Annotated in this window: 46 protein-coding genes (2 of these 46 only partly in view); 19 read left to right on the plus strand and 27 right to left on the minus strand. The window is 68.6% G+C overall.

What is annotated here, in order from left to right; all coding sequences use genetic code 11:
* The 6 genes from ligA to gyrA form a co-directional block, all read left to right on the plus strand.
* Positions 1 to 1,618: the 3' portion of an NAD-dependent DNA ligase LigA gene (gene ligA, locus ASE43_RS01330; protein ID WP_057159212.1), read on the plus strand. The gene continues 749 nt to the left of window position 1, outside the view; the window shows 1,618 of its 2,367 coding nt (coding positions 750-2,367); its start codon lies off the left edge, out of view; the stop codon is at positions 1,616 to 1,618.
* On the plus strand, positions 1,615 to 2,601 hold the full coding sequence (epmA, locus tag ASE43_RS01335; protein ID WP_057159213.1) for an EF-P lysine aminoacylase EpmA: 987 nt from the start codon (positions 1,615 to 1,617) through the stop codon (positions 2,599 to 2,601). The genes ligA and epmA overlap by 4 nt, the downstream gene beginning before the upstream one ends.
* A gap of 104 nt (positions 2,602 to 2,705) precedes the next feature.
* Positions 2,706 to 3,443, plus strand: coding sequence for a DUF3011 domain-containing protein (locus ASE43_RS01340; protein WP_057159214.1), 738 nt, complete (start codon positions 2,706 to 2,708; stop codon positions 3,441 to 3,443).
* 235 nt (positions 3,444 to 3,678) lie between these two features.
* Positions 3,679 to 4,455: a DUF3011 domain-containing protein gene (locus ASE43_RS01345; RefSeq protein ID WP_056174452.1), complete on the plus strand. Its 777-nt coding sequence runs from the start codon at positions 3,679 to 3,681 to the stop codon at positions 4,453 to 4,455.
* A gap of 115 nt (positions 4,456 to 4,570) precedes the next feature.
* Complete coding sequence (mtnA, locus tag ASE43_RS01350; protein WP_056174454.1) at positions 4,571 to 5,626, plus strand: S-methyl-5-thioribose-1-phosphate isomerase; 1,056 nt, start codon at positions 4,571 to 4,573, stop codon at positions 5,624 to 5,626.
* A 213-nt stretch (positions 5,627 to 5,839) separates the two neighbouring features.
* Positions 5,840 to 8,581 (plus strand): DNA gyrase subunit A, encoded by a 2,742-nt coding sequence (gene gyrA, locus ASE43_RS01355; RefSeq protein WP_056174457.1) that lies wholly within the window; start codon positions 5,840 to 5,842, stop codon positions 8,579 to 8,581.
* 211 nt (positions 8,582 to 8,792) lie between these two features.
* Here the strand turns inward: gyrA and ASE43_RS01360 are convergent, their stop codons facing one another.
* Positions 8,793 to 10,949 (minus strand): M4 family metallopeptidase, encoded by a 2,157-nt coding sequence (locus tag ASE43_RS01360; protein WP_082576261.1) that lies wholly within the window; start codon positions 10,947 to 10,949, stop codon positions 8,793 to 8,795.
* A gap of 842 nt (positions 10,950 to 11,791) precedes the next feature.
* On the opposite strand from ASE43_RS01360, the gene ASE43_RS01365 reads away from it, so the two are divergent.
* On the plus strand, positions 11,792 to 13,282 hold the full coding sequence (locus ASE43_RS01365; protein ID WP_082607033.1) for an FAD-binding oxidoreductase: 1,491 nt from the start codon (positions 11,792 to 11,794) through the stop codon (positions 13,280 to 13,282).
* A gap of 118 nt (positions 13,283 to 13,400) precedes the next feature.
* On the opposite strand, the gene ASE43_RS01370 is transcribed toward ASE43_RS01365, so the two are convergent.
* Positions 13,401 to 13,691, minus strand: a complete 291-nt coding sequence (locus ASE43_RS01370) for a proprotein convertase P-domain-containing protein (RefSeq protein ID WP_200956193.1) — start codon at positions 13,689 to 13,691, stop codon at positions 13,401 to 13,403.
* Positions 13,606 to 15,279: a M12 family metallo-peptidase gene (locus ASE43_RS01375; protein ID WP_235568622.1), complete on the minus strand. Its 1,674-nt coding sequence runs from the start codon at positions 15,277 to 15,279 to the stop codon at positions 13,606 to 13,608. Before ASE43_RS01375 ends, ASE43_RS01370 begins: the two co-directional genes overlap by 86 nt.
* 407 nt (positions 15,280 to 15,686) lie before the next feature.
* Between ASE43_RS01375 and ASE43_RS01380 the strand changes: the two genes are divergently transcribed.
* The 3 genes from ASE43_RS01380 to ASE43_RS01390 all read left to right on the plus strand — a co-directional run bounded on the left by ASE43_RS01380 (position 15,687) and on the right by ASE43_RS01390 (position 24,121).
* Complete coding sequence (locus ASE43_RS01380; RefSeq protein ID WP_057159216.1) at positions 15,687 to 20,645, plus strand: alpha-2-macroglobulin; 4,959 nt, start codon at positions 15,687 to 15,689, stop codon at positions 20,643 to 20,645.
* 448 nt (positions 20,646 to 21,093) lie between these two features.
* Positions 21,094 to 23,415 (plus strand): penicillin-binding protein 1C, encoded by a 2,322-nt coding sequence (gene pbpC, locus ASE43_RS01385; RefSeq protein WP_082607035.1) that lies wholly within the window; start codon positions 21,094 to 21,096, stop codon positions 23,413 to 23,415.
* Positions 23,416 to 23,686: 271 nt separating this feature from the next.
* Complete coding sequence (locus ASE43_RS01390; protein WP_157499606.1) at positions 23,687 to 24,121, plus strand: hypothetical protein; 435 nt, start codon at positions 23,687 to 23,689, stop codon at positions 24,119 to 24,121.
* A 184-nt stretch (positions 24,122 to 24,305) separates the two neighbouring features.
* Here the strand turns inward: ASE43_RS01390 and ASE43_RS01395 are convergent, their stop codons facing one another.
* The 4 genes from ASE43_RS01395 to ASE43_RS01410 form a co-directional block, all read right to left on the minus strand.
* On the minus strand, positions 24,306 to 24,932 hold the full coding sequence (locus ASE43_RS01395) for a hypothetical protein (protein WP_057159218.1): 627 nt from the start codon (positions 24,930 to 24,932) through the stop codon (positions 24,306 to 24,308).
* A gap of 11 nt (positions 24,933 to 24,943) precedes the next feature.
* Positions 24,944 to 25,720 carry a hypothetical protein gene (locus ASE43_RS22070; RefSeq protein WP_057159219.1) on the minus strand — a complete coding sequence of 259 codons (777 nt, stop codon included), beginning with the start codon at positions 25,718 to 25,720 and terminating at the stop codon, positions 24,944 to 24,946.
* A 67-nt stretch (positions 25,721 to 25,787) separates the two neighbouring features.
* On the minus strand, positions 25,788 to 26,315 hold the full coding sequence (locus tag ASE43_RS01405; RefSeq protein ID WP_056176571.1) for a DUF892 family protein: 528 nt from the start codon (positions 26,313 to 26,315) through the stop codon (positions 25,788 to 25,790).
* A 174-nt stretch (positions 26,316 to 26,489) separates the two neighbouring features.
* Positions 26,490 to 26,966, minus strand: a complete 477-nt coding sequence (locus tag ASE43_RS01410) for a peroxiredoxin (RefSeq protein ID WP_056174466.1) — start codon at positions 26,964 to 26,966, stop codon at positions 26,490 to 26,492.
* 204 nt (positions 26,967 to 27,170) lie between these two features.
* On the opposite strand from ASE43_RS01410, the gene ASE43_RS01415 reads away from it, so the two are divergent.
* Complete coding sequence (locus tag ASE43_RS01415; RefSeq protein ID WP_056174468.1) at positions 27,171 to 28,064, plus strand: DnaJ C-terminal domain-containing protein; 894 nt, start codon at positions 27,171 to 27,173, stop codon at positions 28,062 to 28,064.
* Between the two features lie 229 nt (positions 28,065 to 28,293).
* Here ASE43_RS01415 and pilH read toward each other — a convergent pair whose 3' ends face one another.
* From pilH to purB, 13 genes are all read right to left on the minus strand, one after another.
* The gene (pilH, locus tag ASE43_RS01420; RefSeq protein ID WP_056174471.1) at positions 28,294 to 28,659 is read right to left on the minus strand and encodes a twitching motility response regulator PilH; all 366 of its coding nucleotides are present in this window, start codon (positions 28,657 to 28,659) and stop codon (positions 28,294 to 28,296) included.
* Between the two features lie 57 nt (positions 28,660 to 28,716).
* A complete protein-coding gene (locus tag ASE43_RS01425; RefSeq protein WP_056174474.1) occupies positions 28,717 to 29,709 on the minus strand; it encodes a YhdH/YhfP family quinone oxidoreductase in 993 nt (330 codons plus the stop codon).
* Positions 29,710 to 29,796: 87 nt separating this feature from the next.
* Positions 29,797 to 30,768 (minus strand): hypothetical protein, encoded by a 972-nt coding sequence (locus ASE43_RS01430; RefSeq protein WP_057159220.1) that lies wholly within the window; start codon positions 30,766 to 30,768, stop codon positions 29,797 to 29,799.
* 82 nt (positions 30,769 to 30,850) lie between these two features.
* Positions 30,851 to 31,471 carry a hypothetical protein gene (locus ASE43_RS01435; protein WP_057159221.1) on the minus strand — a complete coding sequence of 207 codons (621 nt, stop codon included), beginning with the start codon at positions 31,469 to 31,471 and terminating at the stop codon, positions 30,851 to 30,853.
* Between the two features lie 29 nt (positions 31,472 to 31,500).
* Entirely contained in the window at positions 31,501 to 32,094 is a 594-nt protein-coding gene (locus ASE43_RS01440; RefSeq protein WP_056174481.1) for a TIGR00730 family Rossman fold protein, read from the minus strand.
* A gap of 134 nt (positions 32,095 to 32,228) precedes the next feature.
* On the minus strand, positions 32,229 to 33,653 hold the full coding sequence (gene lpdA / locus ASE43_RS01445; RefSeq protein ID WP_057159222.1) for a dihydrolipoyl dehydrogenase: 1,425 nt from the start codon (positions 33,651 to 33,653) through the stop codon (positions 32,229 to 32,231).
* A 186-nt stretch (positions 33,654 to 33,839) separates the two neighbouring features.
* A complete protein-coding gene (sucB, locus tag ASE43_RS01450) occupies positions 33,840 to 35,051 on the minus strand; it encodes a dihydrolipoyllysine-residue succinyltransferase (protein WP_056174484.1) in 1,212 nt (403 codons plus the stop codon).
* A 69-nt stretch (positions 35,052 to 35,120) separates the two neighbouring features.
* Positions 35,121 to 37,961: a 2-oxoglutarate dehydrogenase E1 component gene (locus ASE43_RS01455; protein WP_057159223.1), complete on the minus strand. Its 2,841-nt coding sequence runs from the start codon at positions 37,959 to 37,961 to the stop codon at positions 35,121 to 35,123.
* Between the two features lie 310 nt (positions 37,962 to 38,271).
* Positions 38,272 to 39,186 carry a GNAT family N-acetyltransferase gene (locus tag ASE43_RS01460; RefSeq protein ID WP_235568623.1) on the minus strand — a complete coding sequence of 305 codons (915 nt, stop codon included), beginning with the start codon at positions 39,184 to 39,186 and terminating at the stop codon, positions 38,272 to 38,274.
* On the minus strand, positions 39,183 to 40,355 hold the full coding sequence (locus tag ASE43_RS01465; RefSeq protein WP_235568654.1) for a cupin domain-containing protein: 1,173 nt from the start codon (positions 40,353 to 40,355) through the stop codon (positions 39,183 to 39,185). The genes ASE43_RS01460 and ASE43_RS01465 overlap by 4 nt, the downstream gene beginning before the upstream one ends.
* Positions 40,356 to 41,034: 679 nt before the next feature.
* The gene (locus tag ASE43_RS01470; protein ID WP_235568624.1) at positions 41,035 to 41,445 is read right to left on the minus strand and encodes a VOC family protein; all 411 of its coding nucleotides are present in this window, start codon (positions 41,443 to 41,445) and stop codon (positions 41,035 to 41,037) included.
* Between the two features lie 25 nt (positions 41,446 to 41,470).
* Complete coding sequence (locus ASE43_RS01475) at positions 41,471 to 41,899, minus strand: DUF695 domain-containing protein (protein WP_056174494.1); 429 nt, start codon at positions 41,897 to 41,899, stop codon at positions 41,471 to 41,473.
* A gap of 22 nt (positions 41,900 to 41,921) precedes the next feature.
* Positions 41,922 to 43,298 (minus strand): adenylosuccinate lyase, encoded by a 1,377-nt coding sequence (gene purB, locus ASE43_RS01480; protein WP_057159833.1) that lies wholly within the window; start codon positions 43,296 to 43,298, stop codon positions 41,922 to 41,924.
* 275 nt (positions 43,299 to 43,573) lie between these two features.
* Between purB and ASE43_RS01485 the strand changes: the two genes are divergently transcribed.
* Positions 43,574 to 45,055 carry a class II fumarate hydratase gene (locus ASE43_RS01485; RefSeq protein WP_082607036.1) on the plus strand — a complete coding sequence of 494 codons (1,482 nt, stop codon included), beginning with the start codon at positions 43,574 to 43,576 and terminating at the stop codon, positions 45,053 to 45,055.
* Between the two features lie 12 nt (positions 45,056 to 45,067).
* On the opposite strand, the gene ASE43_RS22075 is transcribed toward ASE43_RS01485, so the two are convergent.
* From ASE43_RS22075 to ASE43_RS01520, 7 genes are all read right to left on the minus strand, one after another.
* Entirely contained in the window at positions 45,068 to 46,318 is a 1,251-nt protein-coding gene (locus tag ASE43_RS22075) for a serine hydrolase domain-containing protein (protein ID WP_082607037.1), read from the minus strand.
* 116 nt (positions 46,319 to 46,434) lie between these two features.
* Positions 46,435 to 46,965, minus strand: a complete 531-nt coding sequence (locus ASE43_RS22080; RefSeq protein WP_057159226.1) for a hypothetical protein — start codon at positions 46,963 to 46,965, stop codon at positions 46,435 to 46,437.
* 38 nt (positions 46,966 to 47,003) lie between these two features.
* On the minus strand, positions 47,004 to 47,768 hold the full coding sequence (locus ASE43_RS01500; RefSeq protein ID WP_057159227.1) for a DUF2807 domain-containing protein: 765 nt from the start codon (positions 47,766 to 47,768) through the stop codon (positions 47,004 to 47,006).
* A gap of 155 nt (positions 47,769 to 47,923) precedes the next feature.
* Positions 47,924 to 48,988 carry a hypothetical protein gene (locus ASE43_RS01505; RefSeq protein ID WP_057159228.1) on the minus strand — a complete coding sequence of 355 codons (1,065 nt, stop codon included), beginning with the start codon at positions 48,986 to 48,988 and terminating at the stop codon, positions 47,924 to 47,926.
* Positions 48,985 to 49,869 (minus strand): ABC transporter ATP-binding protein, encoded by an 885-nt coding sequence (locus ASE43_RS01510; protein ID WP_056174504.1) that lies wholly within the window; start codon positions 49,867 to 49,869, stop codon positions 48,985 to 48,987. The genes ASE43_RS01505 and ASE43_RS01510 overlap by 4 nt, the downstream gene beginning before the upstream one ends.
* On the minus strand, positions 49,866 to 50,237 hold the full coding sequence (locus ASE43_RS01515) for a GntR family transcriptional regulator (RefSeq protein WP_056174506.1): 372 nt from the start codon (positions 50,235 to 50,237) through the stop codon (positions 49,866 to 49,868). The genes ASE43_RS01510 and ASE43_RS01515 overlap by 4 nt, the downstream gene beginning before the upstream one ends.
* A 3-nt stretch (positions 50,238 to 50,240) precedes the next feature.
* Positions 50,241 to 50,642, minus strand: coding sequence for a hypothetical protein (locus tag ASE43_RS01520; protein WP_056174508.1), 402 nt, complete (start codon positions 50,640 to 50,642; stop codon positions 50,241 to 50,243).
* A 135-nt stretch (positions 50,643 to 50,777) separates the two neighbouring features.
* On the opposite strand from ASE43_RS01520, the gene ASE43_RS01525 reads away from it, so the two are divergent.
* From ASE43_RS01525 to ASE43_RS01555, 7 genes are all read left to right on the plus strand, one after another.
* Complete coding sequence (locus ASE43_RS01525; protein ID WP_056174511.1) at positions 50,778 to 51,365, plus strand: glutathione peroxidase; 588 nt, start codon at positions 50,778 to 50,780, stop codon at positions 51,363 to 51,365.
* A gap of 155 nt (positions 51,366 to 51,520) precedes the next feature.
* The gene (locus ASE43_RS01530) at positions 51,521 to 52,477 is read left to right on the plus strand and encodes an FKBP-type peptidyl-prolyl cis-trans isomerase (RefSeq protein ID WP_056174514.1); all 957 of its coding nucleotides are present in this window, start codon (positions 51,521 to 51,523) and stop codon (positions 52,475 to 52,477) included.
* Between the two features lie 119 nt (positions 52,478 to 52,596).
* The gene (locus tag ASE43_RS01535) at positions 52,597 to 53,430 is read left to right on the plus strand and encodes an FKBP-type peptidyl-prolyl cis-trans isomerase (RefSeq protein WP_200943939.1); all 834 of its coding nucleotides are present in this window, start codon (positions 52,597 to 52,599) and stop codon (positions 53,428 to 53,430) included.
* 78 nt (positions 53,431 to 53,508) lie between these two features.
* Positions 53,509 to 54,855, plus strand: a complete 1,347-nt coding sequence (locus ASE43_RS01540) for a UDP-glucose/GDP-mannose dehydrogenase family protein (RefSeq protein ID WP_056174516.1) — start codon at positions 53,509 to 53,511, stop codon at positions 54,853 to 54,855.
* Complete coding sequence (locus ASE43_RS01545; RefSeq protein ID WP_057159229.1) at positions 54,852 to 55,100, plus strand: SlyX family protein; 249 nt, start codon at positions 54,852 to 54,854, stop codon at positions 55,098 to 55,100. Before ASE43_RS01540 ends, ASE43_RS01545 begins: the two co-directional genes overlap by 4 nt.
* Before the next feature lie 82 nt (positions 55,101 to 55,182).
* A complete protein-coding gene (locus ASE43_RS01550) occupies positions 55,183 to 55,884 on the plus strand; it encodes a DUF2058 family protein (RefSeq protein WP_057159230.1) in 702 nt (233 codons plus the stop codon).
* A gap of 61 nt (positions 55,885 to 55,945) precedes the next feature.
* A protein-coding gene (locus ASE43_RS01555; RefSeq protein ID WP_057159231.1) for an acyltransferase family protein crosses the window boundary here: on the plus strand, positions 55,946 to 57,671 show its 5' portion. The gene runs 395 nt beyond the window's last position; the window shows 1,726 of its 2,121 coding nt (coding positions 1-1,726); the start codon lies at positions 55,946 to 55,948; the stop codon falls past the right edge of the window.

Genomic DNA, 57,671 nt, shown 5'->3' on the forward strand with positions numbered 1-57,671 from the left:
GTGGGGCTTCCCGGTCAGCGCCGAAAGCGATGTGGTCGCCGGCACCCAGGGCCTGCTCGGCTACTACCGCCGCATCGGCGAAAAGCGCGACAAGCTGCCGTTCGACATCGACGGCGTGGTCTACAAGCTCGACGACTACGCCGGCCAGCGCGAGATGGGCTTCGTCTCGCGCGCACCGCGTTGGGCGATTGCGCACAAATTCCCGGCGCAGGAACAGGCGACCACGGTCGAATCGATCGAGATCAACGTCGGCCGCACCGGCGCGGTGACGCCGTGGGCGCTGATGGCGCCGGTGCAGGTGGGCGGCGTGGTCGTGACCCGCGCCACCTTGCACAACGCCGATCAGGTCGCGCGCCTGGACGTGCGCAACGGCGACACCGTGATCGTGCGCCGCGCCGGCGACGTGATCCCCGAGGTGGTGCGGGTGGTGATCGAACAGCGCCCGCCCGGCACCCGGGCCTGGGCCATGCCCGAGACCTGTCCGCAGTGCGGCTCGGAGCTGGTGCGCGAGGAAGGCGAGGTGGTCTGGCGCTGCTCGGGCGAGCTGATCTGCCCGGCTCAGCGCAAGGAAGCCATCATTCATTTCGCTTCGCGCCGCGCCATGGACATCGAAGGCCTGGGCGAGCGTTATGTCGAGGTGCTGTCGGACCTGGGCTATGTGCAGTCGGTGGCCGATCTGTACAAGCTGGGCCTGGACGACCTGCTGGAGATGAAGCGCCGTGCGGACGAGCGCGACGGCACCACGCCGGAAACGGTCAAGGCCGGCAAGGTCGCGACCAAGTGGGCCGACAATCTGATCGAGGCGATCGACCACAGCCGCGCGACCACGCTCGAACGCTTCCTGTTCGCGCTCGGCATCCAGCACGTCGGCGAGAGCACCGCCAAGGCGCTCGCGGTCTGGTTCGGCGATCTGGCCCTGATCCGCCATCTGCCCTGGCCCATGTTCAAGCGCGTGCCGGACATCGGCGGCGAAGTCGCGCGTTCGCTGGGCCATTTCCTGGACCAGCCCGGCAACCAGCAGGTGATCGACGACCTGCTCGCGCGCGGCGTGACCATTACCGACACCCATGAGCCTACGCCCAAGCTCGCTCCGGATCTGAATCTGGCGACCTTGTTGGTGGATATGGAAATTCCCAAGGTCACCCGCATCCGCGCCGAACAGCTGGCCGCCGCGTTCGCGGATGCGGCCAAGCTGGCGGCCGCGCCCGAGCACGCCTACGTCACCGCCGGCCTGCCCGCCGACAGCGCGCAGGCCTTCGCCCTGTGGCGCGACGACGCCGACAACGCGGCCCTGCTGCAACGCGTGGGCGCGGCGTTGGCGCAACTGCAGGCGCGCCTGCCCGATGCGGCCGCGGCGGCCGCGGCCGCCGGCCCGCTGGATGGCCAGACCGCCGTGCTCACCGGCAGCCTCAGCGCCTTGTCGCGCGATCAGGCCAAGGATCACTTGGAAGCGCTGGGCGCCAAGGTCGCCGGCAGCGTGTCCAAGAAGACCAGCTTCGTGGTCGCCGGCGAGGCCGCCGGTTCCAAGCTCGACAAGGCTCAGGAGCTGGGCGTGCCGATCTGGGACGAGGCGCAGTTGCTCGCGTTCCTGGCCGAACACGGCCGCGCGGTCCCGTGAGCGAGACCGGCGCACGCGACTGGCGGCCATCGGCGAGCTTCGAGGCGCTGCGCCTGCGCGCGGCGCTCAATGCGCGCATCCGCGAATTCTTCGCCCAGCGCGGCGTGACCGAGGTCGAGACCCCGGTGTTGTCGATGGCCGGCAACACCGACCCCAACATCGCCTCGTTCTCGCTGCAGTTCAGCGGCCGCACCGACGGCGCGCCGCGCACGCGCTGGCTGCGCACGTCGCCCGAATACCCACTCAAGCGTCTGCTCGCGGCCGGCTTCGGCGACTGTTACGAACTGGGCCGGGTGTTTCGCGACGGCGAGGCCGGCGGCCGCCACAACCCCGAATTCAGCATGCTCGAGTGGTACCGGCTGGGCTACGACCATCAGGATCTGATCGCCGAGACCGCCGAACTGATCCAGGCCGCGTTGGCCCTGGTCGGGCGCGAGGCGGCGCTGGAACGCGTGGCCTATCGCGAGCTTTACCAACAGCGCCTGGGTCTGGATCCGCTGAGCGCCGACGAAGCCGAATTGCGCGCCGCCTTGGGCGAGTTGGTGATCGATCCCGAGGGCCTGGGCCGCGACGATTGGCTGGATCTGCTGATGACCCACCGCCTGCAGCCCGGCTTCGCGTCCGATCGCCTGCTCGCCGTCTACGACTACCCGGCCTCGCAGTGCGCGCTCGCGCGCGTGCGCGCCGGCGAGCCGCCGCTGGCCGAGCGCTTCGAGCTTTACCTGGGGCCGCTGGAACTGGCCAACGGCTATCACGAACTCGCCGACGCGCACGAACAGGGCCTGCGCTTCGCACGCGACCTCGCGCTGCGCGCGCAACGCGGCGCGCCCGCGCCGCCGCGCGACGAGGCGCTGCTGGCCGGCCTCGCCGCCGGTCTGCCGGACTGCGCGGGCGTTGCGCTGGGCGTGGACCGTTTGCTGATGGCGATGCTGAACGTTCCGCGCATCGCCGATACCTTGGCCTTCGATTTCGCGCGCGCATGACAAGCCTGAACGCAGAGCGCAAGACGGCGCAGTTGCAAGATGTTTTGATTGACCATTCAGGTGCGCGGGGTAGAGTGATCGCGTATCGCAAGGGGGAGCTCGCAATGCGCACAGGTACTGCCGCGGCACTGTCGTTGGCGCTGGTCTTGATGGCCGGCGCGGGCGACGCCATGGCCCAGGCCGGCGGCGAACGGCTGTACGGCGACCGCGTGCTGCGTTGCGAATCCGATGGCGAAACCCCGCGCCAATGCCCGGCCGATACCACCGGCGGCGTGCGTCTGGCGCGGCGCCTGTCCGACAGCGACTGCGTCGAGGGCAAGGGCTGGGGCGTGAATCGCAGCGGCGTCTGGGTCGCGCGCGGCTGCAGCGCCGACTTCGTGCTCGGCCAGGGCGGCAGCGGCCGCGACAGCCGCAGCGGCGATCGTGTCTTGCGGTGCGAATCCAAGGGCGGGCGCTGGAATCATTGCCGTGGCAACAGCGCCAATGGCGTGCAGCTGGTGCGCCAGTTGTCCAAGCGCCCCTGCATCCGCGACCAGAACTGGGGTGTGGACGCCCAGGGACTGTGGGTGTCCGGCGGTTGCCGCGGCGAGTTCCAGATGCTGTCCGACGGCGCCACCGAACCGGTGGCCGTCGCGCCGCGCGGCAAGGTGGTGCTGTGCGAATCGATCAAGAGCCAGGCCCAGCGCTGCGCGGTCGAGACCGGCGCTGGCGTGCGCCTGCACAAGCAGCTCTCGCGCTCGCAGTGCGTGGAAGGACGCAGCTGGGGCTTCGACGGCAACGGCATCTGGGTCGAAGACGGCTGCCGCGCCGAGTTCGAAGTCGATACGCCGCGCGGCGGCTGAGGTCCCACCGCGGCGCCGTCGCGCGCCGTCGCCACCTGCCATAAGTCCGGGCGACTGCCGCCCCCTGCGCGCGGCATACTTGCGCCCATGCGCGCCGCTGTCCGGCCGCGGCCCCGGGACTCGTTAAGCGGCAGATAAACGCATCCGGATCGGGTCCGGCGCGGTGCCGAAATCTTGAGCCTGCGTTAAGCGGGCGTGGATAAAGTTGCAGCCAACTGACAAAGGAGTGACGGACATGTTCGTACGCATCGTTTCCTGTTTCGCCCTGGCGCTGGGTTTCAGCGCGACCGCACAGGCGGCGCCGCAATACGATTCCGGTTACTACGGCGGCGGTCAGCAGACCATCCGCTGCGAGTCCGACGACGGCCGCAACCGTCAGTGCTATGCCGACACCCGCGGCGGCGTGCGCCTGGTCCGCCAGTTCTCCAAGTCGCAGTGCATCCAGGGCAGCACCTGGGGCTACAACCGCGACACCATCTGGGTCAGCGGCGGTTGCCGCGCCGAGTTCGAACTGGGCCGCGGCGGCGACGGTGGCTGGAACGGCGGTGGCGGTTGGAACGGCGGCGGCAATAACGGCGGCAACAACGGCGACACCGTGCGCTGCGAATCCGACGACGGCCGTTACCGCACCTGCGCCATCGGCGGCAACCGCGCGCGCCTGGTGCGCCAGCTTTCGAAGTCGCCCTGCGTGGAAGGCCAGAGCTGGGGCTCGCAACGCGGCAGCGTGTGGGTCAGCAACGGCTGCCGCGGCGAGTTCAGCAGCGGCCGCGGCGGCGGTGGCTGGAACGGTGGCGGCTGGAACGGCGGCAACAACCAGTGGCGCACCGTGGTGTGCGAATCCAACGACGGTCGCGAGGGCCGCATGCGTCGCTGCAATACCAGCATCCGCGACGGCGCGCGCCTGATCCGCCAGAAGTCCAAGGGCGCCTGCATCGAAGGCCAGACCTGGGGCTGGGATCAGAACGGCATCTGGGTGCAGATGGGCTGCCGCGGCGAGTTCAGCGTGCGCTGATCGCCCGCGCCAGCGCTTGAGGACGACGGGCCCCGCGGCGACGCGGGGCCCGTTTTCGTTGGCGCTTTCGCGCGCCCGCAACCAGGGCCTGGCGCGGCTGCGATAAACTGCGCGGATGAACGACATCGACTTCGACCGCTACGACCGCATTCGCCCGATCCGCTGGACCGGCGACGCCCTGGAACTGCTGGATCAGCGCCGCCTGCCGTTCCACGTCGAATACGTGCGTTGCCAGGACAGCGACGCGGTCGCGGCCGCGATCCACGCCCTGACCGTGCGTGGCGCCCCGGCGATCGGCATCGCCGCCGCCTGGGGCGTGGTGCTGGCCGCGCGCGATATCCAGGCCGACGACGGCGCCGGCGCACTGGCCGCGCTGGAACCTGCGCTGCAGCGGCTCAACGCCGCGCGTCCGACCGCGGTCAACCTGGCCTGGGCGCTGGCGCGCATGCGCCGCAGCCTGAGCGGGGCGGGCGCCGATTGGCGCGCCACGCTCGCGCGCGAGGCCCAGGCGATCGCCGACGAGGACCTGGCCGCCAACCGCCGCATGGGCGCGCTGGGCGCGGCCCTGATCGCGCCCGGCAGCGGCGTGCTCACCCATTGCAACACCGGCTCGCTGGCCACCGCTGGCTTCGGCACCGCGCTGGGCGTGATCCGCGCCGGCGTCGCCCAGGGCCGCATCGACCAGGTCTACGCCGGCGAGACCCGGCCCTGGCTGCAGGGCGCGCGCCTGACCGTGTGGGAGCTGCAGCAGGACGGCATCGCGCCGATCCTGATCGCCGACTCCGCCGCCGCGCATCTGATGAAGAGCGGGCGCGTGCAGTGGGTGGTGGTCGGCGCCGATCGCATCTGCGCCAACGGCGACACCGCCAACAAGATCGGCACCTACCAGCTCGCGATCGCCGCGCGCCATCACGGGGTCAAATTCATGGTCGCCGCGCCGTCCTCGACGGTCGACATGGCCACAGCCTCGGGCGAGGCGATCGAGATCGAGGAGCGCGATCCCGGCGAGCTGTTCGCGGTCGGCGGGGTGCGTACGGCGGCCGAGCAGGTCGGCGCCTGGAACCCGGTGTTCGACGTCACCCCGCACGAACTGATCGACGCCATCGTCACCGAGCGCGGCGTAATCGAGCGTCCCGACGCGCAGGCGATGCGCGCCGCGTTCGCGGCCTGATCGCCGCGCCTGTCGCGCGGCTGCGCCAAAGCCTGGAAAAGCACCCGCAAGTGCTTGTTTCTGCGTGGGAATCGGGCCGCTGTCCGACCCCGTTTCGTGCTATCATTTCCTGTCCTTTTGATGCCGCCTTGAGCGAGCTGCAGAACAGGCCCGCACGGGCAGGTTTCGCCGCCGTCCGGGGCGCCTAGCAAAACCGCTCAGCACGGAACCCTGATGGCCGAACTCGCCAAGGAAATCATCCAGATCAATCTCGAAGACGAGATGCGTCGCAGCTATCTCGATTACGCCATGAGCGTGATCGTGGGCCGCGCGCTCCCCGACGTCCGCGATGGTCTCAAGCCGGTGCACCGCCGCGTCCTGTACGCGATGAGCGAGCTCGGCGCGCACAGCAACAAGCCCCATTTCAAGTCGGCGCGTATCGTCGGCGACGTGATCGGTAAGTACCACCCGCACGGCGATCAGTCGGTCTACGACACGCTGGTGCGCATGGCCCAGCCGTTCTCGCTGCGTTACCTGCTGGTCGACGGCCAGGGCAACTTCGGTTCGGTCGACGGCGACTCCGCCGCCGCGATGCGTTACACCGAATCGCGCATGGCCAAGCTCACCCACGAGCTGATGGCGGACATCGACAAGGAAACCGTCGACTTCCAGCCCAACTACGACGAAAAGGAACTCGAACCCACGGTCATGCCGACCCGGGTGCCGAACCTGCTGGTCAACGGCTCGGCCGGTATCGCCGTGGGCATGGCGACCAACATCCCGCCGCACAACCTGTCGGAAGTGATCAACGCGACCATCGCCCTGATCAACGATCCGGAGCTGGACGTCGACGGCCTGATGGAATACATCCCCGGCCCGGATTTCCCGACCGCGGGCATCATCAACGGCACCGCCGGCATCATCGCCGCCTACCGCACCGGCCGCGGCCGCGTGCGCATGCGCGCGCGCGCCGACATCGAGGTCAACGAGGACACCGGTCGCGAGGCGATCGCGGTCACCGAGATCCCGTACCAGGTCAACAAGGCGCGGCTGATCGAGAAGATCGCCGAGCTGGTCAAGGAAAAGAAGCTCGAGGGCATCAGCGAGCTGCGCGACGAGTCCGACAAGGACGGCATGCGCATCTTCATCGAGGTCAAGCGCGGCGAATCGGCCGAGGTGGTGCTGAACAACCTCTATCAGCAGACCCAGATGGAGTCGGTGTTCGGCATCAACATGGTGGCGCTGGTCGACGGCCGCCCGCAGTTGCTGAACCTCAAGCAGATCATCGAGGCCTTCATCCGTCACCGCCGCGAAGTGGTGACCCGCCGCACCATCTTCGATCTGCGCAAGGCGCGTCAGCGCGCGCACATCCTGGAAGGCTTGACGGTCGCGCTGGCCAACATCGACGAGATGATCGAGCTGATCAAGACCTCGGCGAACCCCAACGAAGCGCGCGAGCGCATGCTGGCCAAGACCTGGGAACCGGGCCTGGTCGGCGCGTTGCTGGCCGCCGCCGGCGCCGAGGCCTCGCGTCCGGACGATCTGCCGGCCGGCGTCGGTTTCGCCGACGGCCGCTACCAGCTCACCGAGGCCCAGGCCAGCCAGATCCTGGAAATGCGCCTGCACCGCCTGACCGGTCTGGAGCAGGAAAAGCTCACCGACGAGTACAAGCTGCTGCTGGAGACCATCCGCGGCCTGATCGAGATCCTCGAGAATCCCGACGTGCTGCTGGAAGTGATCCGCACCGAGCTGCTGAACCTGAAGGAAGAGTTCGGCGACGCGCGCCGCAGCGAAATCCGCGCCAGCGAAGAGGATCTCGACATCCTCGACCTGATCGCGCCGGAGGACGTGGTGGTCACGCTGTCGCATTCGGGCTACGCCAAGCGTCAGCCGGTCAGCGCCTATCGCGCCCAGAAGCGCGGCGGCAAGGGCCGCAACGCGGCGGCGACCAAGGACGAGGATTTCATCGACAAGCTGTGGTTGGTCAACACCCACGACACCTTGTTGACCTTCACCAGCTCCGGCCGCGTGTTCTGGCTGCCGGTGCACCAGTTGCCGGAGGCCGGGCCTAACGCGCGCGGCCGTCCGATCATCAACTGGCTGGCGCTGGAAGCCGGCGAGCAGGTCCAGGCCGTGCTGCCGGTGCGCGAGTACGACGACCAGCACTTCGTGTTCTTCGCCACCCGCAAGGGCATGGTCAAGAAGACGCCGCTGACCGAGTTCGCCTATCGCCTGGCGCGCGGCAAGATCGCGATCAACCTCGACGAGGGCGATGCCCTGGTCGATGTGGCCCTGACCGACGGCCAGCGCGAAGTGATGCTGTTCGCCAGCAACGGCAAGGCCGTGCGCTTCGCCGAAAGCGGTCGCGAGGACGAGGCGGACAGCGCCGACGAGTCGGCCGAGATCGAGGGCGCCGAGGACGGCGTCGAGGCCGAGGCGGCGGGTGAGGGCGAAGGCGCCGACAAGTCCAAGCGCGGCAAGGGCGGCGTTCGCTCCACCGGCCGCAACAGCCGCGGCGTGCGCGGCATCAAGCTGGCTTCGGGCGAGATGGTGGTCAGCATGATCGTGATCGACGGCGACGGCGACATCCTCACCGCCAGCCAGCGCGGCTACGGCAAGCGCACTCCGGTCGAGGAGTATCCGTGCAAGGGTCGCGGCACTCAGGGCGTGATCGCGCTGAAGACCACCGAGCGCAACGGCGCCCTGGTCGGCGCGATCCAGCTCAGCGATCACCACGAAGTGCTGATGATCTCCGACGGCGGCACCCTGGTGCGTACGCGCGCGGCGGAAATCTCCCAGGTCGGCCGCAACACCCAGGGCGTGACCCTGATGCGTCTGGCCGAAGACGAGACCTTGCAGACCATCGAGCGCGTCGATGCTTCGTTGGAAGACGACGCGGACGAGAGCGGCGATGGCCTGCCGCCGATCGCGGATGCGGGCGACAAGGCAGGCGACGCGCCCAGCCCGGAAAGCTGATCCGCGGCCCGCGCTTGCCACGAGAACGCCACCTGCGGGTGGCGTTCTCGTTTGCGGCATCCGGACGACGCGTCGCCGATCGGGATCGTAGCGTGAGCGTTCGTGTGGTTCGCGCATGCAGCGCGACGCTCAAAATAAAAACCCCGGCCGAAGCCGGGGTTTTTTTATCGCATAGCCGTCGCCGAGCCGTTCCTTGGCCCGGATCGGGCAATCAGAACGTGATGCTCCAGCTGTCGATCTTGCCGGTGTCGAGCGAAGCGTTGTCGTTGACGCGCAGCTTCCAAGTGCCGTTCAGCGCTTCGCTGGTCAGGTTCTTGGTGAAGGTGCCGGTCACGTTGTCGGCGCTGCCGCCGGTGCGGTTGTGGATGTTGTACAGCGTGCCGTCCGGCGCGACCAGATCGACCTTCAGATCACCCTTGTAGGTGTGCAGGATGTTGACGGTGATCGAAGCGTTGCTCGGACCGTTGCCGGTACGACCGGAGACCGAGATCGGGCTTTCGACCGTGCTGTTGTCGGCGATCGGGAAGTCCGTGCCGTTGCTGTAGGTCTGGGTGCCGCCGGTGCCGCCGACCGTGACCGTGGAGGTCTTGGTGTTGGTGGCGCCGTTGTTGTCGGTCACCGTCAGGGTCACCGTGTAGGTACCCGCCGTCGTGTAGGTCTTGCTGGGGTTGGTGGCGGTGGAGGTGGTGCTGTCGCCGAAGTTCCAGCTACGCGAGGCGATGGAGCCGTCGCTGTCGGTGGAGGTATCGGTGAAGGCCACGGTCAGGCCGCTGACCGACGAGGTGAAGTTCGCCACCGGGGGAGCGTTACCGCCGCCTGGGCAGTCGACGCCGACCAGCGCGAAGGCCGCACTCACGTCGGCGACGTTGTAGCCCAGATCGGTGGCCGCGGTCTCGACGCCGCAGGAGCCCTGGATGAAGTTGGTGCTCGCCGTCCAGTACAGCTGGTTGGCGCGGGCGAAGGCCTTGAACGCCTTCTGCGTATCCCAGCCCGAGGTGGTCGCCAGCTTCCAGAACGCCTTGTTGTACACGCCGGACGAGTAGTGCACGTCCATGCCGTTGGTGTAGTTCGAGGCGTGGCCGATCGAGCTGCCGTCCTGCGGCGGGTTGGCCATGTAGCGCAGGGCGCCGGTGGCCTTGAAGATCTGCGCGCCGACCAGGAAGTCGTTCGTGCCGTTCATGTAGTACTCGGCGGCTTCGCCGGCCATGTCGGAGAACGCTTCGTTGATGCCGCCGGACTGGCCGGAGTAGGTCAGGTTCGAGTTCTGCTCGGTGAAACCGTGCGAGACCTCGTGCGCCGACACGTCCAGGCTGACCAGCGGGTAGAAGGTCGAGCCGCCGTCGCCGAAGGTCATCGCCGAGCCGTCCCAGAACGCGTTCTGGTAGCTGTTGCTGTAATGCACGCGCATGGTCAGCTGGAAGCTCAGCGGCGGCACGCCCACGTAGGCGCCGTACATGTCGTAGACGACCTTGCCGAAGTAGTGCGCGTCGTTGAGCGGCGAATAGGCGCCGTTGATGGTCTTCACGGTGTTGCGCGGGCAGGTGTACGAGAACGCCGTGCTGCCGGTGGTGCCGTGATTGAGGTTGACCGTCTTCACGTTGGCGTTGTTCATGGTGCAGGTGCTGCCGCTCTGCGCCACGTCGAGGAAACCGAAGTTGGTGCCGTACTCGTACTGGCCGGTCTTCTGGTTGCCGCCGGGGCCGGTGCCGTTGGCGTGCGCTAGCGCGTCCCACTGCTTGAGCACGCGGCCGTCGTTGGCGTCGACGATCACGAACGGACGCGTCGGCGAACCGCCCTTGGCGGCGTCGGCGAAGTACGACACGACATAGGCCAGGTGGGCGCGGCCGCCGTCGTCGACATAGATGACCTGCTCGGTCTTCTCGTCGCGGGTGCCGAGCAGGCCCTGACGGTTGCCCAGGCCGGCGCGCTTGCCGACGCTCAGCGCCTGCGACTTGGCCAGCTTGGGCGTGACGCTGGGCACGTCGGCGTCGATGCCGTTGATCATCTGACCGAACAGCGTGCGCACGTTGCCGTTGGCGTCTTCGCTGACGACCATCTGCTCGCCGAAGATCCGCACGCCGCGATGGCTCTGCTGATAGCGGTAGTGGCGGGTGCCGTCGCGGTCGGCCTTGATCGCGACCGCCTTGAGCGTGGACTGCGTGTCCAGCGCCAGCAGCTCGGCGTGACGCGCACCGGCATCGGCGCTGGCGCCGACGCTGGCCGCGGCCGCGCGATACTGCTGATTGAGCTGGTTGACGTTGCTCTGGTGCAGATCGACGCGTTGCGCCGCATCGGCCGCGCCAGCGGCCAGGACCAGGGCGGCCGCGGCCGCGAGTGCGTGCAGTTTCGGTACGGAATGACGATTCACTGGTGTTACCCCCGAAGCTAGTGTTGTTGGTCGGGCCGCGGTCGCGGCCGGCTCACTGCAGGTGGTGCATCCGCCCCCTGTCACCAACACGCCCTGGCCCTGCGCACTCGATCGTCCTTGTGCGTGCGGTAGGTCGTGGGTCTATCGGATGCCGCCGCGATGTCCTTCGCGACGGCGGAGCGACGCTAGGCCGGGGTGCAAATTGGGGTCAAAGCTGTGGAACTAAGTCACATTCGTTAAGGAATGAATGCGTACTGATGCAGTGCATGGCGCTTGCATCTGAAACCGTTTTTTTGCCGTATTTGGCGCGTGAATCTGGATTTTACGAGACCGCCATCGGATTGTAATAATGTTTTAAATATATTGTTGCAATGCACAAGGATTATGCGCGGTGCGGGTGGGGGTTTTGTCGCCTGAATGCGTTGATGATCTTATCCAGCGAAATCAAAGGCTTTCACGCTCACTAACATGAACGAGTAAGCGGTCTTGATTATTTTCAGCTAGATAATCAATCGTCGAATGTGACCTAATTCCGCGCATAAGCGTGGGGGCTATTCCAGTTACGGCAGGAGCCGGTCTTCGCAGACGCTGGCGGGCCCGGCGATGCGGATTCAGCGGGTGTCGGCCGCGACCGCGACGCCGCGGAAGTCCGGCCTCCGTCCTCCAGCCAGGCACGGCCAGACCTCGACCACCGATCTGGTGCGCCTGGCGCACGGTCGCTAACCTGACCGCATGCCCCGCGCGCCCCACGCTTCGATCGAGATCCCGGCATTCGGACCGGCCGGCGCGCGGCGGCAGGGTGGAGGGCGCCGCGCCGATCGGGCCGGAGGCGACCCGCGTTGATGGGCCGCGACGACAGCGATACCGCCTGCGGCGACGCCGACGCCGACGTCGCGAACGAGGTTTGTGCCGATCCCGGACGGCGCGAGGCGCTGCGGGTGCTTGCCACCTGCGCCGCGCTGGGCGTGTCCGGCTGCGCGCGCGAGTCGCCGGACCGCGACGAACGCCGGCTGCGCGATATCGGCGGCATCGACGAAATCGAAGTGGGGCGCGTGCTCAGACCGAACTCGGTGGCCGCGGTCGTGGCCGCATTGCGAAGCGGTCCAGGCGCGGTGTCGATCGGCGGCGCGCGTTGCAGCATGGGCGGCCAGATCGCCGCGGACGGATCGTTGCATCTGGACATGCGCGGCTTGAATCGCATGGTGTGGCTGGACCCCGCGCAGCGGCGCGTGCGCGTGCAGACCGGCATGTCCTGGCGCGAGTTGCAGGAGCTGATCGACCCGCACGGTCTGGCGGTTTCGATCATGCAAAGCTACAGCAACTTCAGCATAGGCGGCTCCCTCTCGGTCAATTGCCACGGCCGCTACGTCGGCAAGGGCAGCCTGATCCACAGCCTGCGCGCGCTTCAACTGATCGACGGCGACGGGCAGGTGCACGAGCTCAGCCGCGAGCGCGACCCGCGGTTGTTCCATGCGGCGGTGGGCGGCTATGGCGGACTGGGCGCGATCACCGAGGCCGAGTTCGATCTCAGCCTCAACCATCGCATCGTGCGGCGCGCCGAGCGGGTGGCCTTGGACGAGTATCCGGCCTGGTTCGCCGAACGCGTGCTCGCCGATCCAGCCAGCGTGCTGCACAACGCCGACTTGCTGCCGCCACGCTTCGACGCGCCGGTCGCGGTGACCTGGAGCCACTGCGCAGAGCCGCTGACTGTCGACGAGCGTCTGATCGCGCGCAATGGCGACTACCGCCGCGACCGCAAACTGATCTGGAGCGCGTCCGAATTGCCGGGCGGCCCCTGGATGCGCGAGCGATACTCGGTCGAGAGGCTGCTGCGCGAGCGCGAGGTGGTCTGGCACAATCGCGAAGCCAGCCTGGACATCGCTTCGCTGGAGCCGAGCACGCGGCGCTATTCGACCTATCTGCTGCAGGAGTACTTCGTGCCGGTCCCGGCCTTCGCCGAGTTCGCGCGCGCGCTGGCGCGGCTCCTGCGCGACTTCGAGGTGCACGCATTGAACGTTTCGATCCGGCACGCGCCCGCGGATCGGCAATCGCTGCTGAGCTGGTCGCCGACCGAGGTGTTTTCGTTCGTGCTCTATCACAAGCAGCGCAGCGGCGCGCGCGCCGACGCGGTCGCCGGGCAATGGACGCGGCGCCTGATCGATCTGGCCCTGGATCACGGCGGCCGCCACTATCTGCCATACCGCCTGCATGCCACGCGCGAGCAGTTTCTACGCGGCTATCCGGCAGCGCCGACGTTCGTGGCGCTCAAGCGCCAGATCGATCCGCGAGGACGTTTCCGCAATCGGATGTGGGACAAGTACTTGCCGAGGTGAGGGCGGGCTCGTCGGGCGATGCCGCCGTGGCGCTTCCCGCTGGCGCAAGAGAAACCCCGGCCGTGGCCGGGGTTTCGGTGGGATCCGGAGCCGGGCGCGCGGGCCCGGTCGCGGCGCATCAGAAGGTGATGCTCCAGTTGTCGATGTAGCCCACGTCCTGGCCGGCCCGGTCGGCCGCGCGCAGGCGCCAGGTGCCATTGAGCGCTTCGGTGGACAGGTTCTTGACGAAGGTGCCGCTGACGTTGTCGGCGCTGCCGCCGCTGCGGTTGTGGATGTTGTAGACCGAGCCGTCCGGCGCCAGCAGGTCCACGATCAGGTCGCCCTTATACGGATGGACGATGTTGACCGAGATCGAAGCGTTGGACGGGGCGTTGCCGGTGCGGCCGGAGACCACGATCGAGCTGCTCACGCCGGTGGCGTTGTTGTCGGGAATGTTGACGTCGGTGCCGTTGCTGTAGGTCTTTGGTGTTGCTGGCGCCGTCGTCGTCGGTGACGGTCAGGGTGACGGTGTAGGTGCCGGCCGTCGCGTAGGTCTTGCTGGGGCTGGTGGCGGTGGAGGTGGTGCCGTCGCCGAAGTTCCAACTGCGCGTAGCGATCGTGCCGTCGCTGTCGGTGGAGGCGTCGGTGAAGCTTACCGTCAGGCCGCTGGCCGAGGAGCTGAAGTTGGCCGTCGGCGCGACGTTGGCGCCCGGGTCGGCGCGGAACGCCGCCATCGCCGCCTTGGTCTGCACCAGCACGCGCTGGTTGTGGCTGAGGTTGGTGTTGCCCATCGGCACGCCGTTATAGCTGACGTCGGGGTTGGACCAGTAGTTCAGGCGCGTGCAGGCGGTGCCGCTGCACTGGTAGGCCATGATGGTGCGCCAGCGCGTGCCCGTGGCCGGTGCGTACTGGTAGCCGTGGCCGTAGGCGTAGGGCGTGCTGCTGGGGTCGTTGGTCGGATCGTGGCGCGCCGACAACAGGTGGCCGATCTCGTGGGCGAAGCTGTAGTAGCCGGTCGCGCAATCCCAATACACCGTCGCGAACGCGCTGGCGGCGTTGGAGCCGATCGAACTGGCGCGGCCGCAGTTGCTGTCGTCGTCGATGACCAGCACGTTGACGTCGGCGGCGTTGGCGTCGCGGCTGGCATGCACGTCGTCCATGTAACCGTCGCTGGTGCCCGCGAAACGCTGCACGTCGGTGGCGTGACCGTCGCCGACCGAGGTGTATTGCACCGTGCGGTAGTTGGCCAGGACCATGTTGATGCCGACGTTGGAGTTGACGTAGCCCTGGTTGCTCTCGGCCACGGCCAGTTCGATCAGCGCTTCCATGTCGCCGCCGTACGCGGCGACCGCCTGGTTGGTGGCGACCACCTGGACGCGGATGGTGGCGGTGGCACCGGGGTCGATCGCGGCCGCGCCGACCAGGCCGCCGCCGCTCACGGCGCGCGCCGCAGTGGCGCGCATGTCGATCTGCGGCATGCGGGCTTCGTTGTAGTCGGCCGCGTGATCCGGCGGCAGGCGGCTTTCGTCGACTTCGATCACCGCGTTGCTGCCGTCGGGCAGGGACTGGATGCGGTACAAGGTGCCGTCGACGCGCACGTTGCCGGTGATGCGGTCGCCGTGGCGGACCAGGGCCACCGAGTTGCGTTCGTCGACACGCACTTCGCGGGAGCCGCGCAAAGCCGCGGCGCCGCGCGAATCGCGCAGACGGCCGAGCCAGACGGTGTTGCCGCGCTCGGTCTGGTGCGCGTCGTCCAGCGTGGCGGTGACCAGGCGCGAGCCCAGGCGCAGTTCGATCTCGCGGTTCTGCGCGCTGACCACCGAGGCGTCGGCGCGTTCGATGCGCAGGCTGCGGGTGGGGGCGGCGTGCGACAGCTGCTGGGCGGTGGCGAGCGCGGCGCGTTGCGGGGCCGGCGCCTGTCCGACGAACAGCGGCTTGGCCGCGAACGCCGGGGCGCTGGCGATGGACAGGAGCAGTGCGGCCTGGGCCAGGCGCGCTGCATGCTTACGGGTGGTCATCGGGTTCTCTCTCCCTGGTCGGCCGGGGCGCGGCCGCGTCGATGGCGATCCCTGGCGCGGCGTCCGTGCTAGCCGATGCGCAGGGCGATGGCGGACGGATCGTCGATCCGGCCGTTTTCCAAGCTAGCCAACGAGGCGCCGGGGCGGGGCAGGGGAAACCAACCGCGCCTGTACTCACAGTGTGATTCGAGTCATGCATTGGCACATGCGTCGCTGGCGCTGGATCGGCCCGACTTCGGTTTGAAACATTGTTCCAGGGTGTGAGGGGCGATTGCGCCGGGCGCTCGATGCGGCCGTCGTCGGCGTTCGGCAACGCCAGCAAAACGATGCCTGCGCATGGTCCGCAAATTGTCCTTATGGCGATGCTGGGCGCGCTCTATACTCGTCGCAACCCTAGGGGAGACGACATGGATAGCGTGGTGGGTGGTGCTGCATTTTCGTTCCGGCGCGTCGTGCGCGCGGCCGCTGGCTTGGCCTTGGCGCTGCTGCTGATCGGCGGGCCCGTCGCCTGCAAGCGCGACACCACCGGCCAACTGCCCGAGGTGAGCGGCGAGGCGATCAAGGCCAAGCGCGAGACCGTCGAGGGCTTCGGGCTGGTCGCGGCTTATCCCGATCAGAAAGCCGACGAGCAGCTCGCGATCGCCCTGGAATTCAGCCAGCCGCTGGTCGGCAGCCAGGCCTTCGACGACCTGATCGCGGTCGCCGACAAGAACGGCGCCGTGGTCAAGGGCAGCTGGGTGCTGGACGACGGCGGCAAGGTCCTGCGTTTCCCCCACGTCGAAGCCAGCAAGGATTACGTGGTCACCATCAAGGGCGGCCTCACCGCCGCCGACGGCGACCGCATCGGCAAGGCCGTCACCCGCAACGTCTACACCGGTCCGCTGGATCCGGTGGTCGGCTTCGCCTCGCAAGGCAGCGTGCTGCCGGCGCGCGAGAGCCGCGGCCTGCCGGTGGTGTCGATCAACGTCGCCGAAGTCGACGTCGAGTTCATGCGCATCAAGGACAAGGAACTGCCCAAGTTCTTCGCCGAGTACCAGCGCGGCGGCCGTCGCGGCAGCTGGGAGCTGGAGCGCGACTGGGACGACAAGACCCCATTGTCCAAGCTGGCCGAGCCGGTCTACGTCAATCGTTTCGTGCTCGGCGGCAAGCCCAACGAGCGCGTGTTGACCTATCTGCCGCTGCAGGACATCGAGGAGCTGCAGAAGCCCGGTCTGTACTTCGCGGTGATGAAGCGCAGCGGCCAGTTCAAGGACGAGTTCGAGACCGCGTTCTTCACCGTCAGCGATCTCGGCCTGCATGCGCGCGCCTACAAGGACAAGCTGTTCGTGCATACCGCCTCGCTGGAGAACGGCGATGCGGTCGGCGGGGTCGAGCTCAAGGTGCTGGACGCCAATGGCGAGCCGGTGCTGAAGGGCGAGACCGACCGCAACGGCAACGTGATGCTGGCCTACAAGCTCGACGCCACCCAGGTGCTGGTGGCGCAGCGCGGCAGCGACGTGTCGATGCTGCCGTTCAACCAGCCGGCGCTGGACCTGTCCGAGTTTGCGGTCTCCGGCCGCGAGCAGGCCTGGTTCGACGTGTTCGCCTGGTCGGGCCGCGATCTCTACCGCCCGGGCGAGACCGTGCGCCTGTCGGCGCTGCTGCGCGATCAGGACGGCAAGCCGGTCGCGCTCAAGGGCAAGGCCTTGCAGCCGGTGTTCCTGCGCTACGTGCAGCCCGACGGCAAGACCTTCCTGGAAACGCGCCTGCAGCCCGACAGCCAGGGCTATGTGCGCCACGCCCAGGTGATTCCGGCCGACGCCGCGACCGGCCGTTGGCGGGTCGAGTTCCGCACCGATCCGGCCAGCAAGGAAGCGGTGCAGGGCATGACCCTGCGCATCGAGGAGTTCCTGCCCGAGCGCCTCAAGCTGGACCTCAACGCCCAGGCCACGCTGAAGCCGGGCGAGCCGATCAAGCTCGCCGTCGACGGCGCCTATCTCTATGGTGCGCCCGCGGCCGGCAACCGTTTCACCGCCAAGCTGGCGGTGATGGTGGAGCAGCATCCGTTGGAGCAACTGCCCGGCTACTTCTTCGGCGACCCGACCCTGAGCCTGCCCAAGGAAGCCAAGGACGTGGTCGATACCGCGCTCGACGCCCAGGGCAAGTTGCAGCAGAACGTGGCGCTGCCCAGCGAGGCCAAGCCGGTCAGCCCGATCGCCGCCATCCTCACCGGCAGCGTCTACGAAAGCGGCGGCCGCAGCGTCAATCGCAGCCTCAAGCGCGTGCTGTGGCCGGCCGATGCCCTGGTCGGCGTGCGTCCGCTGTTCGACGACAAGGAAGGCACCGATTCCAACGGCAACGCCGGTTTCGAGCTGACCCGCGTCGGCGCCGACGGCAAGCCGCGCCCGGCGCGTGGCCTGCGCGTGACCCTGATCCGCGAACACCGCGACTACCACTGGAACTACGACGCCGACGGCGGCTGGGACTACGACTTCAACCGCCGCTACGAAGACGTGCAGACCCGCAACGTCGACCTCGGCGCCTCGCCGCTGCGCCTGGATTTCCCGGTCGAGTGGGGCGAGTACCGCATCGACGTCTACGACCCGGCGACCCAGCTGACCTCGCGCTATCCGTTCAAGGCCGGTTGGAGCTGGGACGACCAGAACCGCGGCCTCGACGCGCGCCCCGACAAGGTCAAGATCGCGCTCGACAAGACCGCCTACAAGGCCGGCGACACCCTCAAGGTCACCCTGACCCCGCCGCACGCGGGCAAGGGCCTGCTGATGGTCGAAAGCGATCGCATGCTGTACGTGCAGGCGATCGACGTGAAGGCCGGCAGCAGCTTCGAGATTCCGGTCACCAACGATTGGGACCGCCACGACGTCTACGTGACCGCGCTGGTGTTCCGCGGCGGCAGCGCGCCCAGCAAGATCACGCCCGCGCGCGCGGTCGGCATCGCCCACGTGCCGATGGACCGGCGCGAGCGCACGGTCGCGGTCGGGCTCAACGTGCCCAAGCTGATGCGGCCCGAGCAGGACCTGCCGGTCACCGTCAGCGCGCCGCAGCTGGCCGGGCAGGAAGCCTACGTGACCGTGTCCGCGGTCGATGTGGGCATCCTCAACATCACCCGCTTCCCGGTGCCGGACGCGGCCGCGCATTTCTTCGCCCAGCGTCGTCTGGGCGTGGACGCCTACGACGTCTACGGGCGCGTGATCGAGAGCTTCGAGGGCGGCACCGCCAAGCTCCGCTTCGGCGGCGACGCAGCACTGGAGGCCTTGCCACAGGCACGGCGCCCGACCGCCAAGGTGCAGACGGTGGACCTGTTCGCCGGGCCGGTGCGCCTGGATGCCAAGGGCAATGCCCTGGTCAAGCTGGCGGTGCCCGATTTCAACGGCACCTTGCGGGTGTCGGCGCTGGTGTACTCCGGCGGCAAGTACGGCAAGCGCGACCGCGAGACCATCGTGCGCGCGCCGGTGCTGGCCGAGGCCAGCACGCCGCGCGTGCTCGCACCGGGCGACCGCAGCAACGTCACCCTGGACGTGCAGAACTTCACCGGCAAGCCCGGCGAGTTCGAGGTCAAGGTCGAAGGCATCGGCCCGCTGTCGCTGAGCGACGGCAACCGCAAGGCCAACCTGGGCGTGGAGGCCAAGACCACCTACACCTTCCCGATCGTCGCCCGCGAGGGCTACACGGTCGCGCAGGTGCGCGTGCGCGTGGAGGGCAACGGCTACAAGGTCGACCGGCGCTACGACGTGCCGGTGCGGCCGGCTTGGCCGCAGGTCTTGCGTGCGCGCACCCAGGTGCTGGAGGACAACGCCTCGGTGCGCCTGGGCGCGGACTTCGCCGAAGGCCTGATGCCGGGCTCGGTGAACGCGCGCATGACGGTCAGCGCCTTGCCGCCGATTCCGTTCGCCAGCGCGCTGCAGGGCGCGCTGGAGTATCCGTACGGCTGCGCCGAGCAGACCACCAGCAAGGGCTATGCCGCGCTGGAGCTGGACGAGGCCACCGCCAAGATGCTCGGGGTCAAGGGCCTGGACGCCAAGCAGCGGCGCGCGCGCATGGAAGGCGCGTTCGGTCGCCTGGCGGCGATGCAGATCGGCTCCGGCCACTATTCGATGTGGGGCGACGGCGACTACGTCAATCAGGCGATCACGCCCTACGTGGTCGAGTTCCTGCTGGACGCGCGCGACGCCGGTTTCGCGGTGCCCGAGACCATGCTGCAGAAGTCCCTGAAGGTGCTCAACGAGGACCTGCTGTCGGGCGGCGCCCAGTTCTTCGGCTACGACCGCCGCGAACACCTCAAGTTCGCCTATCAGGCCCACGCCGGCTATGTGCTGGCGCGCGTCAACCGCGCGCCGCTGGGTACCTTGCGCGCGCTCTACGACAACGAGCGCAAGAACAGCGTGACCGGCCTGCCGCTGGTGCACCTGGGCCTGGCGCTGTCGATGCAGGGCGACAAGGCGCGCGGCAAGAAGGCGATCGCCGAAGGTTTCGCCAAGGACTCCAAGGACCGTCCGGAGTACCTGGGCGACTACGGCAGCCGTGTGCGCGACGACGCCTTGATGATCGCGCTGGTGCACGAGCGCGGCTACGCCACGCCGGCCTACGACGGCCGCGCGGTGCCGCTGGGCCTGGAGCTGGACGCGCGCCGCAATCGCGGTTGGCTGTGGCTGAGCACGCAGGAGCAGGTCGCGCTGGCGCGCCTGGGCAAGGCGCTGATGGCCGACCAGGCCAAGACCGTGTCCGGCCAATGGAAAGTCGGCGATGTCGCCAGCGACGCCGGTGCGGCCAAGATCGTCGGCCGCCTGTTCGACTACGACGCGCTGGCCGCGGGCGTGAGCTTCGCGCCGGTCGGTCAGCCGCCGCTGTACGCGAGCATGGAAGTGGCCGGCGTGCCGCGCCGCGCGCCGGACCCGGACAGCTCGGTGATCGAGGTCAAGCGCAAGTACTACACGACCAAGGGCGAGGAGTGGGAAGGCGGCAGCCTGGAGGAGGGCGAGGCTCTGATCGTGCAGGTCAGCATCAAGGCCAGCCGCAGCATGCCCGACGCCCTGCTCACCGACCTGCTGCCGGCGGGCCTGGAGATCGAGAACTTCAACCTCGGCGACGCCAAGCAGTGGGCCGGCGTGGTGGTGGACGGCATCGAGATCTCCGACCGCGACGACGCCGCCGAAGTACGTCACGAGGAGTTCCGCGACGACCGTTACGTGGCCGCGCTCAAGCTCGACGTCGGCGACACCGCGCGGGTGTTCTACTTGGTGCGCGCGGTCACGCCGGGCACCTACACCGTGCCGCCGTCGTTGGTCGAGGACATGTACCGTCCGGATCTGCGCGGCGTCGGCAAGGCGGTACCGGCGATGCTGACGGTGACGCAGCCGGGCAAGTGAGGTAGCGCCGCGGGCGGGCTCGCGGCGGCCCTCACCCCAAGCCGCGCCCCGGCCCGACTGCATGGCGGTCGGGCTTTCGGTGCAGCGCGAGCCAGTGGCTCGTAAGCGCTGCCGCTCACCCCGCAAGCGGGAGAGGGGCAGCGCGTGAGGCGGAACCAATGCTGTCCCTACTCCCGCTGGCGGGAGAAGGTGCCCGTAGGGCGGATGAGGGAAGCGAGCGCCGCAGGCGTGAGTGCTTCCATTCCCAAGTACTTCCAGTAAACGAAAGCCGGTGAATCCAGTGAGCAGTACGGAACCTCCGGCGCCGGAGCGGCCCTCACCCCAACCCTCTCCCGCAGGCGGGAGAGGGGGCATAGGCGCGTGCAAGCGCTGGTGGCGTCGCCTGCGCGGAGTGAAGTCCGATCCAGCAGCGGCAACGACCGCGCTGCCGAAGCCGCGCCGCTTCGGAATGAAGCTGCTGCTCGCCGCGCTGCTGTTCGTCACCTCGGCGATGCTGCTCGATCTGGCCTTCCCGCTGCCGCTGCCGCGCGAGGGTCAGGCCGGCGCGGTGGTGGTCGCCGCCGACGGCACGCCGCTGCGCGCGTTCGCCGATCGCGGCGGCATCTGGCGGTACCCGGTGCGCATCGAGCAGGTCTCGCCGCTGTACCTGCAGGCCCTGCTGAACTACGAGGACCGCTGGTTCTGGAAGCATCCCGGCGTGAATCCCTACGCCTTGCTGCGCGCGGGCGGGCAGTGGCTGGGCAGCGGCCGGGTGGTCTCCGGCGGTTCGACCCTGACCATGCAGGTCGCGCGCATCCTGGATCCGCATACGCGCACGCCCTGGGGCAAGCTCAAGCAATTGCTGCGCGCGCTGCAGTTGGAAGCGCATCTGTCCAAGCGCGAGATCCTGACCCTCTATCTCAATCGCGCCCCGTTCGGCGGCACCGTCGAAGGCGTGGAGGCGGCGAGTTGGGCTTATCTGGGCAAGCCTTCGTCGCGCCTGTCGCATGCCGAGGCCGCGCTGTTGGCGGTGCTGCCGCAGTCGCCGAGCCGGCTGCGTCCGGACCGCGAACCCGAGCGCGCGCGAGTGGCGCGCGACAAGGTGCTGGCGCGCATGGCCGCGCTGGGCGTGTGGTCGCGCGCGCTGGTCGCCGACGCGCGCATCGAACCGGTGGTGGCGCGTTCGCTGCAACCGCCGCAGCACGCGCCCCTGCTGGCCCAGCGCCTGCGCTTCGAGCAACCCAAGGCGACGCGGCTGACCTCGACCATCGACATCGAACTGCAGCGCACCCTCGAGGACCGCGTCGCGGCCTACTTCTCCAATCTGCCCGAGCGCACCTCGGCGGCCTTGCTGGTGATCGACAACGCGAGCCTGGAGGCACGCGCCTACGTCGGTTCGGCGACCTTCGCCGATACCGCGCGCCTGGGCCACGTCGACATGGTCAAGGCCTGGCGCTCGCCCGGTTCGACGCTCAAGCCCTTCCTGTACGGCCTGGCCCTGGACGACGGCCTGATCCATTCCGAAAGCCTGCTGGTCGACGCGCCGCAGTCGTTCGGCGACTACCGGCCGGGCAATTTCGACGCGACCTTCAACGGGCCGGTGGGCGCGGCCGAGGCGCTGCGCCTGTCGCTCAATGTGCCGGCGGTGGATCTGCTGGATCGGGTCGGGCCCAGCCGTTTCTCGGCGCGGCTCGCGCATGCGGGCATCGAACTGCATTGGCCGCGCGGCGCGACCCCGAACCTGTCGATGATTCTGGGCGGCACCGGCGCGCGCCTGGAGGATCTGGTCGGCGCCTACGCGGCGCTAAACCGCGAAGGCCTGGCCGGACGCGTGCGCTACACGCCGGACGCGCCGCTGCTGGAACGGCGCTTGTTGTCGCCGGGCGCGGGCTGGATCGTGCGCGAAATCCTCGAGGCCAATCCGCGGCCGGGCGCCGTCGCCGACACCTTCGATACCTCGGGCCGACCGCGGGTGGCCTGGAAGACCGGCACCAGTTACGGCTTCCGCGACGCCTGGGCGCTGGGCAGCACGCGCCGCTACACGGTCGGGGTCTGGGTCGGGCGGCCGGACGGCACGCCCTTGCCCGGCCAGTACGGCGCGGTCACCGCCTTGCCGCTGCTGTTCGAGGTGGTCGACAGCCTGCCGCGCCAACGCGGCGACGGCGCGCTGAAGCCGCCGCCGGCGAACGTCGAGCAGATCGAGGTGTGCTGGCCGCTGGGCTTGCCGCCGGATCCACAGGCGCCGCAGCTGTGCCAGAAGAAGCTGCAGGCCTGGACCCTGGACGGCTCGGTGCCGCCGACCTTCGCCGAGCGCGATGCGCGCCTGTGGAACGCGGGCGTCGAGCGTTTCCAGGTCGATGCGCGCAGCGGCCTGCGCCTGTCCGCCGATTGCAGCGCCTCGCATGCGCGCCGTGAGGCCAGCATCGCGCGCTGGCCGGCCCTGGCCTCGCCCTGGCTGGCCGCGGAGACCCGCCGCGCCTCGCGCCTGCCGGCGCTGGCGCCGGACTGCGCCGCCGATGGGCGCGACGCCAGCGAGGAACTGCGCATCGAAGGCCTGGCCGATCAGGCCACGATCGCGCGCGCGCCCGGCAGCGTGCACGCGCTGCGGCTGTCCCTGCGCGCGATCGGCAGCGCGGCGCGGATCCGTTGGTTGCTGGACGGGCGCCTGATCGGCGAGACCGAGGGCGACACCGCCTTCGCGCACGACTTCGGCGAGCCCGGCGATCATCAGCTCACCGCCTTGGCCGACAGCGGCGCCTGGTCGCGAGTGCGGTTCCGGGTGCTGCGCTGAGCTGGCTCGAATAGCGCGGTGTTCGTCCGGGCCTGAATCGCAAGCTCGTAACGACGGAGAATGGCACGCTGCAAATGCATCAGATGGACACTGTGCATGCCTATTTGGCGCATATGCGGTGAGATGTCTGTGCATGCCCTCCGATTCGTCACTCGACGCTAACCGCACGGCTGTTCCATTGCAGCGGCCGGCATGATCGTGGCGATGAGGCGATGGTGGAAAGCCGGCTGCCGTTGCGCGCCTCGCGCCTCCGTCACTACAGGATGTGCTCATGAACAGAATCACCGTGCTTGCTGTGCTGTCGATCGCCGCTTTGCCCGCGTTCGCGCAATCCTTGGGCGAGCAGAAGCAGTTGCTGCAATGGCAGGGCTGGCTGGATGCGAAGGTCTCGCTGTTCCAGGAAAAATGCGGCTATGCCCTCGGCGCCAAGCTCGATCCGAATCTGGTCGCGCCGTTCGTGGCGCAAAAGCAGGTCGCCTCGAACTATTGCCAGGCCGTCGCCGACGGCATGGCGCATATGTGCGACGACCCCACGTCCAAGGCGGCCATCGCGGCCAGGGTCAAGGCATTGCGTTGCAGCCACAAACCCGGCGACCGCAACGGCAGTTTCAGCCTGGCCGCGGACGGCACGCTGACCTTCGCCTTCGATGTGGACACGCCGAACATTTCCGACAAGACCAAGGCGTATCTGGAAAAGACGCTGTAAGCGGGCAGGCATGGCGGTTGGGTCGCAACCACCCCGCGCCGATTCGCCGTAGGGTGCGGTGAGCCTCAGGCGAACCGCACCGTCGCCATGCAGGACTCACGCCGGTGATGCGGTTCGCCGCGCTCACCGCATCCTAAAGCGCCGCCGGGCGGTCATCTGATCGCGGCGCTTTAAGCGCGACGTCTCAGTCGTCGCTGCGCGGTTTGCGCTTGCGATGCTCGTCCAGCGATACGACCTGGCCGCGTTCGCCCGACGCGCGCGGCTTCGGCTTGACCGGCTTGGCCTGCGCGCGCATGCGCCAACGCTGCCGCATCCAGGGCAGTACGCGCCAGGCGCGAGCGCCGTCCAACGGCGGCACCGGCAGCAGGTTGAGCACCAGGATCATCAGGTTGACCGGCCCCCAGGCGATCACCACCGCGGTCTGCAGCGAGGCGAGCATCCCGGTCGAGGAGGGCAGCGCGCCGATCAGCATCGCCAACCCGAACAGCAGGGCCTGCGCGCCGACGCCGCCCCAGGCGATCGCGATGTCCTGCGCGGGCGTACGCGCCGATTCGTGCACGCAGCCGCCATGCATCGGATAGATCCGCAGGCTCTCCACGTAGAGACCATGGCGGCGCGCGACCCAGGCGTGGCCGGCTTCATGAGCGACGATCAACAGCAGATACGCGAGCACGCCCACGGCAGCGGTGAGCGGATTGCTTCTGAACGACAAGCTGAGGATCAGCGCCACGACCACCAGCACGCTCCAGTGGAACACCACCGGCGCGCCGAGCAGGCGGAACGGGACGAATTCGCGCGGCAAAGGGCGCATGCGTTGAGGTTTCACTCGCGCGCCCGCATCGCGGCGACCACGTCGCCGATGGAGTCCGCGCCCGGCGCGTAGCGTGTTCCGGCATAGCCGAGCACGGCCAGGGTCAGGGCGACGCCCAGCACCGGCCAGATCGTGCGTCGCAGCGCGGTGCGCAGCCAGTGCTGGGTCTGGATACGGCGCAGTCTCCGGTACAGGCTACCGGCCAGGGCGACGTCCAGGATCAGCTCGGCCATCAGGGTGGGCGCGATCCAGACCACCCAGCCGACGGTCAACAGCAGGGCGCCCAGCGCCACCGTCGCCACCAGCAGCAGGAGCGCCAGCGCGCAGCCGCCTTCCTCGACGCCGCCCAATGCGTCGGGCAGTTCCAGCTCAGGCAGGCTCATGTCGATGTCGGGCGCCGCGATCGAGGGCATGGGCACGTTGCCGTCGACCTCGAACGACGCCGAAGCGCCCCCGCCGCCGCTGTGCCCGCCGCCGCCGGGAGACCCGCTGGCGCCGCCACCGCCGCTGTGGCCGCCGCCATCGGGCACCAGGTCGAGCCAGTCGTAGGCCTTACGCTCGAAGAACCGCGCCCACAGCCACAACAACAACAGAAATACGGCGTAGGCGATGGCGACTGCGAGCGGGTAACGCTGCCACATCGCATCCATGCCGCCGCGCAGCAGGACGTAAGAGGCCACGAAGCCGACGCCGCCGGTAATGGCGACCACCGTCGCCATCTGCAGGCGCGGCCAATGCGCGCGCTCCAGACGGGCGCGCATGCGGGCGATATGGACCAGGCGGCTCATGCGGCGAGTCTAGCAGCGGCCCTGGCGGCCGCCGCCGTCGCCCGATCCGGGCGCGCCGCCTAGGCGCTTACTTGCCGGTCCAGCCGTCGAGCAGGTCGGCCAGCTCGTCGGCGTGTTCCTCTTCCTGGGCGAGGATGGCTTCCAGCATGCGCTTGGTGGTGGTGTCGCGGTCGCCGAGGTAGTCGATGATCGCGCGATAGCTGTCGATGGCGATGCGTTCGGCGACCAGATCCTCCTTGACCATGTCGCGCAGATCGCTGCCTTCCACGTACTCGGCATGCGAACGCTTGGACAAGACATCGGGGTTCAGGTCGGGCTCGCCGCCGAGCTGGACGATGCGTTCGGCGATGCGGTCGGCGTGCGCCTGCTCCTCGTTGGCATGCTCGAGGAACTCGGCCTTGACCGCGTCGGCCATCAGGCCGCTGGCCATGAAGTAGTGGCGCTTGTAGCGCAATACGCAGACGATTTCGGTCGCCAGCGCTTCGTTGAGCAGCTTGATCACGGTGCCGCGGTCGGCGTTGTAGCTGCTGGTGATCGCGCCGTCCTGAATATGCTGACGGGCGCGGGCGCGAATCGCCTTGACGTCGGTGATCATCGCCGCTTCGGGCTTGCGGCTGGCCGTGGCGGCGACCGCGTGTGCGGACTTGCGTGTGGGTTTGGCACTCATATCGACCTCCTGGCGGGTCGCTGGGGGCGAGGTGCCCCCAACGATGCCCGGCGGCCGGTGACGGCGATGTAGGCGCCGCCTCCCGCGTTCAGTTCGCTGCGGTCAGACCAGCGACAGCATGTGCTCGGCCGAGGACACGCGGTACTCGCCCGGGGCTTCGACTTCCAACTGGGTGACCACGCCGTTCTCGGCGTACAGCGCGAAACGCTTGGCGCGCGTGCCCATGCCGTAGGCGCTGGCGTCCAGCTCCAGGCCGAGCGCGCGGGTGAAGTCGCCGTTGCCGTCGGCCAGCATCATCAGGCCGTCGGGCACGTGCTGGCTCTGGCCCCAGGCCTGCATCACGAAGGGGTCGTTGACCGCCATGCAGGCGACTTCGATGCCCTTGGCGCGAAAATCGTGGAAATGCGAGACGAAGCCGGGCAGGTGCTTTTCCGAGCAGGTCGGGGTGAACGCGCCGGGCACGGCGAACAGCACGATCTTGCGGCCGTCGAACAGGGCGTTGGTGTCGACGGTCTCGACGCCTTCGCGGATGCGTTGCAGATTGACTTCGGGCAGGCGGTCGCCGACCTGGATGCTCATGGGGATATTCTCCGGTGGGGATGGCAGTCTGGTCGGCGCGCGCGTAACGGCGCGTCAAGACCCGGGTACAGCGCGCATTGTGCGCGCAAGCATTGAAAAACGCAGGCGCAGCGGCCATTTCGACCCGGTCTTCCCGTGCGATCGCGCGCCGCCTACTCTGTGGGGCGGTGTCGGCCGCTCACCAGCGAGCTTGAGGGAGCCGCGATGCAGTTCAAGGATTACTACGAAACCCTGGGTGTGGAGCCCAGCGCCGGCGAGGCCGAGATCAAGACCGCGTACCGGCGGCTGGCGCGCAAGTACCATCCGGACGTCAGCAAGGAGGCCGGCGCTGAGGACAAGTTCAAGGCCGTCAACGAGGCTTACGAAGCGCTGCGCGATCCGCAGAAGCGCGGCGCCTACGACCAACTGCGCGCGCGCGGCTACCGGCCCGGCGACGAGGTCCAGCCGCCGCCGGGCGGCTTCGGCGGCGGTTACGGCGGCGCCGATTTCGACGAGATCTTCGCCGGCGGCGGCGCGGGCGGCGGTTTCAGCGACTTCTTCGAGAGCCTGTTCGGACGCGGTCGCGGCCCGGCCGGCTTCGGCGGCCAGGCCGGGCGTCCGCCGCCGCGCGGCGATAGCCGCGCCAAGTTGGCGGTGGCGCTGGAGACGATCTACGAAGGCGGCATGGTGCGCATCTCGGTCAACGGTCGCACCTTGGAAGTGCGCATTCCCAAGGGCATCCAGCCGGGGCAGTTGATACGCCTGGGCGGGCAGGGGACGCACGGCGATCTGCTGCTGGAGATCGAATACGCCGCGCATCCGCATTTCGAGGTCGACGGCCGCAACGTGATCCACGTGCTGCCGTTGGCGCCCTGGGAAGCGGCGCTGGGCGCGACCATCAGCGTGCCCACCCTGGGCGGCGCGGTCGAGCTGAAGATTCCGCCGAACTCGGAAGCCGGGCGCAAGCTGCGCCTGCGCGGCCGCGGCCTGCCGGGCACGCCGCCGGGCGACCAGATCGTCGAACTGGAGGTGCTGGCGCCGCGCGCCCACACCGAGGAACAGCACGAGGCCTACGCGCGCATGCGCGACGCCTTCGGCGACGATTGGCGGCGCGGCTGAGCGGATGCCGTAGGCTGCGGTGAGCGCAGCGAACCGCACCGGCGCGATAGCGCACTGGCGACGGGCGATGCGGTTCGCTTGCGGCTCACCACATCCTACGCATCAGGTCTATGCGAGGCCGAACTGCGCCGCACGCCGACGCTCCACGAACGCGACTCGCGTCGCTCCCACGGAAAGCGGTAGGGCTTTACGCTAAAGCGGCGGGCCTGCGACGGCCCGCGGGCGTCGATCAGCCCGGCAACAGCTGGGCGATGATCTCGGACAGGTCGCTTTCGCTGAAGGGCTTGGTGATGTAGGCCTTGGCGCCCTGGCGCATGCCCCAGACCCGGTCGGTGTCCAGGTCCTTGGTGGTCACCAGCACGATCGGGATGTGCTTGGTGGTGGCCTCGCGACAGATCGAGCGCGTGGCCTGGAAGCCGTTGAGGTTCGGCATCACCACGTCCATCAGGATCAGGTCGGGGATTTCGCGCTTGGCGGCTTCCACCCCCGCCGCGCCGTCTTCGGCGGTCAAGGCCTCATGCCCCAGCTTCTCGACGATGCGGCGGATGCCCATCAGCTGAGACGGTGAGTCGTCGACGATCAGAATACGCGCCATGTGTTTCCCCCGGAATTGTCTCGATTGTAGCGATGCGCGCTGACGCCGCAATGCCAACTAGATCACGACCAGCGTCCGGCCCAGGGAACCCCCGGCCAGCATGCCCGGGAACACCTGGGGCAGTTCGGCCAGCCCCACTTCACGGGTGCATATGCGGTCCAGGTGCGCGGGTTTCCAGTCGCTGCCCAGATGGCGCCAGACTTCGTCGCGGATCTGGCGAGCGGTGCCGGCCGAGGCCACCCCCAGCAGGGACACGCCGCGGATGATGAACGGCATCACCGTGGCGTCCAGCGCGGGGCTGGCGGCCAGGCCCGCGCTGGCGACGTTGCCGTAGGGCGCGGTCTGGGCCAGCAGGCTGGTCAGCATCGGCCCGCCGACGTTGTCCAGGCCGCCGCCGAAGCGCGCCGATTCCATCGGCCGGGCGGTGGCCAGAGCGTCGCGCCCCAGCACCTGGCTGGCGCCGATGGACTTCAGATAGTCGGCCTGCTCGGCCTTGCCGCTGATCGCGTGCACTTCGTAGCCGGCGCGGCTGAAGATGTCGATCGCCAGCGAGCCCACGCCGCCGCTGGCGCCGGTCACCGCCAGCGGGCCCAGTTCGGGCGTCTGGCGGTTGTCCTGCATGCGGTGCAGGGCGAGCGCGGCGGTGAAGCCGGCGGTGCCCAGGATCATGCTCTCGCGCAGGCTCAGGCCGCCGGGCAGGGGAATCGCCCATTGCGCCTCCAGGCGCGCGTACTCGGCGTAGCCGCCGTCGCGGGTTTCGCTCAGGCCGCAGCCGGTCACCAGCACCGCGTCGCCCTCGCGGAACTTGTCGTCGCTGGAGGCGACCACATGGCCGGCCACGTCGATGCCGCCCACCAGCGGGAAGCGGCGCAGGATCTTGCCTTCGCCGGTGCCGGCCAGCGCGTCCTTGAAGTTGATCGAGGAATAGGCGGTCTTGATCACGATCTCGCCCGGCGAGAGCGCGTCGATGGACACGCGTTCGATGCCGCTGCGGTAGCCGGCGTCGTCGCTGTGGATGCGGAAGGCGTTGAAGTCGCTGGGCACGGTCATGGCGCGGTCTCTGCGGACAGAACGCGATGATAACCGAGCGCGATTGCGCGCCCCGTCATGACGCGGCCAGACGCGGACGCGTCGCGCTTAGCCGATCGGGCTCGAAGTCGGCGCGGCCTCGTGCTTGCGTTCGATGCCGTCGCTCCACTGCTTGAGCTTGCGGTAGTCGGGCTCGTCCGGGCCCAACAGCCGGATACGGCCCTGTTCGACCTTCCACAACTGCTCGTTCTGGGTGGTGAACACCACGATCGGCGTGCGGTACTGCAGGCTCATGAACACATGGAACATGGTCGGCGCGGCCGAGGTCAGATGCGAGACGAACAGCGCATCGGGCTTGCGCGCCTGATCCAGGGTCGTGCTCACGCAGCCGCGGGTCTGTTCGTAGCGGTCGATCAGGCGTTCGCCCTGGGCGTCGATGCGGTACATCGCGTAACCGCCCAGCGGCGCGGACTCGTCCAGCCATGGGGTCATCACGAACACCAGGATCTGGTCCTGGCCGTCCTCTTCGTACTCGAAGGCGACCGTATTGGGCGGACGTTGGCTGCAATAGACCTGGTCCTGCTGGCGGGCCAGATGCAGCGCCGCCATCAGCCGTTGTTCGCGCGGCTGCGCGGGCTGCGGCGGTTGCAGGCGGGTGGCGTCGCGCACACCGAGCGGCGCCAAGCCCAGGGTCGCCGATGCGAACGCGACCAACTGGCCGTCGACCTTGCTGAAGTAGCGCACGTCGATGTCGTCGTCGCGCTCGAGGGTGAGCCAACCCGAGGGCTGGCCGGGCGCGTCCGGCAGGGCCTTGATCTTGACCAACTGGTCGGTGGTCAGCCACGCCGCCAGGTCGTGGCGGCGGATCGCGTTGCCGATGTACTCGGCGATGGCGACGTCGCGGCGGTATTTGTCGGGGATGGTGCAGGTCAGGCGGCGGTCGGTGTCGCTGGCATCGGCGGGCAGCTCGGCGAGCTCGGCGCAGTCGTAGGCCGATTTGGCCGCTTTGTCTTTGGCGCCGGCGGCGAGCGGCCAGACCAGCATGGCCGCGAGTGCGGCGGTCGCGAACGGAGTGCGCATCGGATGTTCCGGATTCTGTATTCCCCGACGCGATCCTAACGCAGCCTGGGGCGGATCCGGGCCGGGGTCGCGCGCGTTGTCGTCAGTGGGGATGATCCGCCGGGCGGCATTGCCACGGCGGCGACAGGCGCGGATCGGCCGGGTCGTCGGGCGCTTCGAGTTCGGCGCTCCAATAGGTGGCGCAGCTGGCGCTGTCGATCAGCTCCACGGTTTCGCAGAACACGTCCGGCACCCAGCGCGCCGGCTTGCCGGCCGCCGCGACCGCCTTAAGCGCGCCGGGCTGCTTGCTGTCGCGCAGGCAGGCGGCGCCGTTGCGCGAGACCGAGCGGGTGCCTTGGCGATCGGTGATGGTGATCGTCGTGGTCTGGCCGTCGCCGGTGCCGGCGCTGTAGACCGGTTCGAGTTCGGCGTAGCGTGGGGAGAAGATCAGATCGAACATCGCGCGGCGATGCGGATAAGCCAGCGCATAGGCCCTGACCAGATCGCCGTCCTGATTGCGCTCGGGGTGCTTGCCGGTTCGATCGCGGCCGACGAACACGGCATTGCCGCCGGGGCCGATATGCACCTCGTAGGGCGTGCACGCACCGGGGCAGCCGCTGCGCTTGAGCACGACATGGGTGTCGTCGCGGAACTCGGGCTCGACCGATTCGGCGGGCTGGCAAGCGCATAAGCCGAGCAGCAAGGGCACCGCGATCGCGCGCATCGTCCGATCTCCTTCTGGATCGATGCAGCTTAGCGCAGCGCGTTGCGGCGCTTCTCGTCCATCCACTTGCTGGCTTCGGCCGGGCGGTAGGCCCGCATCCAGGTCAGCATCGCGTCCAGATCGTCGCCGTGCCACAGGTCGCGGCGCTGGTCGGCATGCAGGAAGCGTTCGGCGACCATGCGGTCCAGCATCGCCATCAGCGGCGAGTAGAAGCCTTCGACGTCGAGGAAGGCGCAGGGCTTGTCGCCGATGCCGAGCTGGCGCCAGGTCAGCATCTCGAACATTTCGTCGAGAGTGCCGAAGCCGCCGGGCAGGGCGACGAAGGCGTCGGCGAGATCGAACATGCGCGCCTTGCGCTCGTGCATGGAGCCGACCACTTCGAGTTTGCTCAGCCCGCGATGCGCGACTTCCCAGTTGACCAGTTGCTCGGGAATCACGCCGATGGCCTCGCCGCCGGCTTCCAGCACCGCGTCGGCGACCACGCCCATCAGGCCGACGTTGCCGCCGCCGTAGACCAGGGCGATGCCGTCGCGGGCCATGCGCTGGCCCAGCGCCATCGCGCGTTCGGTGTAGATCGGTTGCGAGCCGGAATTGGAGCCGCAGTAGACGCAGAGCGATTTCATAGCACGGGATTCGTGATTGGGGATTCGGGATTGGTAAAAGCAAAACGCCAGGCGTAGCCTGGCGTCTGCATGGGATCCGGATAGGGGACGGGCCGCTGTTGCGAATCCCGAATCCCCAATCCCGAATCCCGGCTTCAATTGGCTTTATGGATCGCGCGCTTGTCCACCGCCATCGCCGCGTCGTGGATCGCTTCCGACAGGGTCGGATGGGCGTGGCAGATGCGGGCGAGGTCGTCGGCCGAGCCGTTGAATTCCATGGTCAGCACGCCCTCGTGCACGAGTTCCGACACGCCAACGCCGACCAGGTGCAGGCCGAGCACGCGATCGGTCTCGGCGTGCGCGATGACCTTGACGAAGCCGGCCGGCTCGCCCATGGCCACGGCGCGGCCGATCGCCGCGAACGGGAAGCTGCCGGTCTTGTACGGGATGTTCTCGGCCTTGAGCTGCTGCTCGGTCTTGCCGACCCAGGCGATTTCCGGCTCGGTGTAGATCACCCACGGCACGGTGTCGAGATTGACGTGGCCCGGCAGGCCGGCGATCAGCTCGGCGACCGCGATGCCTTCCTCGAAGCCCTTGTGCGCCAGCATCGGGCCGCGCACGCAGTCGCCGACCGCCCACACGCCGTCGACGCCGGTGTGGCAGTGCTCGTCGACTTCGATCTGGCCGCGCTCGTTGAGCTTGACGCCGGTGCCCTCGGCCAGCAGGCCCTTGGACGCGGCGCGACGGCCGACGGCCACCAGCAGCTTGTCCACGACCAATGCCTGATCGGCCTTGCCGTCGTTGTAGGTCAGGTGCACGCCGTCCTTCTTGATCTCGGCCTTGCTGACCTTGGCGCCCAGCTTGATGTCCAGGCCCTGCTTCTTGAATTCCTTGGCCGCGGTCTTGGCGACCTCGGCATCGGCGGCGGCGAGGAAGTCGGGCAGGGCTTCGAGGATGGTGACCTCGGCGCCCAGGCGCTTCCACACGCTGCCCAGCTCCAGGCCGATCACGCCGGCGCCGATCACGCCCAGGCGCTTGGGCACTTCGGTGAAGTCCAGCGCGCCGACGTTGTCGACGATCTTGTCGCCGTCGAACTTGGCGAACGGCAGCTCGATCGAATCCGAACCGGCGGCGATGATGACGTTGGTGCCCTTGAGCTCGACTTCCGAACCGTCGTGCTGCTTGACCTTGACCACGTTGCCCGGATGCAGGGTGCCGAAGCCGTAGTACGGGGCGATCTTGTTGGCCTTGAACAACATCGCGATGCCGCCGGTGAACTGCTTCACGATCTTGTCCTTGCGGCCGATCATGGTGGCGACGTCGATCTTGGCGTTGTCGGTGGTGATGCCGTGTTCGCCGAACAGGTGCTGCAGGTTCCAGAACTGGCGCGAGCTGTCGAGCAGGGCCTTGGACGGGATGCAGCCCACGCGCAGGCAGGTGCCGCCGAGGGCGGGCTTGCCGTCCTTGCCGAGCGCGGCGTCGATGCAGGCGGTCTTGAGACCGAGCTGGGCGGCGCGGATGGCGGCGTGGTAGCCGGCCGGGCCGGCGCCGATGACGACTACGTCGAATTGTTCGCTCATTATCATTCGCTCACGGGATTCGGGATTGGGGATTCGGGATTCGTTCAAAGCGCGTCAGCGCTGCGAATTCCGAAGCCCGCGAAAAATGCTTGCGATAAGGCCAAGGTCCCGGGAGAGGGGAGGAACCCGCATCGGCCTTTTGCCTTTGCGAATCCCGAATCCCCAATCCCGAATCCCGGCTGGGCATTACATGCCCAGCAGCATGCGATGCGGGTTCTCGAGCTGGTTCTTGATGTCGACCAGGAACAGCACCGCGTCCTTGCCGTCGATGATGCGGTGATCGTAGGACAGCGCGATGTACATCATCGGCGCGGCGATCACGGCGCCGTTCTCGACGATCGCGCGCTCCTTGATGGCGTGCATGCCCAGGATCGCCGACTGCGGCGGGTTCACGATCGGGGTCGACATCAGCGAGCCGAAGGTGCCGCCGTTGGTGATGGTGAAGGTGCCGCCCTGCAGGTCTTCCAGCGCCAGCTTGCCGTCGCGGGCCTTCTTGGCGTAATCGCCGATGGCCTTTTCGACGTCGGCGAAGCCCATGCGCTCGACATTGCGCAGCACCGGCGTGACCAGGCCCTTGTCGGTGGACACGGCGATCGAGATGTCGGCGTAGCCGTGATAGACGATGTCGTTGCCGTCGACCGAGGCGTTGACCACCGGGTGGCGCTGCAGCGCGTTGGCGGCGGCCTTGGCGAAGAAGCTCATGAAGCCCAGCTTGACGCCGTTGGCCTTCTCGAAGGACTCGCCCAGCTCCTTGCGCATGGCCATGACCTTGCCGAGGTTGACTTCGTTGAACGAGGTCAGCATCGCGATCGAGTTCTTCGACTGCATCAGGCGCTCGGCGATGCGCGCGCGGATGCGGGTCATCGGCACGCGCTCTTCGGCGCGTGCGCCCGAGGCGTTGCCGACGCCGCCGGACTTGGCGTAGTTGAGGATGTCTTCCTTGGTCACGGCGCCCTTGCGGCCGGTGCCTTCGACCTGGGAGGCGTCGATGCCTTCCTTGTTCGCGGTGAAGCGCGCGCCCGGGGGCAGCTGGTCGTTACCGGCCGGCGCCTTGGCGGCCTCGGGCTTCGGGGTGATCGGCTGCGCGCCGGCGGCCGGCAGTTCGGCGGCCTTGGCGGCGGCCGGAGCGGCTTCCGCGGCCGGCTTGGCCTCGGCGGCGGCGCCGGCTTCCACGATCGCGATCAGCTGCGAGCTGGTCACGGTGGCGCCTTCCTCGAACTTGATTTCCTTGAGCACGCCGTCGACCGGCGAGGGGACTTCGAGCACGACCTTGTCGGTTTCGAGGTCGACCAGGTTCTCGTCGCGCTTGACCGCGTCGCCCGGCTTCTTGTGCCACGTGGCGATGGTGGCGTCGGAGACGGACTCGGGCAGGACGGGGACTTTGATCTCGGTGCTCATGGGGTGGGCATCCTGGCTTGCTTGATTGATATGGGGCGTAGGTAGGGGGTATGCGCGGGACGGCGCCGATTACTCGGCGCTGTCCTCGCCGTGCAGCGAATTGACCAGGGCGTCGGCGACCAGCTTGGTCTGCTCGGCGACGTGGTCGGCCAGATGGCCCGCCGCCGGCGAAGGCGAACGCGCGCGGCCGGCGTAATGCAGGGCCTGCTTCGGCGCCAGGCAGGCGGCGAGGTGATGGCGGATCTGGTACCACGCGCCCTGGTTCTGCGGCTCTTCCTGGCACCACACCACGTCCTTGGCCGCGGCGTAGCGCTTGAGCTGTTCGCTCAGGGCCTGGCGCGGGAACGGGTAGAGCTGCTCGACGCGCAGCAGGGCGACGTCTTCCAGGCCCTGCTTCTGCGACTCTTCCAGCAGGTCGTAGTAGACCTTGCCCGAGCACAGCACGACCCGCTTGACCTTCTTCGGATTGGCGGCGGCGTCCGGAATCAGGTGCTGGAACTCGCCCTGGGCCAGTTCGTCCAGGCTCGACACCGCCAGCTTGTGGCGCAGCAGCGACTTGGGCGTCATCACCACCAGCGGCTTGCGCGTGCTCATGCGCATCTGGCGGCGGATCATGTGGTAGGCCTGGGCCGGGGTGGTCGGCGCGCACACCAGCATGTTCTCCAGCGCGCACAGCTGCAGGAAACGCTCCAGACGCGCGGAGCTGTGCTCCGGGCCCTGGCCTTCGTAGCCGTGCGGCAGGAACAGCGCCAGACCGCACAGACGGCCCCACTTGGCTTCGCCCGAGGACAGGAACTGGTCGATCACGACCTGGGCGCCGTTGGCGAAGTCGCCGAACTGGGCTTCCCAGATGTCCAGGGTCATGGGATCGGCGGTCGAGTAGCCGTACTCGAACGCCATCACCGCTTCCTCGCTAAGCAGCGAGTCGATGATGGTCACGTCCGACGGCGTCTTGACCAACTCGCGCAGCGGCAGCACGTAATCGTCGCTGGTCTGCTCGTGCAGGATCGCGTGGCGGTGGAAGAAGGTGCCGCGGCCGCAGTCCTGGCCGACCAGGCGCAGCTTGTAGCCCTCGGTCAGCAGGGTGGCGTAGGCCAGGTTCTCGGCGAAGCCCCAGTCGCCGGCGAGTTCGCCGGCCGCCATCTTGCGGCGGTCCTCGTAGATCTTGGCCACGCGCGGGTGCAGCTTGACGCTGTCGGCGACGGTGTTGATCTGCACCGCCAGGCCGTCGAGCTTGGCGCGGTCGAAGGTGGTGTCGACCGGGTCGGTGACCTTGCCCGACAGGTACTTGGACCAGTCGATGGTGAACTCGTCCGGCTTGACCTCGACCAGTTCGGTGGTGACCGCGCCGGCGTCGAGCTTGTCGCGGTAACCGTCGACCAGGGCCTGCGCGTCGGCGGCTTGCAGCGTGCCCTCGGCGACCAGGCGCTCGGCGTACAGCTCGCGCGGGGTTTTGTGCTTGCGGATCACCTGGTACATCAGCGGCTGGGTCGCCGCCGGCTCGTCGGCCTCGTTATGGCCGTGGCGGCGGTAGCAGACCAGGTCGATGACCACGTCGCGGCCGAAGCGGTTGCGGAAGTCCAGCGCCAGTTCTGCGCAGAACACCACCGCTTCCGGATCGTCGCCGTTCACGTGCAGGATCGGCGCGCCGACCATCTTGGCCACGTCGGTGCAGTACAGGGTCGAGCGCGCGTCTTCGCGGGCGCTGGTGGTGAAGCCGACCTGGTTGTTGATCACGATGTGGAGCGTGCCGCCGACCGCGAAACCGCGCGCCTGCGACATCTGGAACAGTTCCATGCCCACGCCCTGGCCGGCGAACGCGGCGTCGCCGTGCAGCAGGATCGGCAGCACCTGGGCGCGGCCCTGGTCGCCGCGGCGGGTCTGGCGCGAACGCACGCTGCCGGCCACCACCGGGTTGACGATTTCCAGGTGCGAGGGATTGAACGCCAGCGCCAGGTGGACCGGGCCGCCCGGGGTGGCGACGTCGGCGCTGAAGCCCATGTGGTACTTGACGTCGCCGGTGTGGGCGAGGTCGCCTTCGATGTGCTCGAACTTGCCTTCGAACTCGTCGAACAGCTTGCGCGGCGGTTTGCCGAGCGTGTTGACCAGCACGTTGAGGCGGCCGCGGTGGGCCATGCCGATCACCACGTCCTGGGCGCCGTGCTCGCCGGCGCGGCGGATGGTGGTGTCCATCAGCGGGATCAGGGCGTCGCCGCCTTCCAGCGAGAAGCGCTTCTGGCCGACGTACTTGGTGCCCAGGTAGCGTTCCAGGCCATCGGCCGCGGTCAGGCGCTCGAGGATGCGCTTCTTGTCTTCGGCGCTGCGACCGTACTTGCCGGCCGCGGTTTCCAGGCGCTCGTACATCCAGCGGCGCTGTTCGGCGTCGGCGATGTGCATGAACTCGGCGCCGATCGGGCCGGTGTAGGTGGCTTTGAGCAGGGCGACCAGGTCGCCCAGCTTCATGCGTTCCTTGCCGCCCACGCCGCCGGTGCTGAACTCGCCGGACAGGTCGCTTTCGGACAGGCGGTGGAAGCCCAGCGCCAGGTCCGGCGCTTCCGGCTTCTCGAGCAGGCCCAGCGGGTCGATGTTGGCTGCCAGGTGGCCGCGCGAACGGTAGGCGGTGATCAGTTTGCCGACCCCGCGCTCGCGTTCGTCGCTGGGGCCGGTGCCCGGCGCGGCGCCGTTGGGCGCGCCGCGGGCGGCGGCCCGGCTGGCCTGAGCGATGGCGTCGATGGCGGCCGAATGCGGCACGTCGCCGGCTTCGCGGCCCTTGAAACCGTCGAAGTAGGCCTTCCATTTGGCCCCGACGCTGTCGGGATCGACCAGGTACTGCTCGTACAGGTCTTCGATGAAGGCGGCGTTGGCGCCGAGTTGCGAGGACTGGGAGAACTGCTTCAGGAGGCTGTCCACGATGATTATCGGGAAACTCTAGGGGGCGGATGTGGAGTCGCGCGCGCGCCGACGGCGCTGCGCGCGGACATAGGATCGGAATTATAGCGGTAGTGTTAAGCCCAGCGGCATAACTACTTAGGTCTAAGCGACAGATTTTCTTCGATTTCCGGCAGCCGACCGGGCCGGACCGTCGAAGCAGCCGTTGCGGCAAGCCCGGAAAATCTTGGGCTGGCGCGCGCGCTTTCAAGCCGCGCCGGAAAGCGGCCGCAGCGGGGCGGAGGTTTAACCGGCACTCAGGCCCCGGCGTCGAAGCCGGGCCGGGCCCGGCTCAGATCCCGAGCGCGCGGTACTCGCTGCAAGGGCGGGCGCGCTCCCAGACCGGATCGAAATGCGCGCGCAGCTGGCGCGCGCGGGCGCCGTCGTCGATGCGAGTCTCGCCGTCGAAACGGTGCCCGAGGGTGCGGAAGTACCAGCCGTCGCGGTCGTTGACGACGTAGGCGGAAGGGTAGTTCTGATCGACCGGTTCCTCGATCGCGCGGAACTCGAACGCGGTCGGCAGGCGTTGGGCCAGGCCGATCAGCGGCGCCAGCGCGCGTTGCGGCGCGGCCGGGTCCTGCAGCAGCACGCGCACGCCGCCGCCGGCGGTGGCGTGGCGGCGCAGCGCGGCGATCGCGTCGGCGCGGTCGAGCAGGCCGGGGTCGAGTTCGCGGCTGTAGATCGACAGGCCGCGCCGCGCGCCCGCGATCACGCCCAGCAAGGCCGCCAGGGCGGCCTCGCGGCTCTCGACCGGGTTGGCCGCGCCGAGCAGGCGGCGCATGCCCAGGTGCTCGATCCCGGCTTCCAGGAAGCGCTCGCCCAGCGGCAGAAAGCCGTGGCGGGCGTAGAAACCGACCGCCGCGGCCTGGCTGTGCAGCGACACCTCGCGCCAGCCCAGCTCGGCGGCGCGCTGCAGCAGCGCGGCGAGCAGGGCGTCGCCGACGCCGCGGCCGCGCCAGGGCGCGAGCACGGCCATGCGGCCGATGCGCCGGTCCGGTGTGAGCCGGCCGGTGCCGATCGGGGCGCCGGTCGCGTCCAGGGCCAGCACGTGTTCGCACAGCGGGTCGCGTTCGGCGTCCAGTTCCAGCGCCTCGGGCACCTGCTGTTCGCGCACGAACACCGCCTCGCGTACCGCCCGCAGCGCCGGCTTCGCGGCCGCGTAGTCGGCCACGGCGACCACGCTGAAGCCGTGGCCGGCCGCGCTCACGCGCCTTCTCCTTCGTCCTCGCCTTCGTCGTCGTCCAGGCCCAGGCGGTAGTGGCCGCCGGCGATCAGCTCGTGCACGCAGGCGCGTCCGGCTTCGGACAGCGCGGCGTACACGGCCTGGTCGATCTCGACCGCATTGGCCAGGGCCTGCGCGTCCTTGGCCGCCAGGGCGTACTCCTGGCCGCTCACGTACAGGCGCGCGGCCTGGCCCTTGGCGTGGGCGCGGCGCCAGGCCAGGCGCGACCAGGGGTGGCGCCACAGGCTCGCGCCCTGTTCCAGGTCCCATTCGATCTCGATGCGCGAGCGCGCCGGTTCGGCGCCCGGCGAGACCACGCCGGCGGCGCGGTAGACGGTGATGAAGCGGCCGAACCAGTCGCCCAGGCGGTCGGGGTCGTTCATGCGCAGGGTGTTCAGGGCCTCGACCACGCGCGTCATCGCGGCGGCATCGATCTCGGCCGGGTCGGCCGGCGGGCTCAGGTCGGGATCGCGGTAGCGCAGCGACTCGTCGGCCTCGGCGGCCAGAGTGTCGATGTAGTCGCCCATCAGCTCGGCCGAGGAGGGCGCGCGCATGCCCACCGAGAAGGTCAGGCAGGCGTCCTCGGCGACGCCGTGGTGGGGCACGCCGGGCGGCAGATAGAGCATGTCGCCGGGGCCCAGCACCCACTCGTGGCTGGGCGCGAACTCGCGCAGCAGCTTGAGCTCGGCGTCGGCGCGGAATTCCTGCGGCGGGTTGGGGCCGGCATCGATCTGCCAGCGCCGATGGCCCTGGGCCTGGAGCAGAAATACGTCGTACTGGTCGACATGCGCGCCGACAGAGCCGCCGGGCGCGGCGAAGGACACCATGATGTCGTCGACGCGCCAGCGCGGCAGGAAGTCGAATGCGGGTAGCAGCGCGGCCACGTCGGCGTCCCACTTGTCCACGTCCTGCACCAGCAGGGTCCAGTCCTGATGCGGCAGCGCCGGAAACTCGGCCTCCTCGAAGGGGCCGTGGCGCAGCGAATAGCGGTCGCTGGCGCGGTCGTGCTGGATCAGCCGCGACAGCGCGGCCTCCTCGCAAGCCAGGCCGGCCAGGTCCTCGGGCTGGATCGGCGAGACCAGGCCGGGAAAGGCGTTGCGGATCAGCAGCGGGCGCTTTTGCCAGTAATCGCGCAGGAACTGCGCGGCGGGCATGCCCAGCGGCGGCGCGCGGCTGGCGTCGACCTCGATGGGCGCGGCGGCGGGCTTGGGCTGGCTGGTGGACGCGGCGGGGGATTTCTTGGCCATGGGGCGGGCTGGCTCGATGCGGTGGCGCGGCGATCCGCGCGGATCGCCTCATTGTCGCTCATGCGGCGATGAAGAGAGGGGGAAAGTCCCCCCCTTTGAAAAAGCGGGGCTAGGGGGGATTTGCTTTTGGCTCTGCGCGAGCAACAGCAAATCCCCCGGCGCCGCGAGTAGAGCATCGACATCGATTCGCATCGGGCGCCCGCCCCCTTTTGCAAAGGGGGCGATGGTTGGCGTTCCCCCTTTGAAAAAGGGGGGGCTAGGGGGGATTTGCTTTTGGCTCTGCGCGAGCAACAGCAAATCCCCCGGCGCCACGAGTAAAGAATCGACATCGATTCATCGGAGGCGCCCGCCCCCTTTTGCAAAGGGGGCGATCATTGGCGTTCCCCCCTTTGAAAAAGGGGGGCTAGGGGGGATTTGCTTTGGCTCTGCGCGAGCAACAGCAAATCCCCCGGCGCCACGAGTAAAGAATCGACATCGATTCACATCGGGCGCCCGCCCCCTTTTGCAAAGGGGGCGACGGTTGGCGTCCCCCCCGTTGCAAAGGAGGCGATCGAGAGGGCGCGATGGAGAACCCGCCGACGAGGCGTCAGCCTGCGATCTCGTCGTAGCCGCGGCCCAGAAACTGCAACAGGCACCAGCCGTGCCCGAACGGGTCGGCCAGTTGCACGATGCGGCCCCAGTCGGCTTCGCGCACCGCGCCTTCCTGAATCGCGCCGGCGGCGAGCGCGCGCGTCAACGCCGCGTCCAGGTCGTCGACCACCACGTCCACGTGCGCCGGCATCCAATGGCGCGCGTAATCGCGCGCCGAGCCGCTGGCGCCGACGCTGCCGGCTGGCTTGCGCAGCAGGTAGACCGGCACCTGCGCGCCGTCGAGTTCGAGCACGCCATCGCCGAGCCGGCGCGCCGGACGCAGGCCGAAGGCGGCGACGTAGAAGGTTTCGGCCGTGGCCAGGTCGGGGACGTCGAGATTGAGCAGCAGGCGCATCGTCGTCGTCATGGCTCGGTCTCGGCGCGGGCCTGCTTCAACGCAGGCCGATGGCTTCGGCGAAGGAGCGGTAGAACTCGCCGCCCGGATCGCTCTCGCGGTCGATCTCGATCGGGTAGGGCGTGGCTTCCTGCGGCATCGCGTTGAGCACGCCGATGAAAGCCTCGACATTGCGGCTGTAAAACACGTACTCGCGATGGTCCGGTTCGGTGAACACGATCGCCAGCAGGCTGTGACCGGCGGCTTCGATGCGTTCGCAGACGCGGTCCTCGAAGCGCTGCATGGCCTCCAGTTCCTCCGGCGAGGCGGTGTCGACGCTGCGGTCGTCCTGGTAGGCCCAGATCAGGTTCAGGCGTTCGGGGTAGGCGCGGAAATCGAAACCGCGCTCGAAGCGCTTGAGCCGCATCAGCGACAGGCCGTCGTCGGCGCGGTGTTCGGCCAGGGTCCAGCCGCGGGTGTCTTCCATGGCGCGTGCGCTCCTGGCGGCCTTAGATCTCGCGCGCCAGGCGTTCGGCCAGGCCGCTGTAGCTGCCCGGCGTCATCGCCAGCAGGCGCTGTTTGTCTTCCGCCGGCAGCTCCAGACCGGCGATGAATTCGCGCATCGAGGCTTCGTTGATGCCGTGGCCGCGGGTCAGCGCCTTGAGCTGCTCGTAGGGGTTGGGCAGGCCGTGGCGGCGCATCACCGTCTGCACGGCTTCGGCCAGCACTTCCCAGGCCGCGTCCAGATCGGCGGCCAGACGCTCGGGATTCACGCTGAGCTTGCCCAGGCCGCGCAGCAGCGCGTCGTAGCCGATCAGGGCGTGGCCGAAGGCGGTGCCCAAGGCGCGCAGCACGGTCGAGTCGGTGAGGTCGCGTTGCCAGCGGCTGATCGGCAGCTTGGCGGCGAAATGCTCGAACAGCGCGTTGGCGATGCCGAAGTTGCCCTCGGCGTTCTCGAAGTCGATCGGGTTGACCTTGTGCGGCATGGTCGAGCTGCCGACTTCGCCGGCCTTGACCGCCTGCTTGAAGTAGCCCAGCGAGATGTAGCCCCAGATGTCGCGGCACAGGTCCACGCAGATGGTGTCGATGCGGCGCTGGGCGTCGCAGATCTCGGCGATGCCGTCGTGCGGTTCGATCTGGGTGGTGTAGGGCTGCCAGTCCAGGCCCAGCGAGCTCACGAAGCGCTGCGAGAACGCCGGCCAGTCGATGTCCGGATACGCGGCGATGTGCGCGTTGTAATTGCCGACCGCGCCGTTGATCTTGCCCGGCATCGGCGCCGCGGCCAGGGTCTCGCCCTGGCGCAGCAGGCGCGCGACCACGTTGGCGATTTCCTTGCCGACGGTGGTCGGCGAGGCGGTCTGGCCGTGGGTGCGCGACAGCATCGGCAGTGCGGCGTGCTCGTGCGCCATCGCGCGCAGGACCTGGATCAGCTGGTCCAGGCGCGGCAGCAGCACGTGCTGGCGCGCTTGGTTGAGCATCAGGGCGTAGCTGAGGTTGTTGATGTCCTCGCTGGTGCAGGCGAAGTGCACGAACTCCAGCGCCGGGCCCAGTTCGGCGTCGTCCTTCAGGCGCTCCTTGATCAGGTACTCGACCGCCTTGACGTCGTGGTTGGTGGTGCGCTCGATTTCCTTGACCCGGGCCGCATCGGCCACCGAAAGATCGTCGGCGAGCGCGCGCAGGCGCGCGGCGGCGGCGGCCGAGAACGGCGCCAGTTCGGCGATGCCCGGTTCCTCGGCCAGCGCCAGCAGCCATTCCACCTCGACCTTGACCCGGGCCTTGATCAGGCCGAATTCGGAGAAGATCGGGCGCAGCGCGTCGACCTTGGCGGCGTAGCGGCCGTCGAGCGGGGAAAGGGCGAGCAGCTGGGCGTTGGGGTCGGCGGACATGGGCAGAGGCGGCGGGAAACAGTCGAACATTCTAACAGCCCGCCGGTTTTCTCCGTTCGGGCCACGCGATATGGCGCCTGCCGTGGCTGGCCGCACTCGACGCCCCAGGCCGCGGCGGCCATCATGACGGCCGCCAGCGCTGTCCGATGCCAGCCGGCCGCGCCGCTCTTGCAAGCGAGCACGGCGCACCCGATCTGATCGACGTGGCCGCTCGCGCGCCCGCCAGGCTCGCGCGCCGCCACGCTCCCGAATCCCACGACGCAATGGAGTTGGCAATGGCGACCCGACGCAAGACCCCGGCCCAGGCCGCGAACAGCAAGCCTGCGAAATACGTGCCCGGCCAGGGCCGGACCCCGGCCGCGGCGTTCCGCCTCGAACACGACAGCATGGGCGAGCTGCGGGTGCCCACGGCCGCGCTGTGGGGCGCGCAGACCCAACGCGCGGTGCAGAACTTCCCGATTTCCGGCCAGCCCATGCCGCGCGAGTTCATCCGCGCCCTGGCCTACGTCAAGGCCGCCGCGGCCGAGGTCAACGGCGATCTCGAACTGCTGGACGAGGGCCACTGGCTGGCAATCCGCGACGCCGCCCTGGAAGTGGCCGACGGCCGCCACGACGCCCAGTTCCCGATCGACGTGTTCCAGACCGGTTCGGGCACCTCCAGCAACATGAACGCCAACGAGGTCATCGCGACCCTGGCCACGCGCGCCAGCAAGCTCGCCATCCATCCCAACGACCACGTCAATCTGGGGCAGAGCTCCAACGACGTGATCCCGACCGCGATCCGGGTCTCGGCCAAGCTGGCCGCCACCGAATCGCTGCTGCCCGCGCTCAAGCACTTGCGCAAGACTATCGAACGCCGCGCCAAGTCCCTGTCCAAGGTCACCAAGACCGGCCGCACCCATCTGATGGACGCGATGCCGCTGACCTTCGGCCAGGAGTTCGGGGCCTGGGCCTCGCAGCTGGGCTCGGCGCAGGCGCGCATCGAGGACAGCCTCAAGCGCGTGCGCCGTTTGCCGATCGGCGGCACCGCGATCGGCACCGGCATCAACGCCGATCCGCGTTTCGGCAAGGCCATGGCGCGCGCGCTGTCGGCGCTGGGCGGCAGCAAGTTCGAGTCGGCCACCGACAAGTTCGAAGGCCTGGCCGCGCAGGACGACGCGGTCGAGCTGTCCGGCCAGCTGCTGACCCTGGCGGTGGCGCTAAGCAAGATCGCCAACGACCTGCGCTGGATGAATTCCGGCCCGCTCGCCGGCCTGGGCGAAATCGAGCTGCCGGCGCTGCAGCCGGGCAGCTCGATCATGCCGGGCAAGGTCAATCCGGTGATCCCGGAAGCCGTGGCCATGGTTTGCGCCCAGGTCATCGGCCACCACGGCGCGATCACCGTCGCCGGCCAGAGCGGCAACTTCCAGCTCAACGTGATGCTGCCGCTGATCGCCTACGACCTGCTGGATTCGATCCGCTTGCTCGCCAATGCCATGCGTGTGCTCGCCGACAGCGCGATCGCCGGGCTCAAGGTGCGCGAGGACCGCGTGCGCGAGGCGCTGGACCGCAACCCGATCCTGGTCACCGCGCTCAATCCCATCATCGGTTACGAAAAGGCCGCCGCGATCGCCAAGCGCGCCTACAAGGAAGGCCGGCCGGTGCTGGAGGTCGCGATCGCCGAGACCGGCCTGTCCGAAAAGGAACTGCGCCGGCTGCTGGATCCGGCCGCGCTCACCCGCGGCGGCATCCACGCCGGCGCTGGTGGCGGCGGCTGAGTCCGGGCGGGATTACGGCCGCGGCAGCGGCGCGCACGCCGGATGCGGCTGCGCACGCGCGGCCGGTTCGCGCCATTCCGGGTGGTCGTAGGGGATGTAGCCGTTCCAGAACCAGGGCAGGCAGGTCGGCCCCAGGGTGGCGTCGGCGAGGTACTTGAACAGGCCTTCGCCGTTGGAGCTGTTGCTCAGGATCACCATGCAGCGGCGGCCGTCGGCCACGCACAGGGCGAGGTTGTTGGTGCCGTCGTCGTGGCCGCCCTTGGCCCAGGCCTGGCCTTGCGGCTCGCGATAGGTCAGCCAGCCCAGGGCGTAGGACAGCGCGATGCCGCGGTTGTCCTGAGTCGTGTCCGTCAACAGAGTGGGGAACTGCTGTACCGAATCGATCGCGATCTGCGGGCGTAGCAGTTCGGCCTTGCCGGCCGCGCTCAGCCCCTCGCCACGGACCAGCCCGGCCAGGAAGGCGGCCTGGTCGGCGATGCTGGTGTCCATCGATCCGGCTGCGCGCACCGCGCCGCGTTTCTTATGGCCCAGCGGTTTGTTCTGCTGGTCGTAGCCGATCGCCAGGTTGTCGGCGAAATCCTCGCGCCACACCAGGCTGGTGCGCGTCATGCCGAAGCGATCGTAGACTTGGCGCTGCATCAGGTCGGCGACGTCGATGCCCAGACCGACCTCGATCACGAACTGCATCAGGTTGATGCCTTCGCCGGAGTAGGCGTAGCGCGCGCCCGGTTCGAAATAGAACTTGAGCTTGCCGTTCTGGTCGAAGGTCCCGTCCGGCAGGAAGAAGCGGAAGTTCGGAAAGCCCGACGTGTGCGACAGCAGCATGCGCGGGGTCAGTTTGCGCCAACGCTCGTCGCCGGCCAGGTCGGCGTACTTCTCATACGCGGGCAGCGGCTTGGGCAGGTACTGCGCGATCGAGCGGTCCAGATCCAATTGCCCGGACTCGACCAGCGACATCGCCGCATAGGCGAACTCGCCCTTGGTGATCGAAGCGCCGTACATGATGGTGTCGGTGGTCAGCGGCAACCGCTGTTCGAGATCGCGCGAACCGTAAGCCTTCAGGTGCACGACGCGGCCGTCGTCGATGACCGCCAGCGCCAGGCCGGGCACGCGCGCGGCCTGCATCAGGCGTTCGACTTCGCGGTCCAGCGCCGGGCCGCGCAGGGGCGCGGGCTCGCGTACGGCCTGGCCGGCGCAGCCGGCCAGCAGCAGGATCGCGAAACAGGCGGGCAGAAACCGGGTGAACGAGCGACGAGCGGGCATGACGAGACCTCCGATGGCGTTCGGACGGCGACCCGCGTGGCGGGCGTAGGGAGATGCGTTACAGGTCGAGCGGGTGCCCGTCGCAGCACCGGAGAAGCGACGGGCACCGCACTCGGTTAAGCGTTGCAGTCGGTCACGCTGCCCCGGTCCAGGGTGGCGAAGGGCTTGAACGCGGGCAGGGTTTCGACCAGCGCGTCCTGGGCGGCGCGCATTTCGACCACGCGCTTGCACAGGCGCTGGGCCTGTTGGGCGATGTTGTTGGCTTCGGCGTCCATCTTGTCGCCGACCGCGCCGGGGTCGCCCTTGACCATGCCCTCGATGGTTTCGCTGACGGCCTTGCCGGCGATCGCGGCCCCGGCCTTGCCGATCGCGATGCCGTCGTCGCGCACGCCCACCGCGTTGGCGTACAGGCGCTGGGCCTGGCTGCGCTGGGCCGGATTCAAGGCCACCGCCTTGCCGCCGATGCTCAGATCGCCTTGCTTGGTGATGACCGCGACTTCGCGCCCGCCGTGCAGGCTGATGCGGTCGTCGCCGAGTTCGATGCCCCTGAGGACGCTGTTGCCGATCGTTGCTCGGTCTTGGCTGCCGCAGCCGACCAGGGCGAGGGCGAGCAGGGTGCAGGCGAAAGCGGCGGTGGCGAGTTTCATGGCGAAGTCCCGAGGACGTAAGTGGGTGGGGAACGCGATCATTCGTTGTCGCGCGGCACGGCGACCGTGCCGGCGACGTCGCGGTGGTCGACCGAGCCGCTGCCGACCGCGTGCACGCGCAGGTTGCCGCGCACGCCGACGACATCGATGTCGCCCGAGCCGATCTCGTCGACGTCGACGTTGCCGCCGACCTCGCGCAGCTCGACGTCGCCCGAACCGATATCGCCGACCTTGACGTTCTGGGCGATGCGTCGCGCCTTGAGGTCGCCGGAACCGACCGAGACCACGTGCAGCGAACCGATGTTGTCCAGCTCGATGTCGCCGGAGCCGACGTCGGCGGTGACCTGGCCGCGCACGTTCTCGGCGCGCACGTCGCCGGAACCGACATCGGCGCTGAGCGCGGCCACACCGGTGGCGCGCGCGTCGCCGGAGCCGACGTTGAGCTGGACCATCAGATCGGCCGGTACCGTCGCTTCCAGGCGCAGGTAGGCGTAGTGGTCGCCGAGGTTGAACCAATTGCGTTCGCTGCGCCGGGCCACCACCACCAGCTTGTCGCCGACGCGGTGCTGGGTGAGGGTGAGCTCGGGCAGGTACTTGGCGTCGGAGGCGCAGGCGCGGCCGTGGACGGCGTATTCGCTGCCGGTCACCACGTTCAGATCGTGCTGGCCGATATCGAAGACCACCGCTTTGGCGCCGGCCAGGTCCAGCTTCAGATCGCGGGCCTGGGAATGCTGGCAGTTGCGGTCCTGCGCCATGGCTGCCAGCGGCAGCAGGGCTAGGACGGCGAGCATGGACTTGCGCATCACGTACTCCTGTCGGGTCTGACCCGCCGCAGCGGCGGGCGTCGCGTACTCGGATGCAGCGGGAGCGATCAGGGTTGCAATCGGGTGGTGCCGAGGTGTCGCTTGGGAGCGTGCGCCGGGCGGGGCCGCTGTGCGGTCCGCCCGGCGCCGCGGGGTCAACCCTCGTCGCGCCAGCGGCGCAGACGGACCGAGGCGAAGATCATCGCCGCACCGGCCACCGCACCGCCCCACATATGCGGACTCAGCAGGGTCGAGTACATGGTGCGGATACCGACCAGGTGGCTGACCGAGTCCGGCCCTTCGATGTTGTTGAGGACGGAAGCGGGGATGGCGCTCATCCAGGTGCCGGGGATCGCGCTCGTCAGGGAGCGGGAACTCACGTGCTGCAGGATCCACATGAAGGAGTCCGCATCGACCACGCCCATCAAGGTGATCCAGCCCAGCAGCAGGGTGGCCACGACCGGGATCAGGATGGCCCACAGGAAGGGCAGGCTACGGGCCCAGGCGGAGCAGAACATCAGCCAGCCGATGGTCGGCAGGGCCCACAGCGCATAGATCGGGATCGCGGCGATCAGCGTGGCGGCCACCGACAGCGGATTGCCCGGTCCCCACAGCAGATCGATCGGATTGGCGCCGTGCAGCATGACGAATCCGCTCATGATCAGGAGATAACCGAACATGGTCGCGATAGCCGCCGCCGTGGCCAGTGCCGGGGCGACCAGCGCCGCGCTCACCAGCTTGGACAGTACGGTTTGACCGTCCGATACCGGTAGCGACTTCCAGAACAGCACGCTGCGGTCCTTGCGCTCGTCGTAGAGGCTGCCGAGGCAATAGAAGAACACCACGAAAGCCAGCACGATGAAGGGCCACAGCGAGGCGCCGTACAGCGACAGATCGATCGCCGGGCCGATGTGGCGCAGGTCCTCCGGATCCATCTTGCTGATCAGGGCATTCAGATCCAGGCCGTTGACGGCGAAACGCCCGCCGTTCATTTCGATGTTCTGGTCCTGGATCTTGGGCAGCGCGACCGCCTCGAAGAACACGATCGCCAGCACCAGCAGGAACAGGGAGATCGCGCCGGCGATCAACGGCGCCTTGAGGAAGCCGCCGCGGTTCTCCCAGAACTCGCGCCGCAGCAACAGCCGGAAGGTGTGGGTGGGATGGACCGCGGCTACGGCGCGCGGGGCCGGACGGTCGGCGTTGATATCGAGCGCGTTCATGCGTAGGTCCCCTTCATGGTGGCGACGAACAGATCGGCCAGGCCCGGCGTGCGGGTTTCGCCGAGCTCCGCCAGGCGTTCGTGCGGCGCGCCGTCGAACAGCATCACGGTCTTGCCGAACGGCAGTGCGCGTTCGTCCAGCGGCTTCAGGCTGCGCGCCTGTTCGAGCTTGTCGGCGTTGACCAGCACTTCGACGAAACGCTCGCCTAGCACTTCCATATCGCTGTTGAGCACGACCTTGCCGTCGCGGATGAACATCACGTCGGTGAGGATGTGTTCGATCTCCTCGACCTGGTGGGTGGTGACGATGATGGTCTTGTCCTCATCGAAGTAATCCTCCAGCAGACGCTGGTAGAACTGCTTGCGGTAGAGGATGTCCAGGCCCAGGGTGGGCTCGTCCAGCACCAGCAGGCGGGCGTCGATCGCCATCACCAGGGCCAGATGCAGCTGCACGATCATGCCCTTGGACAGTTCGCGCACGCGCAGCTCGGGCTTGAGCTGGGTGCCGGCGAGGAAGCGTTCGCACTTGGCGCGGTCGAAGCGCGGGTGCACGCCGGCGACGAATTCGATCGCCTCCTTGACCCGGATCCAGCGCGGCAGCACCGCCACGTCGGCGATGAAGCACACGTCGCGCATCAGTTCGTCGCGCTGGGTGCGCGGGTCGCGGCCCAGCACCTTGAGGTCGCCCTCGAACGGGATCAGGCCGAGGATGGCCTTGAGCGCGGTGGTCTTGCCGGCGCCGTTGGGGCCGATCAGGCCGACGATGCGTCCGGCCGGAATCTCGAACGCGGTGTTGTCCAGCGCGAGCTTGTTCTTATAGGCCTTGCGCAAACCGCGCGCGCTGACGACATTGGCGGAGCTGGCGAGGGAGTCGGCGTTCATTGCGCACCTGCCTTGTTGCCCGCCGTCAGCAGCTCTTCCGTGCTCAGGCCCAACCGCAGGATGCGCTCCAGCACCAACGGCCATTCCTCGCGCAGGAACCGCTCGCGCTCGTTCAGCAGCAGTTTCTTGGCAGCCTCTTCGGTGACGTACATGCCCAGTCCTCGGCGTTTTTCGACTAGTGCCTCGTCCGCCAGCTCTTGGTAGGCGCGCGAGACGGTGATGGGGTTGAGCTGGTACTCGGCCGCCACCTGCCGCACGGAGGGCAGGGCGTCGCCGGGCTTGAGCACGCCGTCGAGCATCATGGCGACGACGCGTTCCTTCAGCTGGCGATAGATGGGAGCGCCGTCGCTCCATTGGATAGCGGTCATGGTTCAGCCCCGCGGTGCGAATGAGAAATAAGGCATGACTAAGGCCTGGCGATTGCGCCGCGTGGCCTTCCGGGCCTTGCGGTGCGGTACTGCGTCAACGGCCGGCTCCGCGGCAGAGGCTTTATCCAGTGCGTTCGCCAGGGCCACCGCGGTGGCGACCTCGGCGGTCAGGGCGGCGACGTCGGCCAGGTTTTCGACCTGCTGGGCGCGGGCTTCGATGCGCAGGGCCTGGGCCTCGGCGCGACGCACGATGGCGGCGGCATCCAAGGGCAGGGGCGCGGCCGCAGCCGCGACCTGGGCGGCGGGAGCTTCCGGCAGGGCCGGGTTCGCCGCCACCAGGGCCAGCACCAGCGTGGCGCCGCTGACCAGGAGGGCTGAAATCGAGTTATGGAGCTTGCTGTTCATGGCGAACGTCCTGCTCGTTGGTAGACCGGTGTTGTATGCAACTATAACACCAAAACACGCCCGGTCAAGTCCGGCCTACCCAACTGAAGTCATACTTGGCCCACCCGGCCGTCCGGCCCCGCTCCGAAGCCCGCCATGAACGCTATCGCCCCCCGCATCCGCCGTACGGCCGCCGTCGCCGCCGTTTCCCTGCTCCTGGTCGCCGGCCTGGCCTCGGCCGCGGGCGGCCTGCTGGACCGCAGCTTCCGCCCGCTGGCGGGCAAGCAGGCGGTCAACCTGCGCGGGCAGTACGGCGGTCAGGTGCTGCTGGTGGTCAATACCGCCAGCAAGTGCGGTTTCACCCCGCAATTCGAGGCGCTGGAAGGCCTGCACGCCAAGTACAAGGGCCAGGGTTTCGCCGTGCTCGGCTTCCCCTCGGGCGATTTCAAGGCCCAGGAATTCGAGGACGAGAAGCAGATCCAGGAGTTCTGCACGCTCACCTACGGGGTCAAGTTCCCGATGTTCGAGAAGGTGCACGTGGTCGGCGAACAGGCCACGCCGCTGTATCAGGATCTGGCCCGCAGCGCCGGCGAAGCGCCGAAATGGAACTTCCACAAGTACCTGATCGGCCGCGACGGCAAGCTGATCGCCAGCTACGGCAGCAAGATCAAGCCCGACGATCCGACCGTGGTGGCCGCGATCGAGGCCGCGCTGAAGGCACCGCGCCCCAAGAAGGCCGGTTGAGCGCGCGCAGCGGCCCATCCGGTGCGAGCAAGGCGCTGGCGCAAATACTGTGAATTTCGGTGCGATTGCCGATAGGCGCGCAGCCCGCGACAATGGCAGGCTTGCGCCCGCATCCGCAGCGTCAATCATTCCCAATACAAAGGAGTAGGGACCCGATGAAGGCTTTTGTGCGCGGCGCCGCCGCGCTGATCACCACTGCGGTCGCGCTGAGCAGCGCGGCGGCCATTGCCCAGGACAAGACCGTGCTGACCACCGAACGCGAAAAGATCAGCTATGCGATCGGCCTGGACGTAGGCAAGTCGATCAAGCCGGTGGGTCCCGATCTGGATATGGCCGCGTTCGAGAAGGCGGTGCGCAACAGCTTCGACGGCGGCAAGCCGTTGATCAGCGAGGACGAGGCGCGCGCCACCGATCAGGCCCTGCGCGCGCGCGTGGCCGCACGCGACGGCAAGCCCGCCCCGGGCAGCGCCCCGGGCACGCCGCCGCCGGCTCCGCCGGCCGTGGCCAAGGAAAAGGTCAGCCAGCTGGTCGGCGGCTACATGGTCGGCCCCTCGCTGGCGCCGATCAAAGCCGAAATCGAAGTGCCGCTGCTGATGCAGGCGGTGCGCACCGTGCTGGGCGACGCCAAGCCGCTGCTCGACGAGACCCAGGAAAAGGCCGTGCTGACCGCTTTCAGCGAGCGCATGCGCAAGAAGATGGAAGCCGATGCGGCCGCCGCGGGTGAGAAGAACCGCGTCGCCGGCGCCGACTTCCTGGCCAAGAACAAGGCGGTCAAGGGCGTGTTCACCACCCCGTCGGGCCTGCAGTACATGGTGCTGCGCGCCGGTTCCGGCGCGCGTCCCAAGCCCAGCGATCGCGTGCGCGTGAACTACAAGGGCTCGCTGCTGGACGGCACCGTGTTCGACAGCTCCTACGACCGCGGCCAGCCGGCCGACTTCGGTTTGAACCAAGTGATCCAGGGCTGGTCCGAAGGCGTGGCGATGATGAACGTGGGCGCGAAGTTCCGCTTCTGGATCCCGGCCGAACTGGCCTACGGTCCCAAGGGCGCGCCGCCGAGCATCGGGCCGAACGCGACCTTGACCTTCGACGTCGAGCTGGTCGAGATCCTGTAAGGACTAGGTGTCCGGCGTCACGGCGTCGGACACGCGCGGCATGCGATAAGCGATACGTTCAGCCGGCCGCTGGCAACTTGGCGGCTCCCCCGATTGCAAGACGGCATGACCGAGCAGGCATGCCCACCCACCAGGAGTTCCGTTTGATGAAGCCCTTCCTGCGCCACACCGCCCTCGCGCTCGCCGTGGGTTCGTTGGTTCTGTTCGCCGCCGGCTGCGACAAGAAGCCCGGCGAAAAAGCAGCCGACGCGGCCAAAACCGAAACCGCAAAGGCCGACGGCAAGGGCGAGGTCAAGGCCATCCCCGGCCTGGCCACCGAGAAGGAGCAGGTCAGCTACATGATCGGCCTGGACATCGCCAAGTCGCTGGAGATGGCCAAGGACGAGATCGACCTGGACACCATCAACAAGGCCATGAAGACCGCCCTGGCCGGTGAAAAGCCGCTGATGGACGAAAAGCAGGCCGCCGAAGTGCGCGACAGCTTCGCCCAGAAGATCCAGGCCAAGCAGATCGCCAAGATGATGGCCGAGGCCAAGAAGAACCTCACCGACGGCGAGGCCTTCCTGGCCACTAACGGCAAGAAGCCGGGCGTGGTGACCACAGCTTCGGGCCTGCAGTACCAGGTGCTGACCGAAGGCAAGGGCGCCAAGCCCAAGCCCACCGACATGGTGCGCGTGCACTACAAGGGCACCTTGCTGGACGGCAAGGAGTTCGACAGCTCCTACGAGCGCAACCAGCCGGTCGAGTTCCCGCTGCAGCAGGTGGTGCCGGGCTGGCAGGAAGGCATCGCGCTGATGCCGGTCGGCAGCAAGTACAAGCTGTGGATCCCAAGCAAGCTCGGCTACGGCGAGAAGGGCACCCCGGGCGGTCCGATTCCGCCGAACTCGGTGCTGGTGTTCGAGGTCGAGCTGCTCGACGTGCTCGGCGCCGGCGGTCCCAAGCCCGGCAAGTAAGCCGCCGCGCCTCGCGCGCACACGTGCCCGGCGGCGGAGTTCGCCGGGCACGAACGCAACGCAACAAGAGAGCCCGATATGCGCGTTACGATTTTCGGCACCGGTTACGTGGGCTTGGTCACCGGTACCTGTCTGGCCGACGTCGGTCATGACGTGGTCTGCGTCGACATCGACGCGGCCAAGGTCGAAGGCCTGAACCAGGGCGTGATTCCGATCTACGAGCCCGGCCTGGAGCCGATGGTCAAGGCCAATCACGCCGCCGGCCGTCTGCACTTCACCACCGATGCCGCCGCCGCGATCGCGCACGGCGACATGATCTTCATCGCCGTCGGCACGCCACCAGACGAGGACGGCAGCGCCGACCTGCAGTACGTGCTGGCGGTGGCCCGCACCATCGGCCGGCATATCGAACGCGCGGTGGTGGTGGTCAACAAATCGACCGTGCCGGTCGGCACCGCCGACAAGGTCCAGGCCGCGATCGCCGCCGAACTCGCCCAGCGCGGGGTCGAAGTCGGATTCGACGTCGCCTCCAATCCCGAATTCCTGAAAGAGGGCGATGCGGTCAACGACTGCATGCGTCCGGACCGCATCGTGGTGGGTTCATCCAATCCGGCCGCGGTGGAGAAACTCAAGCGCCTGTACGCGCCGTTCAACCGCAATCACGAGCGCATCGTGGTGATGGATGTGCGTTCGGCCGAGCTGACCAAGTACGCCGCCAACGCGATGCTGGCGACCAAGATCAGCTTCATGAACGAGATCGCCAACATCGCCGAGAAAGTCGGCGCCGATATCGAGATGGTGCGCCAGGGCATCGGCTCGGATCCGCGCATCGGCTGGCATTTCATTTACCCGGGCGCCGGCTACGGCGGCTCCTGCTTCCCCAAGGACGTGCAGGCGCTGGCGCGTACCGCCCAGCACAGCGGTTACAGCGCGCGTCTGCTGGATGCGGTGGAGGCGGTCAACGACAGCCAGAAGGGCCACCTGTTCGAGCTGATCCAGCGCCATTACGGCGGCGCCATCAAAGGCAAGACCTTCGCGGTCTGGGGCCTGGCCTTCAAGCCCAACACCGACGACATGCGCGAGGCCTCGAGCCGGCGCCTGTTGGCGCAGTTGTGGGAGGCCGGCGCCAAGGTGCGCGCCTACGATCCCGAGGCGACCGAGGAAGCCCAGCGCGTGTTCGGCGAGCGCGACGATCTGGTCCTGTGCGATTCCTCGCGCGCGGCCCTGGCCGACGCCGACGCCTTGGTCGTGGTCACCGAGTGGAAGCAGTTCCGCAGCCCCGATTTCGCGCGCGTGCGCAACGCGCTGGCCGACGCGGTGATCTTCGACGGACGCAACCTCTACCATCCCGATGAGGTCGAGTCGGCGGGGCTGGCCTATTACGGCATCGGCCGCGGCCGCTCGATCCGGCTGGACACGCCGTGAGCGCCGACACCGCCAGCGCCGAGGTCGAGCGGCGCCTGATCGACCTGGAGACGCGGCTCGCGTTCCAGGAGCATGCCCTGCTCGAACTCAGTGACGCGCTCGCCGCCTCGCGCGACGAGGAAACGCGCACCACGCTGCTGCTGCACCGCGCCCTGGAGGAACTGCGCCAGCTGCGCATGGCCATGTCCAGCGGCGGTCCGCTCGGCAACGACGCCGCCAGCGAGCCGCCGCCGCCGCATTACTGATCGCCGCGGCGCGTTCACCGACAGCGCCCGAACTCGTTAGATCCCTTATCCACGCACGTCCCCCAGCCGAAGATCCAAGCCGATGAGCGACACACTGCGCGACCAATTGTTAGGCCTGGGCTTCAAGCCCGCGCCCAAGCCCGAGCGGCCCGAACGCGGCAACGATCCCAAGCGCGGCAACGGTCGTCGCGACGGCAAGCCCGCGCCGGGCGCGCGCGCCGATGCGCGCGGTCCGGGCGCCAAGCCCGCACAGCCGGGTCAGCACCGCAACGAACAGCGCCGCGGCGCGGGCGGCAAGCCGGCTGGAAGGCCGGCCGGAAAGCCGGGCCAGCCGGGGCAGGGCAAGTCGCGCTCGCGCGAGGACATCGACCTGGCCAAGGCTTACGCGATCCGCGCCCAGCGCGAGAAGGACGAGCGCATCGCCGCCGAACAGGCCAAGCAGGAAGAGGCGCGCCAGCGCCGCGAGGCGCGCGCGCGCCTGGCCGAACTGGTCAAGGATCAGGCGCTCAACGTGCCCGACGCCGAGATCGCGCGCCACTTCCCTTACGGCGGCAAGATCAAGCGCATCTACGTCACCCCCGATCAGCTCAAGGCGCTCAACGCCGGCGAGTTGGGCGTGCTGCAGATGGACGGCCGCTACGTGCTGGTGAGCGCGCAGATGCTGGCCCAGGCCGAGGCGGTGTTCGCGCCGGCGGTCGCGCTCAAGGTCGATCCGAACGCGCCCGCCCAGGACGATCCCTACGCCGACCCGCAGTACCAGGTGCCCGACGACCTGGTCTGGTAAGGTCGCGCCGTTCCGATCACCCGCGCCGCGGCGCACGCGGCGCGTCCGCGAATGGATACCGATGCGCGTAGACGAGCGTCAGTCAGACTATCTTCCGTATATCGACGGCCTGCGCGCCGTCGCCGTGCTCGCGGTGGTCGCCTACCATCTCAATGCGGCGTGGCTGCCGGGCGGTTTCACCGGCGTCGACATCTTCTTCGTCATTTCCGGCTTCGTGGTCAGCGCCTCGGTCGCGCGTTTTCCGCGCGCCGGCTTCTTCGAATCGCTGCTGCGCTTCTACGCGCGCCGCCTGCGCCGGATCGCGCCGGCGCTGATCGTCTGCCTGCTCGCGACCGTGGTCGCCAGCGCCTTGTTCATTCCCGAGGCCTGGCTCAGCGAGACCAGCCGCAACACCGGACGCATGGCCTTCTTCGGGCTCAGCAACTTCGTCCTGGCCGCGACCGGCAACGACTATTTCTCGCCCAAGGTCGAGTTCAATCCCTACACCCACACCTGGTCGCTGGGCGTGGAGGAACAGTTCTACGTGGTGTTCCCGCTGCTGTTCCTGGCTTGGAGCTACGGTGCGCGCAAGCGTTGGATCTCGCTGGGGCTGTTCGCGGTAGGCGCGCTGGTGTCGCTGTGGTACGCGCGTTTGCTGGCAGGGGCCGGCGACCGCGCGGTCGAGGCCTTCTATCTCAGCACCAGCCGCTTCTGGCAGCTCGGTGCGGGCGTGCTGCTGTACCAGGCGCTGAGCCTGGCGGGCGTGTCGGCGCGCACGGGCGAGGGCGGTGCGCGCGTCGGGGCCTGGCTGCGTTCGGCCGGACTGGCGCTGGCGGTGCTGCTGATCGCGGCCGGTTTCGTGTACGCGCGGCCCGGCCATTCGCCTTGGCCCGACGGCGTGTGGCCGGTGCTGGGCACGCTGTTGGTGCTGGGGCTGCTGTACGCCGGCGGCGCGGGCGGCTGGGTCGGACGCGTGCTGTCGACCGCGCCGGCGGTCGGCATCGGACGCATCTCGTATTCGCTGTACCTGTGGCATTGGCCGGTGTTCGTGCTGTTCCGCTGGACCCTGGGGCTGGAGTCGGCCGGTACGCGCGCGCTCGCGTTGGGCCTGACGTTCGCGCTCGCGACGGCGTCCTATCTGTGGGTCGAACGCCCGCTGCGGCATGCCGCGCCGCTGGTGCGCATGCGCAACTGGGGCTTCGTGACCGCGGCGGTGCTGGTGGTGTTCGCCTCCAGTGCGATCTACCGGCATATCGCGCGGCATGCGCAGGATTACTCGCTGAGCGTGGTCAGCCGCAACGCCGGCGACTGGTATCCGTACGGGCCGGAAGCCGATCCGGCGTATCCGGGCTGCAAGCTGGTATCGCGCACCGAACAGATCGAGGGCGGCGCGGCCTGGGTCTACGAGCGCAGCGGCTGCGCGTCGGCGCCGGTGGATGCGCGGCGCGTGTTCGTGGCCGGCGATTCGCATGCCGGCGCCTATTCGGAACTGCTGCAACGCTCGGTGCTGGCCAGCGGCCGCACGGTGAGGCTGTACTTCGCCGGCGGTTGCGGCGTGGCCGGTCTGGTCGATCGCCGCGAGTTCGACAACCCGCAATGCCGTGGCTATGTCGATGCGGTGCTTGCCGACGTGACGCGCCAGGCGCGCAGCGGCGACGTGCTGTTCCTGCCGGCGCTGCGCCTGCCGCGGCTGTCCGAGCAATGGATGCTGTTCGACGAACAGGCGGCGGTGAGCGCGATGTTCAGCGCCGATGCCGACGCCTCGCGGCGCCAGGGCGTGGCCGGTGCGATCGAGCGCCTGCGCCCGC

The sequence above is a fragment of the Lysobacter sp. Root983 genome, from assembly GCF_001429345.1.
Classification (GTDB): domain Bacteria; phylum Pseudomonadota; class Gammaproteobacteria; order Xanthomonadales; family Xanthomonadaceae; genus Lysobacter.

Bases quoted from the DNA above. Each gene is read 5' to 3' on its own strand.
- ASE43_RS01340 (WP_057159214.1), top strand. From the start codon at position 2,706: ATGCGCACAGGTACTGCCGCGGCACTGTCGTTGGCGCTGGTCTTGATG.
- ASE43_RS01345 (WP_056174452.1), top strand. From the start codon at position 3,679: ATGTTCGTACGCATCGTTTCCTGTTTCGCCCTGGCGCTGGGTTTCAGC.
- mtnA (WP_056174454.1), top strand. From the start codon at position 4,571: ATGAACGACATCGACTTCGACCGCTACGACCGCATTCGCCCGATCCGC.
- gyrA (WP_056174457.1), top strand. From the start codon at position 5,840: ATGGCCGAACTCGCCAAGGAAATCATCCAGATCAATCTCGAAGACGAG.
- ASE43_RS01365 (WP_082607033.1), top strand. From the start codon at position 11,792: ATGGGCCGCGACGACAGCGATACCGCCTGCGGCGACGCCGACGCCGAC.
- ASE43_RS01375 (WP_235568622.1), bottom strand. From the start codon at position 15,279: ATGACCACCCGTAAGCATGCAGCGCGCCTGGCCCAGGCCGCACTGCTC.
- ASE43_RS01380 (WP_057159216.1), top strand. From the start codon at position 15,687: ATGGATAGCGTGGTGGGTGGTGCTGCATTTTCGTTCCGGCGCGTCGTG.
- pbpC (WP_082607035.1), top strand. From the start codon at position 21,094: ATGAAGCTGCTGCTCGCCGCGCTGCTGTTCGTCACCTCGGCGATGCTG.
- ASE43_RS01390 (WP_157499606.1), top strand. From the start codon at position 23,687: ATGAACAGAATCACCGTGCTTGCTGTGCTGTCGATCGCCGCTTTGCCC.
- ASE43_RS01395 (WP_057159218.1), bottom strand. From the start codon at position 24,932: ATGCGCCCTTTGCCGCGCGAATTCGTCCCGTTCCGCCTGCTCGGCGCG.
- ASE43_RS22070 (WP_057159219.1), bottom strand. From the start codon at position 25,720: ATGAGCCGCCTGGTCCATATCGCCCGCATGCGCGCCCGTCTGGAGCGC.
- ASE43_RS01405 (WP_056176571.1), bottom strand. From the start codon at position 26,315: ATGATCACCGACGTCAAGGCGATTCGCGCCCGCGCCCGTCAGCATATT.
- ASE43_RS01410 (WP_056174466.1), bottom strand. From the start codon at position 26,966: ATGAGCATCCAGGTCGGCGACCGCCTGCCCGAAGTCAATCTGCAACGC.
- ASE43_RS01415 (WP_056174468.1), top strand. From the start codon at position 27,171: ATGCAGTTCAAGGATTACTACGAAACCCTGGGTGTGGAGCCCAGCGCC.
- pilH (WP_056174471.1), bottom strand. From the start codon at position 28,659: ATGGCGCGTATTCTGATCGTCGACGACTCACCGTCTCAGCTGATGGGC.
- ASE43_RS01425 (WP_056174474.1), bottom strand. From the start codon at position 29,709: ATGACCGTGCCCAGCGACTTCAACGCCTTCCGCATCCACAGCGACGAC.
- ASE43_RS01430 (WP_057159220.1), bottom strand. From the start codon at position 30,768: ATGCGCACTCCGTTCGCGACCGCCGCACTCGCGGCCATGCTGGTCTGG.
- ASE43_RS01435 (WP_057159221.1), bottom strand. From the start codon at position 31,471: ATGCGCGCGATCGCGGTGCCCTTGCTGCTCGGCTTATGCGCTTGCCAG.
- ASE43_RS01440 (WP_056174481.1), bottom strand. From the start codon at position 32,094: ATGAAATCGCTCTGCGTCTACTGCGGCTCCAATTCCGGCTCGCAACCG.
- lpdA (WP_057159222.1), bottom strand. From the start codon at position 33,653: ATGAGCGAACAATTCGACGTAGTCGTCATCGGCGCCGGCCCGGCCGGC.
- sucB (WP_056174484.1), bottom strand. From the start codon at position 35,051: ATGAGCACCGAGATCAAAGTCCCCGTCCTGCCCGAGTCCGTCTCCGAC.
- ASE43_RS01465 (WP_235568654.1), bottom strand. From the start codon at position 40,355: ATGCCCGCCGCGCAGTTCCTGCGCGATTACTGGCAAAAGCGCCCGCTG.
- ASE43_RS01470 (WP_235568624.1), bottom strand. From the start codon at position 41,445: ATGACGACGACGATGCGCCTGCTGCTCAATCTCGACGTCCCCGACCTG.
- ASE43_RS01475 (WP_056174494.1), bottom strand. From the start codon at position 41,899: ATGGAAGACACCCGCGGCTGGACCCTGGCCGAACACCGCGCCGACGAC.
- purB (WP_057159833.1), bottom strand. From the start codon at position 43,298: ATGTCCGCCGACCCCAACGCCCAGCTGCTCGCCCTTTCCCCGCTCGAC.
- ASE43_RS01485 (WP_082607036.1), top strand. From the start codon at position 43,574: ATGGCGACCCGACGCAAGACCCCGGCCCAGGCCGCGAACAGCAAGCCT.
- ASE43_RS22075 (WP_082607037.1), bottom strand. From the start codon at position 46,318: ATGCCCGCTCGTCGCTCGTTCACCCGGTTTCTGCCCGCCTGTTTCGCG.
- ASE43_RS22080 (WP_057159226.1), bottom strand. From the start codon at position 46,965: ATGAAACTCGCCACCGCCGCTTTCGCCTGCACCCTGCTCGCCCTCGCC.
- ASE43_RS01500 (WP_057159227.1), bottom strand. From the start codon at position 47,768: ATGCGCAAGTCCATGCTCGCCGTCCTAGCCCTGCTGCCGCTGGCAGCC.
- ASE43_RS01505 (WP_057159228.1), bottom strand. From the start codon at position 48,988: ATGAACGCGCTCGATATCAACGCCGACCGTCCGGCCCCGCGCGCCGTA.
- ASE43_RS01510 (WP_056174504.1), bottom strand. From the start codon at position 49,869: ATGAACGCCGACTCCCTCGCCAGCTCCGCCAATGTCGTCAGCGCGCGC.
- ASE43_RS01515 (WP_056174506.1), bottom strand. From the start codon at position 50,237: ATGACCGCTATCCAATGGAGCGACGGCGCTCCCATCTATCGCCAGCTG.
- ASE43_RS01520 (WP_056174508.1), bottom strand. From the start codon at position 50,642: ATGAACAGCAAGCTCCATAACTCGATTTCAGCCCTCCTGGTCAGCGGC.
- ASE43_RS01525 (WP_056174511.1), top strand. From the start codon at position 50,778: ATGAACGCTATCGCCCCCCGCATCCGCCGTACGGCCGCCGTCGCCGCC.
- ASE43_RS01530 (WP_056174514.1), top strand. From the start codon at position 51,521: ATGAAGGCTTTTGTGCGCGGCGCCGCCGCGCTGATCACCACTGCGGTC.
- ASE43_RS01535 (WP_200943939.1), top strand. From the start codon at position 52,597: ATGCCCACCCACCAGGAGTTCCGTTTGATGAAGCCCTTCCTGCGCCAC.
- ASE43_RS01540 (WP_056174516.1), top strand. From the start codon at position 53,509: ATGCGCGTTACGATTTTCGGCACCGGTTACGTGGGCTTGGTCACCGGT.
- ASE43_RS01550 (WP_057159230.1), top strand. From the start codon at position 55,183: ATGAGCGACACACTGCGCGACCAATTGTTAGGCCTGGGCTTCAAGCCC.